Here is a 57,671-nt window from a genome sequence, read left to right as displayed (position 1 = left end):
GAGTTGTAAAGCATCATTACTTAAATCCCTGTTGTAGTACGTCCACATACGGGTATCTTCTCCTCCCATACGCCACAAGGCCGTACCTGCTGTTGCGTACTCATCGCTAAAGCGGAGAATGTTAAAGGTTGTAGCAGCATCAGTAAACCAAACTTCGTGTTTAAATTTTTCAATTGTGCCATCTTCATTTTTTACTTCTTTGGTATAACTGTAATGTAAATTATAGCTGTCATTATCATAATCTACAACGGCGTTTACATTTTTTGCATTATCAATTGCTGTTGCATAGGTAATATCATCTACTTCTTCTACTTTGCCCTCTTCGTTAAGTGTCCAATCGTAACCATATCCTGCAATACCTAAAATAATTTTTTCACTTTCAATTTTTGCAGCTGTCCAGTCAATAGCTTCCTCAATCCATTTTTGTGCACTAATCGGGCCAGGCGGGCTGCCATTATTAAACTGATCGTAAGCCATCAGTATTATATAATCATTGTAATCAGATAGCTTTTCGTAATCATAGTCGTCATTTTTTACTGCTACATCCATTGTAACTGTTAAGCCTAGAGGATGCAGTGCTTCATACAATTCTTTTTGAAACTGAGTAAGTGGTTCATTTGTTTTTTCAATCAATTCCTCAAAATCAATATTAATGCCCTGTAGTTTATAAAAGCTTAACGTATCAACCAATTGCTTAATGATAAATTTCCTTTTATTGCTATCGTTTAAAATTACATGCAACAACTTTCCGTCAAAATCAGGATTTTTAACCCTGGAATGGAAATTATTGAAAATCGGCATTATTCTCAGCTGCTTCTTTTTCATTATAGCAAGGCCGGCACTATCAATTCTTGTTTGAAGTTTATAAGTAAGTGTATCAATAAAAAACCATTCCGGAAAAATTGTATTTAAATTATCTCCATATCGTTCAAGATCCGGTGCTGATGCATTTTGATTCCACGGGGTATAAAAAGCAGCTCTTATGTAAGGATTTTTATTAGCAGTATCTGCATAAAATTGCTTGTTGATCTTTAAAGAATCTTCCTGTGTTTTCTTTGCTAAAAAATCTTTGAAACCCTTATATTTTTTATTCTGGCTGTGCGCAAAAGTTAGGGGCTTAGAAGGATCTAAAGTATTGGCATATTCTTTTGATTGCTGATCGTAATTTAATTGAGAAGGGATGGCTGCTCTTACCAGCGCTATTACAACTACGGCCATTAAAAAAAGAAAAACCATTAAAATGATCCGGGCGGTCCATTTTACTTTTTTCCAGCGGGAGGGGCTATTGGTTTGAAATATCTGCGATTGCATACTCATAGTGCTGCAAAAATATCTTAATTAAAGATAGTGCGCCGTTAAACATTAGCAAAGGCATTTGATGTTTTTTCGGGCAGTAGTACAAAAGAGAAGCCCCTGTAGAAACAGGGGCCGTTTACCAAAACTAACTGCTTATGAGAAATTTTTAAATATTTTGTTGTTGTGTGTTCTATTTATAAGTACGCAAATCAGGTGCCAAAGGTTTCAGTGTCAGTGTTAAGAGTTTCTTAATACCCGAACAGCTTTGTTTTACTTATCCTGATAACGAAAAAAAGAACTGTTTATTTCTTAAAAAACAAGCTTTAAAACTTTTGTTTAAAAATTGCTTCTTGTAATATCAGACACAAAGTTATTTATTTGGTTTAATCAAAATAAAAAAGCGCCCTGTTTACAGGACGCTTTAACAATATCTTAATCTTTGCCACTATTTCATAAATCCTTTGATCATATCCATCAAACCGCCACCACCGCCGGCTTGTGCCTGTTGCGCCTGCTGGGCTCCACCTGTTACTTTGCTGATAATATCGCTTAATTCAACTTTGCCATCCCCGTCGGTATCTAAACCACCGCCACCGGTAAATTTACTTACCAGGCCACCTAAATCAAATCCGCCGCCACCAGCTTGCTGGGCACCTCCACCAGTGAGGGAGCCAATGATGCTATTGATGTTAAAGCCGTTATCATTCGGATTATTGGTACGGCTGATTAAATTACTCAATACACCTGGTATTAAACTCGATGCAATGCCGCTTGCCTGGTTGCTTTCAATACCATGATCGTTGGTAAGCTTATTGGTAAAATTACTGATGATATTACTTACGATAGGATTGTTTAACAAGCTGCTGCCCCCGTTGGCCCCGCCACCACCAAATAACGATAATACATTTTGTAAGCCGCCACCAGCTAAGGTTCCCTGCAACTCTTCTGCTACAGAATGCGTGGCTGATGCGATAACCGCGTTGTTCTGTTCGTTGGGAATAACAGGATTATTGATCACCGATTCCTGTGCATTGCCTTTTACGAGGTTGAATAATTCTTCTAACATAGTATAATGTTTTTGTTGTTGATAGATAATTTCCGCAATGAAGATAGCAGAAATTATAAAATAGTTGCAAGCGTAAATATTAATTCTGGGTTGCTAATTTCTCGGCATTTTCCGCAAACTGCAAAGCATCTAAAAACTCCTGTATTTCGCCGTTTAAAACATTATCCAGGTTATAAACAGTAAGGCCAATTCTATGATCGGTAACCCTGCCCTGCGGAAAGTTGTAGGTGCGTATTTTAGCACTTCTGTCACCCGTACTTACCAGGCTTTTGCGCAGGTGAGAAATAGCTTCTTCTGCTTTTCTTACTTCTTCATCGTACAGTTTTGTACGCAGCATTTCCATGGCTTTTAGTTTGTTGCCCAATTGCGACCTGTCCGTTTGGCACATTACCACAATACCGGTTGGCTTATGCGTAAGAAAAACCTTGGTTTCTACCTTGTTTACATTCTGACCACCGGCACCCCCGCTTCGGGCAGTTTCCATTTTTACATCACTTTCCTTCAATTCAAAATCCACTTCTTCTGCTTCAGGCATTATAGCCACAGTTACCGCACTGGTATGCACACGGCCCTGGCTTTCAGTATTAGGCACACGTTGTACCCGGTGTACACCACTTTCAAATTTTAAAGTGCCATATACATCATCACCCACTACTTCAATCTGCACCTCTTTGTAGCCCCCCACAGTGCCTTCACTTTCGCTCAATAAAGCTGTTTTCCAACCTTTCTTTTCAAAATATTTTAAATACATCCTCAGCAGGTCCCCTGCAAAAAGTGATGCTTCATCACCACCCGTTCCGGCACGTATTTCCAGGATGGCATTTTTTTCATCAAAAGGATCTTTAGGTATCAGCATCTGGCGTAAAGTGGCTTCCAGCTGCGTTTTCTTTTCTTCCAGCGCAGGCAGTTCCAGCTTAGCCAGCTCACGCATTTCGGCGTCATCGCTTTTTAAAACTTCTTTATTAAATTCAATATCGTCCAGCAGCTTTACATATTCGTTACGGCCGTTTACAATCTTTTCCAGGCTGCGGTACTCTTTACTGATGGCAGCATATTTTTTATTATCACTTACAATTTCGGGATTGGTAAGCGAAACGCCCAGATTATCGAACCTTCCTTTTATGGCATCTAATTTATCTAACATACTTTTGTCCCGCTAAAAGGGGAGTTTATTTTTTGTGATCAACTTTTCGCTGGCGGCAAATTTACAATTTATCAACCAATCATTTTGTATAGAAAATTTACAGGCGATAATATTTTTACCGGGCTGCAAATACTGCCCGAAGGCCATGTTTTAATTACCGACCCAACCGGCGTGGTGGATGGTATTGTTGCTGTAGCAGATGCAGGCGATGATATTGAAGTTTTGAATGGTATCATAAGCCCCGGTTTTATAAATGCCCATTGCCACCTGGAATTATCGCATTTAAAAGGCCTGATACCTGAAAAGACCGGCCTGGTGGAGTTTGTTTTTAAGATCATTACCGAAAGGCATTTTGCAGAAGAACAGATAGTAGCAGCTATTGCAACTGCCGAAGATGAAATGCTGCAAAATGGCATCGTTGCTGTAGGGGATATCTGCAATAATGCATTAACCATCCCTCAAAAGAAAAAGGGGAGGCTGCACTACCATAATTTTATCGAGGTAAGCGGCTTTGTACCGGCGTTTGCAAATGAAAGATTTACAAGAGCAGAAGCTATCTTAAGCGAATTCCTGTCAGGTGTCAACTATCTGCCATCAACACTTTCTCCGCATGCGCCCTATTCTGTGTCGTCGCAATTATTTGAGTTGATCAATACCGCTACTGCCAATAACCTGGTTACCATACACAACCAGGAAACCTTAGCAGAAGAAGAATTCATAAAAGATAAAACCGGCGATTTTTTAAAATTGTACCAAAAGATGGGTATAGACATTGCCTTCTTTACACCTGTGGGCAAAAGCAGTTTGCAAAGCTGGTATCCGCGGCTCAATAAAAATCAATCCACTATACTTGTACATAACGTTACAACAACTAAAGATGATATCGGTTTTATAAAACTATCAGCTGCCGACCATCAACGATCAACTTTTTTTTGCCTTTGTCCCAATGCCAATCTCTACATCACCAACTCATTACCCGATGTAAACATGCTGGCAGAAGAACAATGCAATATTGTTTTAGGTACCGACAGTCTTGCTTCCAATTATCAATTAAGTATACTGGAAGAGATAAAAACATTGCGACGCAATTTTGCAGGTTTAAAACTGGAAACCATGCTGCAATGGGCCACCATCAATGGAGCTAAAGCCCTGCAAATGGATAAACGCCTGGGCAGTTTTGAAAAAGGAAAAAAGCCCGGGGTGGTGTTGATTGAAGGGGCAGAAAATCTGCAGCTTACTGATACTACTTCATCCAAAAGGATTTTGTAATCAGCCCGAAGATTACGCCGATATCGTAGTTAAAATACAGTGTTTTCTCCGGCTGTGTCATTTGCGATACCTGTGGGCCATTTTCAGGTTACTGATACTACTTCATCCAAAAGAATTTTGTAATCAGCCCGCGGATTATGCTGATATCGCAGTTAAAATACAGTGTTTTCTCCGGCTGCGTCATTTGCGATATCTGTGGGCCATTTTTACAACACTTCATGCAATACCATCAGGGTTTTCATTTGCCCAAACTCGGGAATGTGCAGGGCATAATAATCATGAAAGTGTAATAGCAATTGCCGCCTTAAAATATGATTCAGGTTAAACTCTTCCAGCTCGTAAGGTTGCATAACTTTTAATAGTTGCGACGTAAGTGCAGCCTTTTCGCCCTCAATAAAATGCGGGTGTACCGGCTGGTGATCAATAAACATGCCTTCCTGCAGATCTAAAAAGCAATGCTCACTGTCAAAATCATCTGCCATCCTGAAGCCGAAAAAGTGAGTGAGGTGCAATGCAAAAAACAAAGGAAAATTAGCCGCTACTTTTTTACTGCAGCTATCTAATTGCAACAAAGCGGCTTCGCAAAAATGAAACAGATCAGCATTGGTTTCAGGCTGCTTTAAACATTTCTGCAGCAGTTCCACCATATAAGAGGCAATGCTGTTTTTGATCACATCGGTTAGTACTGTATCGAATAAAACTGCCCAGCCAAATTCCTTAATGCGTTGCATGGGCTTGTTTTCGCTGTGGTATACCACCAGGTCTAAAATTGCGGCGGGCTGAAAATAATTGGCCTTTGCAGAAGCTTTTTTAGCGGTACGTACACCATTTACCATATAGGTTTGCACACCAAAAAGTTCGGTAAAAATGGTAACCACCAAACTGGTTTCGCCATATTTGATGGTGCGTAATACGATGCCTTTTGTTTTATGTGTCATGCTCCTGACCCCTAAAAGGGAACCTGATTTTATAGCTTAATTTGAAAACGCAAGGTACATAAGTTTCAAAGCAGCGGCGTACAAGAGTTTTATAATACAGATTAAATGGGTTTTCTTTGCACATCATAAATCTGCAATCGTAAATCTAAAATCGAAATGGGTTTTCTTTGCACCATCATAAATTTAAAATCATAAATCCAAAATCGAAATGTGGCAACGTTTAGGAAGTTTTGTAATCAAGAACAGGCTAGTGCTATTAATTGTATTATTTGCGGCTACCGGCGTGATGGGCTTTTTTGCAAGCCAGGTAAAACTAAGTTATGAGTTTGCAAGAGCTATACCGGTAGATAATCCCAAATACAGGGATTACAAGGATTTTCAGCAACGATTTGGTGATGATGGCAATGTGCTGGTGATGGGTGTTAAAACAGACAACTTTTTTAAGCCTGATGTTTTTGCGGCATACTATAAATTACACAAACAATTAAGAAAAGTAGAATATGTAGAAGAAGTATTGAGCGTTCCTGCAGCCATTGGCCTGGTAAAAGATACGCTTACAGATAAACTGGTACCTGCAAAAATATTTTCGGACTCCGTAATTGAAAAAGGCTTGCTGGATTCAGCAAAAAATACTTTCCTTAATTTATCTTTCTATAAATCAAAACTGTACAATCCTGATGCACATGCTTATTTAATGGCAGTAAGGATAAATAAAACAGCACTGAACTCCGCTAAACGTACAAAAATTGTGGGGGATATTACTGCAGCGGTTAAAGCGTTTGAAACCGAAACAAAAATTGAAACCCATTTAAGCGGATTGCCATTGATAAGAACGGTGGTTGGAGACAGGATAAAAAAAGAAATGAGCTTTTTCTTAATTGGCTCATTGGTTTTAAGTGCATTGATATTGCTGATCTTCTTCCGTTCTATAAGTACCACGTTACTTTCTTTGCTGGTGGTATTGTTTGGCGTGGTGTGGAGTTTAGGCGTATTGCAGTTGTGTTGGTATAAGATCAGTTTGCTGACCGCATTAATTCCACCGCTGGTAGTGGTTATCGGCATACCCAATTGTATCTATTTCATCAATAAATACCACACTTCTTATTTAAAAAGTAAAGATAAGAACGGTGCGCTGGTTGACATGGTTAGCAAAATGGGGGTGGTTACATTGTTCTGTAATATTACCGCAGCTACTGGTTTTGCCGTTTTTGCACTTACCAAAAGCGCCATTTTAAATGAGTTTGGTGTGGTGGCAGGCATCAGTATCATGGTAATATTTTTGGTGTCTTTTATATTATTACCATCGGTATTAAGTTATTTACCGGCACCTAATGCAGCGCAAACCAAATACTTAAATAACCGCTGGCTCACTTCTTTTTTATTAAGAATAGAAACCTGGGTAATGCACCACAAAAAATTTGTTTATGGTATAACAATCGTAGTACTTATTTTTTCAGTGATCGGTATTTTAAAAATAAAAAGTGTTGCCTACATTGTTGATGACCTGCCTAAGACCGATAAAATTTACACCGACCTTAAATTTTTTGAGACCAATTTTAAAGGGGTAATGCCATTGGAAATTGTGCTGGATACCAAAAAATCAAAAGGCATTTTAAAATCAACTGTTGATATTAATAAAATTGCGTTCTTCCAGGATTCATTTTTGGCAAAGCAAAATAATATAGCCAAACCACTTTCGGTTATTGACGGCATAAAATTTACTTACCAGGCTATAAGTGAAGGCCAGGGCGATTCTACGTATACATTGCCGGCTTTTGGCAGCCCGTTAAAAGACCTGCATGATAAGTTGCGCCAGATAAATGTGCGTAAAGAAAATAACGAAATGACTACCGCAGATTCCGCTACATTGAAGATGGTGGGTTCATTTATCGATTCTACAGAGCAATACTTACGCATCAGCATGAGTATGGAAGATATTGGTACCGCTGCATTGCCACCTGTAGTTGATTCTATAAAGCGCAACGCCAACAGGATATTAAATGGTATTGATAGTGTGGATATAAAAGATACAGCAAACACCACTTACAATGTTACAGTAACCGGTACCAGTTCAACTTTTTTAGAAGGCAGCCGCTTTATTGTAAATGGTTTAAAGGAAAGTGTTTTCTGGGCATTTATTCTCATCTCTTTCTGTATGCTGTACCTGTTTAAATCGGCCCGGATTTTATTATGTTCTTTAATACCCAACCTTATTCCTTTAGTGATAACGGCGGGTGTAATGGGTTGGGCCGGGGTGCCGCTGAAACCCTCTACAGTACTGGTTTTTAGCGTGGCACTGGGTATTGCTATTGATATAACCATCAGGTTTTTAGTAAATTATAAACAGGAGCTGCCGGTGTATAATAACGACGTTAATGCTACAGTAAGCGCCACTATAAAAAATACCGGTTTAAGCATTGTGTATACATCCCTTGTATTAATAGCCGGCTTTGTTATTTTTTGTTTCAGTGGTTTTGGCGGCACCAAAGCCTTGGGCTGGCTTACATCTGTTACATTATTTGTGGCCACATTAACGAACCTTATTTTATTACCGGTGTTACTACTTCTTGTAGGATCTAAAAAAAAGTGATATAAGAACTCAACTCCCAAAACTAAAAAAACACTTTAAAATAGTAACTAATAAGGTAGAAAAGCAGCTAAAAGGGCAACAAACTTGTCCCTGCATATGAATATTACAATAATTGTGAATTATCTTTGTTATAACATTAAACTAATAAGCAAATGAGAAAATTGATCTTAACCCTGTCGGGTGCATTACTGCTTTGGATGAATGCCTCCGCACAGAACCGTCCGGTAACAGGAACGGTTACCAATGAAAAAAATGCTCCTTTGGAGGGAGTGACCGTCGTTTCCCCAGACGGTAAATTTGGTTCACAAACAGATAAAGATGGTAAATTCAGCCTGTCTTTACCAGCAACGGTAAAGACACTGGTTTTTTCTGTTATCAATTACCAGACTGTTACACGTAGTGTAAAAACAGTAATGAACGTAACCATGAGCTTAACCGACACCAAGCTTGAAGAAGTAGTGGTGGTAGGTTATGGTACACAACAAAAGAAAGCCTTTACAGGTTCGGCTTCAAAAATTGATGCAAAAGAGTTTTCTACACTTATGACTCCATCAATTGATAAGCAATTGGCTGGCAGGGCACCTGGTGTTCAGGTAACTACTTCAGGGGGGTTGGCTAACACGCCTGCTGTAATCAGGATCAGGGGTATCCAGTCAATTACAGGTAATAATAACCCGTTAATTGTTTTGGATGGAACGCCTATTATCACCGGTAATTTAGCAGGTGCTACCAACTCCAATGCATTGGGAGATATCAACCCCGCAGACATCGAATCAATCGATGTATTAAAAGACGGGTCTGCCACAGCAATTTATGGATCAAGAGCTGCTGCTGGCGTAATTCTTATCACTACTAAAAAAGGTTCAAAAAGTAAATCAAAAGTTACTTATGATGGAATTGCAGGTTACAGCAATCCACTTAAAAAATTCGATCTTCTGAATGCATCTGAATTTGTAACCATTGCCAACGAAAAACTGACCAATGCAGGTTTGGCTGCTAGGGCTGGCGTTAATACTGCGGCTCAATCTTATAATACAGATTGGCAGGACCTGGTGATGAATAAAAATGCTTCCAACCAAAGCCATACCATTGCATTACAGTCAGGCAGTGATAAAACTACTTTCTATTTTTCAGCTAACTACAACGATCAGAAAGGTATTGTAATCAGCAATTATAATAAAGCATACAGGATCCGTTTAAATGTGGATCACGAATTGAACAAGTTTGTAAAATTGGGTAATAACTTATCTGTAAGCCGTCAGCAGGATGGAGACCAGAATAACGGTTCTAACGCATTGGGTGGTGCTATTGCTTCATCTTTACGTTTATTGCCTAACGTTTCGCCGTTCTTATCTACAGGATGGGATGGTTACAATATTACTTATAGCCCCACAGGTACAAGCACCAACTCTATGTTTGTCGGTCCTAACTCACAAAGTGTGGATGATAACTTCTTCAATGTGTTGTACACAATGAAAAAGAATAAACTGTATTCGGATAAATATAGGATCATCGATAACGCTTATATAGAAATTTCTCCATTAAAAGGTTTAAAATTCCGTAGCCAGGTAGGCATGGATATGTTTAATGATTACAGTTATACCGGTCAGAATGTTTTTCATGGTGATGGTTATAGTGTAGGTACATCAAGCAATTCGGATTTTAATATCCTGAGGCTAGTATGGTCAAACGTTTTGAATTATAACAAAACCTATAAAGGACATAGTGTTTATTTGACAGCCGGTAATGAAATTCAAACCGAAACAGCTAAATCATTATCTGCAAATGGCGGATCATTAACTGATCCTTTCTTTATTGCTGAAAATTATATCACTAACTCGGGTACCAATAATACTATTAGTGGTACCTATGATGTAAGAAACGGATTTTTATCTTATTTCGGCAGGATCAATTATGACTTTAAGAACAAATACTTTTTACAGGCAAGTATCAGAAGGGATGGACAGAGTTCATTGGCTCCGGGTCATAAATATGGTTCTTTCCCCGGCTTCTCTGTGGGTTGGAGACCATCTGAAGAAAAATTCTGGAACAAACGTTTAGTAAATGAATTGAAGATCAAGGCTTCTTATGCAAAAGTGGGAAATACGCTAACCGGATATCCTTACTTAACTAATTTTGGTGCCCGCAATTACGGAAACCTGGGAGGGTTGGCCCCCATAGGTGTAGGAAACCCTGATTTGCAATGGGAAACCAGTGCAAAATATGATGTAGGTTTTGATTTAGGTATACTGAAAGACAGAATTACTTTTACAGCAGATTATTTCTTGAACGATGTTGATAATTTAGTATTGGATGTGCCGCAACCCTTAAGTGCAGGTATTCCAGGTTCTCCTGATTTAAATGGTGGTACTATTTCTCAAAACATAGGAAAGTTACAGAACAAGGGTATTGAATTAGGTTTAAATTTTGGCATTATCAGAACCAAAGATTTTTCATGGGATCTAAATGTGAATTATTCTAACGTTCAAAATGAGATCAAATCTTTATACCCTGTTGGTGGTGTTCCTGTGACACAAATTCCTAATGGTAACTATAATGTTATCCAGGTAGGTGATCCGATCAATATACTTTGGGGCTACCGTTCTGCAGGTGTCAATACTGCTAACGGAAACCCAATGTTCTATAAAGCAGATGGTTCCTTGATACAGCTTAACCTTTCAAGAATTACTGGTTTTACTGTGGGTAGTTTTTATACTGCAACAGACAAGAACAACGGTGCTTTAGGTACAGCTGCAACATTAACCGCGGCGGATAAAGTAAAACTTGGTACCTCTACACCAACTTATTATGGTGCATTTACCAATACATTTAACTACAAAGGATTGGAATTAGAAGTGATGTTCCGTTATTCAGGCGGTAATAAAATCATGAACTATACAAGGCAGGAAGTTATCTTCAACCAGAGTTTCCAGAACAATGGTAAAGAAATCTTAACCAGGTGGACTACACCAGGCCAGGAAACAGAAGTGCCTAAATTGTATTACGGACAGGCAGCTAACATAAACCAAACTGCCAGTGCCAGTTCAAGATTTGTTGAAAAAGGTGATTATATCAGGTTACAGAATTTATCTATCAGTTATACATTTAAAAATGCCAGCTTAGAAAGAGTTACCAATGGCTATGTAAAATCAGCAAGATTCTTTGTACAAGGCCAGAACCTTGCGGTTTGGTCAAAATACAAAGGTGCAGATCCTGACAATATCAGCACACTTGGTATAGATGCAGCAGTATCACCACAGGTACGTAATCTTTCTATGGGTGTTTCTTTAGGTTTTTAATGTATACTATAAACTCAATAATCATATTAAATGAATACAGTTATGAATAAAATAAAAATGGGATTAATACTGTTTCTTCCTTTACTTTTTAGTTGTAAAAAGGTATTAGATACAGCACCCTACAGCTCATTAACAGATGCCAGTGTATTTACCACTGCATCAAAATGTGCCCTTGCATTAAACGGAGTTTATGATGCGGCACAGGGAGATTACTATGTAACGGGCACCACTGAAAACAGGGGTTATCCATTTGGGGCAGCCAATATTTACCAGTCAGATTCCCGTGGCGAAGACCTGGTGAATATCCAGGCGTTTTTACAAATCACTTACCAGGGTACTTACAATTCTACTTCTGCCAACTGTGTGGCTATGTGGAAAGGTTTGTACGAATTAATTAATAAAGCCAATGTGTCAATTGCAGGTTTCAGAACAGCTGGCGCCGGTGGTGTAATCAGTCCTACAACTGCATTACAATATGAGGCAGAATGTCGTTTCTTAAGAGCAATGGCACACCACGAAGGGTTATTAATGTTTGCAAAACCTTATGCGGATGGTGCTGGTTCAGCTTTGGGTATTCCATGGAGAGATTTTCCGATTAATACTACTGCCGCTGTATCATCTATTCTTACCAGTCCACGTATGAGTGTTGCAGGTGTTTACACAAACATTTTAGCTGATCTTGATTTTGCAGAAGCTAACTTACCAGCATCTATTGCTGTAACCGGTTTTACTGGTCCTATCAGTTTCAGGGCCACCAAAGCTGCTGCAATAGCATTGAAGATGAGAATTAAATTGCATAAAGGTGATTGGGCAGGAGTGATTACAGAAGGCGCAAAAATTGTACCTGCTGTTGTTACCCCGGCTAACCCTGTTGGTACAGTATCTCCAATTGGGTCTTACGCATTAACTGCTTCACCTGATGGACCTTTTATCAACAACAATTCTCTTGAAAGTATATTCTCTATCAAAAATGACCCGGTAGATGCTCCAAGTACTAATGGTGGTTTATCAAGATTATTGGGTTCAGCAAGTTTGAACGGAAGGGGATTGGTTTCGATTTCTCCGATCATTTACAATAACGCCGGCTGGTTATGTGATGACAAACGCAGAAGTCTTTTAACAGTAGCGGGCACAAACAGTGCAGGTACGCAAAGTATATTTACAACAAAGTACAGGGATTATGCAACTTACGGCGACTATGCCCCGCAGATCCGTTATGCAGAAGTATTGCTGACATTAGCGGAAGCTGAAGCAAGAAATACTCCTGCTGTTGTTTCTTCACGTGCAGTTGATCTGTTAAATGTAGTTAGAAACAGGTCTTTAGCAACACCTGCAACACAGCAATATACTGTTGCCAGTTTTGCAACCTCAGTTGATTTGATTAAAGCAATTTTATTGGAAAGAAGGATTGAGCTTTTAGCTGAAGGAAGACGTTGGGGTGATATTAGCCGTTTAGCAGTTGATGCTAATTTTACAACAGGTGGTATTCCTGCCAAAGCATTAAACGGTACCGTTGGTTTAGCTACTTTTGTTTGCGGTGCAGGATACACACCAGGACAAACAGCAATACCTTATAGCGATTACCGTTTCCTGTGGCCGATTCCTGCTTCAGAAGTGGTTTCTAATCCTATAGTAGTGCAGAATCCTGGTTATTAATAAGAACGACTACAATAAATAAATAAGAAAAAAAAGAGGCTGTCTCAATAAGTGAGACAGCCTCTTTTTTTTTGCGGATGCTTTTAAAAGTATTAAAGGGATGTGTATGTATAATAAGAAACCGCCTGCAAGTAAAACTGAGGCGGTTAATTTTTTAGTATAAATACTTTTATCGGCTGGTATTGTTTTTACTTCAACACTTCTTTTAATTTATTTATTAAATCTTCCCCTCTTAAACTATTGCCGATGATTTTGCCCTGCGGATCAACCAGCACATTATAAGGAATGCCATCAAAACCGTATAAAGCAACAGCGGCGCTGCTCCAGTATTTTAAATCACTGATATGATTCCAGGTTAAACCATCATCCTGAATGGCTTTTAACCAGGCTGCTTTATCCTTATCCAGCGATACACCCAGCACAGTAAAATTTTTATCCTTAAACTGGTTGTATGCTGCAACTACATTGGGGTTTTCCCGACGGCAGGGACCACACCAGCTTGCCCAGAAATCAACCAGCACATATTTTCCTCTCAGCTGGCTTAATGAAAATGGTTTATCATTCACATCATTCATGGTTATTTCCGGGGCCATACTTCCGGTGAGGGTGGCAGCCTGTTGCGACTTTAATTGTTGCTGTTGTTGTGCCTGCAATTGTTGTTTGGCAAGATTAGTAACCGTAATGATGCCGTTGTGATTAGAGAAACGTTGTGCCAGTTTTTGTAAAGGCAGCTGAAATTTTTCTAACTCAACGGGAGCAGCGGTAGTGGTGAATAATGCTAATGCAGGGCTTTTTACAGTATCTGCATATTGAAAACAAAATTTTGCCATGGCTTCCTTCGTCATATTGAAACTGGTTTCAGCGGCTACACACAAACTGTCTTCAGGCTTAACACCACTTTGTTTCAGCTGATTTAATGTAGCGGATGTTTCCTGTAACTTTTTACCCAGGCTATCGTTAATGGTAAGAAAGTTTTTTAATGAACTATTGGCAGGAGTTGCAAAACTGGGGCCCTGCAATGTAATATTATTCAGGTCGGCAGTAAAATTAATACTGCTCTTGTCATTTATAAACAAGAAGCCCTTGCTCAATTTTTCAAACCTGATGCGGTAGATCCCTTCTTCTGCAGCAATGCCATTAAGTGTAAATTTTCCGTCTTTTACATCAGCTGTATCAATCACCTCCGGATCTTTCTGGCTATACAGTTCTTCCAGATATATTTTTTGGTCCGGCGCATTTTTTACCTGGCCGTTCACAGTAAACTTTCCCTTTTCGCTTTCATTAGAGCAGGAAAACAAAATGACAGATAAGGATAATAAAGAGAGTATTTTTTTCATGTTGTTATTTTCAATTTATGATTGCGTAACCGGAGTGCGTTAACTTTTTCGGGATGATCCACCCTGTTGCCTATCCAAGTTTTTCGCTTAATAATTTATTCACCAACTGCATATCTGCTTTTCCCTTACTCAGTTTTTTTACTTCGCCTGCAAATAAGCCGATCAATCCTTTTTTGCCGCTTTTGTATTCTTTTACTTTATCGGGCATTTTAGCAATGGTTTCATCCACCCAGGCCTCAATAGAGCCACTGTCACTTTCCTGTAAAAGATTTAAAGTGGTCGCTATTTCCAGGGCTTCCTTTTGAGGGGCGGCAACCAGGGCATTAAATATTTTTGTAGCAGCATTACTGAAATTCACTTTGCCTTCATCTACCAATTGTATCATCGCTGCAATTCTTTCTGCAGGTACAATAAAATCTTTAATATCGATTGCATGATCGTTTAAATAACTTTTTATTGGCCCTAATAAAAAGTTTGCTGCAGCTTTATAATTTGCGGTATGTTTTATTATAGCTTCAAAATAACCAACCGTTTCTTTATCACTGCAAATTACGCCGGCATCATAAGCAGGCAGGTGCAGCACGTCCTGGTATTTTTTTTCCAGGGTTTCCGGTAAAGCAGGGATGCTGTCTTTGATCTGCTGTAAAAAATCATCGGCAATAAAAAACGGCGTAAGGTCCGGCTCAGGAAAGTAACGGTAATCATCTGCTTCTTCTTTACTGCGCAATGAAAAAGTAGTATTATTATCCGCATCAAAACTTCTTGTTTCCTGTATGATTTTGTTACCGCTTTCTGTAATTTCTATAAGCCTTGCCACTTCAATTTCAATGGCTTTTTTTACGTTGCGTATACTGTTTAAATTTTTTACCTCTACTCTTGTACCCAGTTTGGTTTCACCTTTTAAACGGATAGAGATATTGGCGTCGCAACGCATGCTGCCTTCTTCCATATTGCCATCACATATCTCCAGCCAGCGCACTAATTTTCTTAATTCGGTGATGTAAGCAAAAGCTTCTTCGCTGCTATGTAAATCGGGTTCGCTTACAATTTCCAGCAAACAAACACCGGCCCGGTTTAAATCGATAGACGTATAATTGTCATCCACATCATGCAAACTTTTACCGGCATCTTCTTCAATATGAATGCGGTTCAACAAAATATTTCTTTCGCCTTCGGCAGTTTTAATGGGCACGTATCCATTTTTACAAATGGGAGTAGTGTGCTGGCTAACCTGGTAACCTTTAGGCAGATCGGGATAAAAATAATTTTTGCGGGCAAAATAATTATGCTGTTCAATATCGCAATGCAGGGCAAGGCCAAGTTTGATAGCATATTCAATGGCTTTGCGGTTCATCCTGGGCAATGTACCGGGATGTGCTAATGTTACAGGACTGATATGTGTATTTGCTTCTCCGCCAAAAGCCGCACTATCGCCACAAAATAATTTGCTTTTTGTAAGTAACTGAGCATGTACCTCAAGGCCAATTACCACCTGGTATTTATCATTATTTTTCACGGGGCAAAGGTAAGCAAAAAGGCGTCAGACGGATTCAAACCGTCGTGACGCCTTTTTACACTTGTTTTACTATGGCTTATAAGTTAGCAGTCTTTAATTTCTTTGGAATTTTAATATCAAAACTCATTTCACTGCCATTACGCCTGGCTTTAATGTTATAAGTTGATTTCTCTGCGTTTTCCATCAACTGCTCCCTTGCATCATCAGTATTGGTAACTTTTTTGCCACCAATTTCTGTAACCACATCGTCTTTTTTAAGCCCGGCTTTTTCAGCAGGAGATTCTTTATCGATATCCAATATTTTTACGCCATCACCTTCTTCAGTATCCTGGATTTTTAAGCCTAATTTTTGCTGGCGTGGAAACATGCCAAATCCGTTCACTTTAAGATCACCCAAACCGGCTATATCTCCTCCGTTATCCCATCTTGGCATTCTCTGAACATAAGGAGCGCCTTGTACACGGGGTATGGAAAAAGAACGTGTCTGTCCGCCAGGCCCACTAAAAGAATAAGCCATTGTGCCGGATGAATTATTTTCTCCTAAAACGGCTTTGGTTGATTTTTCTTTGCCTTCTCTTTTATAATAAACTGTTACCTCATCTTTTGGCTTAAAGGAAGTTACAACCTCTGATAATGATTCAGGATCTTCTACTTTTTTATCGTTGATCTTTGTAATGATATCACCTTCTTTCAATCCTGCTTTTTCAGCGGCACTTTCTTTAGTTACATTTGTTATAGCAGCACCTTCAGATTTTTTATCATCATTTCCATCATTGGTAGCCTCGGTGGTTACGCCTAAAAAGGCACCTTTTTTACCAGAGAAGAACGAGGTTGAAGGATGGCCCTGTACGGCTATATCCAGGTCATCAGGAAAAGCAAAACTGTTATAACCATCCCAGATCCTGATGCCTCTTTTATTAATGGTGATATCACCATCTTTAAATTCGCTCAGGGGTTTACCATTAATGGTTACTTTATCGCCTTTAATTTCTACGGTAATTTTAGTGTCCTTGTCACCTTTTTTACGGATAACGATTTCCTGGGTTTCTTTCCTTTCTTTTTTTTCTGCCTTTTCTTTCTGCTCTTTTACTTCTGCTTTTTCTTTTTGCTCTGCTTTTTCATCTTGTGCCGATGCAGTATGGGTAATTGTGGTAAATCCTATTACAGCAGCAATCAGTAATAACTTCTTCATGACTTGATTTATTTTATGTACGAAATGTTTAGTAGGTCAAATGTAGCCCAATTTTTTGAATTACGAAATTCTTCGCAGATAAATTTTTGGCTTTAACATTTTTTTTGTTTTTGCCCGCAGATATCGCCGATGTCGCAGAAAAACTGATTTTATTATATCGGCGTAATTTGCGATATCTGCGGGGGCGTATTTGAAAGCATAAATGTTTTTACGGGGCAATCATCTATCACTTCTTCTTTTATGAATTGAAGTCCTACTTTTTCCAGTATCCTTAAAGAGGCGGTGTTTTCAATATGGGCACGGCCAACGATGGTTTTTAAATGCAGTTGATTAAAGCCATAATCCATGGTGTGTTTTGCAGCTTCAAATGCATAACCCTTGCCCCAGTATTCTTGCATCAGCCTGTAGCCAAGGTCAATTTCATCAGTGTCTGCTAAATATTTTAAACCACACCAGCCAATAAACTCGTTGCTGGTTTTTAAATGTATGGCCCAGCGGCCCAGGTTATTTTTATATTGGGGTAAGATGATATTTTGTAAAACATGCAGGGCCTGTTCTTCCGTTTCCAGTAAAGGCTCGTGTAAATATTTTAATACTTCAGGATCACTGTTAAGTTGTAATAATAATCCGGTATCTGCTTCTGTAAAGCGGCGCAGGATGAGGCGTGGGGTTTCAAATACGGTGTACATTACGCAAAAGTATTCGCAAGTTTTTACTCTGCCAATTGCTTTTTCTTCCTGTTTTTGAAAAAAAGAAATAAAATTAATAAAGCAATAGCACTGATACCAACACCAATGAACATTGTTTTTCTTCTTTCTTTTTCCTTTCTTCTTTCTTCCTGTTCTTTAAAATAATTAAATCCTTTTTCAACCACTGACGATGCCACCTGTACAGGATCATCTTTTACAATTTGTACAATGGGGTCTAGGTAATAATTATTTAAAACCGGGATTACTTCGTGGTATTTTTTAAAATAGGGAACAAGTGCATCCCTTTTTTGCGCAAGTTGTAAAATGTTTTTTCTGTCGTAATCCATACCAATGTCATACATCAGGTAAGCGGCTTTAAGGGAAATGCTATCTGCCAGGTAATCACCAAACTCCTGCAACACTTTTGCCATCATGATGTTGGGAGCCGGTGTAAACGGAATTCTTTCTTCCAGCTGATAAGTTAATTCATCTGCAACAGCAGATGAAGGCCTTTTAATTGCTGCAAGATTCAAAATGTTTTGCGCTGCTACTTTATCTTCCGGTATTTTTTTAAGCTTGAACTCTAGAATTTTTATGTGAAACCATTCACTCCCTTCATGCGAATCGGGATTAATGCCAACCGATTTTTTTATCAGTTGCAGGGCTTCTTCATTTTTTCCCTGTAGTTCGTACAAAGTACCCAGGTTAACGTTGATGCTGTAATTGCCGGGATATTGTTTTTGCAGTTCCAGCAGCATTTTTTCAGCTTCTTCTAACCTGCCCAGTTTAATATATTGTACGGCAATATCATTTTTAATAGTGCGGATATCATCTGTTGTATTAGAGGTTTTTGATAGTAAGGGTTCCAGCACTTTTAGCTTGTCTTGAATCTCCCCGGTATTCTGCCCTTTGTAAAACGTTAACCCACGCAATGTAAAGGCATCAATAGTTTTTTTACCGGTTTTTGTTATATGTTCTTCATTTAAACATGCATACAATGAACAGTTGAATACAGAAAGAAGCACGAGGAGAATGTATTTCATACCTTATATATTTTATGTAAATGGAAGCTCCGGCTTCCATTCTTTTCGGGCCGCAAGCTGGAGCTTCCGGTTACAATAAAGATTTTACCTTCTCAATCACTGCTTTCAGATTACTTATATCCTGCCCGCCTGCGGTAGCCAGGTTTTTTTGTCCGCCGCCGCCACCTTTTATTAAAGGCGCAATATGCTCTTTAATAATTTTTCCTGCATCTAAATTTTTTGCTACCACCACTGTATCACTGATACCCACTGCAACAAACGGTTTACCATCAATATTGGCACATAGTACGGCTACATGATCGTGTAATTTATTTTTCAGGTCGAAGCATAATTTTTTTAACGCATCGGCACTGCTTACTTCCACTATAGCACCAATAAAAGTTACATTGTTGATGATCTCATCCTTTTGCAGTAATTCATTACGGATGATCACCAGTTGCCTTGCCTCCAAAGCTTCGATATGTTTTTTGAGGGCGGCATTTTCAATTTGTAAATTTTCTATCGACTTGCTGATGTCTTTAGGATTTTTTAATAGCCCGCTGATTTCGCTGATTGCCGCAGATAAATTGGTGACATAATTTTCTGCCGCCACACCACAAATAGCTTCAATTCTTCTTACACCTGCAGCTACAGCACCTTCACTTTTTATTTTAAACAAACCCAGTTCGCCGGTACTGCCAACATGTGTACCGCCGCATAGTTCAATGGAATATTTTTCGTCCATAATTACCACCCGTACCACATCGCCATATTTTTCGCCAAACAAAGCCATCGCTCCTAAAGCAACAGCCTCATCTTTTTTCATTTCCTTAATTACAACAGGAATGTTTTGCCTTATTTTTTCATTCACCAGTTTTTCTACCGCACTTAATTCTTCATCCGTCATTTTTGCAAAGTGACTAAAGTCGAAACGTAAATGTTCTTCGTTTACCAAACTTCCTTTTTGCGCAACATGTGTGCCGAGTACATTGCGTAAAGCGGCATGCATCAGGTGCGTAACGCTGTGGTGAACGGTGATGTTCTTTCTTCTACTGGCATCAACTTTTGCAATTACTTCACCGCTTAAATCAGCAGGAATGGTTTCTGCAAAATGAATGATGAGGTCATTTTCTTTTTTTGTATCAACTATGGTGAATGGTGAATGGTCAATGGTCAATGTGCCACTGTCTCCAACCTGTCCGCCGCTTTCGGCATAGAAGGGCGTGGTATCTAAAACGATCTGGTATAGTTCTTTTCCTTTGCCGCTTACTTTTCTGTACTTGATCACCTTGCTTTTTGTTTCCAAACTATCGTAACCAACAAATTTGGAACTTGCAATATCGTTTACAATAACCCAGTCCTGTGTTTCTAATGCAGTGGCTGCACGGGAACGGTTTTTTTGCTGGTTCATTTCTGCATTAAAACCAACTTCATCAACTGCTAAATTATTTTCAGCTGCAATTAATCTTGTTAAATCAATAGGAAAGCCAAAAGTGTCCAGCAATTCAAATGCTGCAGCACCACTGATCGTTTTTGTTTGCTGAGATTGCTTCATCACTTCGTCAATAGTTTTTAAACCATTGGAAAGTGTTCTTAAAAAAGCTTCCTCTTCTTCTTTAATAACCTTACTTACAAAATCCAATTGCTTATTCAACTCGGGAAAAACATTTTCAAACTGTGTTGCAATTACAGGCAGCAGCTGATGCAACAATGGTTGCTTATAATCTAAATAAGAATAATAGTAACGCACAGCACGGCGGAGTATACGACGAATTACATAACCTGCGCCGGTATTTGAGGGTAACTGTCCATCAGCAATAGTAAAAGAAATAGCTCGGATATGATCAGCAATTACACGAAATGCAATTGCTTCTTTGCTATCACTGAAATCATATTTCTTATTCGTTATTTTTTCTGTTACAGCAATAGTGCCTGTAAAAACATCGGTGTCGTAATTGCTTTGTTTTCCCTGGATCACTCTCACTAATCTTTCAAAACCCATTCCGGTATCAACATGCTGTGCAGGCAATGGCTCAAGGCTGCCATCTTTTTTACGGTTAAACTGCATAAACACATTATTCCAAATCTCAATTACCTGCGGATGATCGTTATTCACCAATGTTTTTCCATCCACTGCTTTTCTTTCTTCGTCTGTTCTGCAATCCACATGTATCTCGGTGCAGGGTCCGCAGGGGCCGGTATCACCCATCTCCCAAAAATTATCTTTTTTATTACCCAATAAAATGCGGTCTTCGGCAATTACTTTTTTCCATTCGGTATAAGCTTCTTCATCTTTAGCCAGGCCTTCTTTGGCGTCTCCTTCAAAAATGGTCACATATAAACGGTCTTTATCTAATTTGTATACTTCAGTCAGCAGCTCCCAGCTCCATGCAATGGCTTCTTTTTTAAAATAATCGCCAAAACTCCAGTTGCCCAGCATTTCAAATAGGGTATGGTGGTAGGTGTCTACGCCCACTTCTTCCAGGTCGTTGTGCTTGCCACTTACCCGTAAACATTTTTGTGTATCGGCCACCCTGGGGCTGGGGGCAGGTTTATTACCCAGGAAATAGTCTTTAAACTGGTTCATACCGGCATTGGTAAATAATAATGTAGGGTCGTTTTTAATCACCACGGGAGCCGACGGCACTATTATGTGGCCTTTGGATTTAAAGAAATCAAGGAACTGTTGTCGTATTGCTGCACTTGTCATCATATGCCAATCTGTTTATTTGGGTTGATTTTTGTTGTGTAACGGGCTATATTTGTACACTTTTATGTAATGGTTGCAAAGGTAATAAAACAGCTTCAAGCCACAAGCCATAAGCTAACCATGTTACTCAAGCTTACGGAAAGCAACAAAAAATTATCTGAAACGTTTCCTTTTTCAGGACAAGCATGAAGAAAATAAAATATTTCTATAATACCAATACACTTCGTTACGAGAAGCTGGTTACTCCATTGAGGGTGAAACTGTTGCGGATATTTGGGTTTCTTTCGGCGCTTGCAGTTAGCTGTCTTATCATCATTAGTTTGTATACCAAATTCTTTCCCAAGGCAACCGACCGGGAGGTGCAGCTGAAATACGATAACTTAAAAGATAATTACAGTTTATTGGATGGCAAGGTTAAAACCATGCAGCAGCAAATGGCCGAGCTGGAAAAGAGAGATAATGAGGTGTACCGTTCCATTTTTGAAGCCACCCCGATAACGGACAGTGCCCGGACCAAGTTGATTGAACATACCAAAGAACTGGAAAAAGTGAACCTGAAAAATAATGAAGATGAGTTGGGTACTGATATTGCCAAATCGTTAGATAATCTTACCGCACGTATTACGTACCAGTTTGGAAGTTACGATGTAATTGATAAACTGATAAAAAACCAGGGCGACAAATTAGCCAGTATACCAGCTATACAACCGGTCAGCAATAAGGAATTAACCAGGATAGCCAGTGGATTTGGTATGCGTATCCATCCTATTTATGGTATTGCCAAAATGCACAATGGCCTCGATTTTACTGCACCGCAGGGTACACCTATTTATGCTACCGGCGATGGTGTGGTTACCACTGCAGGCCCGGGTACCGGTACCGGAAATCATGTGATCATAAACCATGGCTATGGATACGAGACCGTGTATATGCACATGGTACGGGTAAAAGCAAGAGACGGGCAGCACGTAAAACGTGGTGAAGTAATTGGCTGGGTGGGCAGCACCGGTGCCAGTACCGGACCGCATTGTCATTACGAAGTACACATCAATGGTTCGCCGGTTGACCCGGTTTACTTTTTCTTTAACGACCTTAACGCAGAGCAATACGACAGGCTGTTAAAAATTGCCGCTACGGGAAGTGCCAAAAGTTTTGATTAATTTTAAATATGGGCTTACAACAAATAGCTTTTGATTTTGATAGTATTCCGCCGGCAAAAGAGCCGGAGGTAAAACCGGTGGTGGATACCACTAATTCTACAGAAATTATAGTTGCTGCTGAAAATGTAGTGGCAGAAGAAGAACCGGAGATCATTGACCTTACAGAAATACCCACCGTTGCAGCAAAGCCACCACGAAAGCACAATAAAAAGCAAACCCGTGGCCGCATGAGTTTGAAAGATATGGATGCAGGAGCGGATCTGATTGAAGTGCCGGAAGATGAGGTATTGTTTGAAAAAATGTATTACTCTATTGGCACGGTAGCTGATATGTTTAAAGTAAACCAAAGCCTGGTGCGTTTTTGGGAAAATGAATTTGATATTTTAAAACCTAAAAAAAATGGTAAGGGCGACAGGTTGTTCAGGCCGGAAGATGTGAAGAATTTAAAACTGATCTACCATTTGTTAAGAGAAAGAAAATATACCATTGAAGGTGCCAAAGATTTTTTAAAAAATAATAAAAAGGCAGATGAAAAATTTGTCATGATAGAATCGCTGAAAAAATTAAAAAGCTTTTTAAATGAATTAAAAGCGAACCTGTAACCTTAGCTCACAGCATTTTTCCATCAATCAACTATAACGGAATGAAATTTTTAACCGCATTTTTATTTTGCAGTATCCTTAGTATAAACGCTTTCAGCCAGGCGCAATACGAAATTTTAAAAGATGAGAAACACCCGGAGCAACATATACTGCGGGGTATTATCAATAAATACCTTGTTCAAAACGACAGTAGTTATAATTGGTACAATAGCAGTGCAGCCAGTTACAGGCCCGATACGGCAACGCTATCAGCATTTGAAAAAGCAAAAAGCAAAGTGCAATTTGTTTTATTTGGTGGCACCTGGTGTGAGGATACCCAGTTTATTTTACCCAAATTTTTTAAGTTGCAGGAAATGAGCGGAGTGCCTGATAGCAAGATCACTTTTTTTGGTGTTAACAGAGAAAAAAAATCTTTAGCCGGCATTGCAGACGCCTTCAATATAATTAATGTGCCTACCATTATTGTAATGAAAGAGGGTAAAGAAATTGGCCGTGTGGTAGAGTATGGCAGCACCGGTAAATGGGATAAAGAATTAGCTGATATCCTTAACAAATAATAAAGTATATGGATCATCTTAAAAAGCAGCATGAAAGCTTTTGTGAAAACGCAGGTTTATTTGGCGTATTGATCTCTGTGGCCTGTTTAATTCAGCACCTGTATTTTATGATCCCTCATTGGGTAACCTTTGCAGCTATAGGGGTATATGTGGTATGCATCACAGGTTTTATTTACCTGATGCTAAAGTCGGTTACAGCATTGCCGTTACTTTTTACAGGCGCTATATTAATATACCTGCTGGAAGTATTTATGATATTATCACTCACTTTTTCCCTGGTGGTGCTGATATTTTTGTTGTACCTGGCTGTAATTGTAATATTACTTCTTACAGGAGATATTCAACAGCAACTGAAGAAAAAGGAACTTGCTGAAAAAGAAGAGCTGGATAAGTGGCAGGGTATTGTATAATTATTCTGATGTTGTTGCAGGCCTTGCTAAAAGATCATCAATTGCACTGGTAGTACTCATTGCCACTTTATTTTCTTCCAGCATATGCTTAATAAAAAAATAATACTCCTCTTTCAGTACAGTAAAATCATCCATGGTAACAGGATGTGTAAAATACTCTGCCTTAATGGTGTTGCCGGTTTTGTTTACATCGGTAAGATGAACAGAGTAGCTGGTAATGGATGAGGTATCTGCAGCCAGTTTTTCCTTAATAGTTTTTATAATGGTTTGCAATAAAGCAGACGGTGTATTTGAAGCCAGTTCCAGTTTTATTTCTGCACGGCGGTGTGTACGCATGCTCCAGTTATCTACCACGCTATCTACCATTAATTTATTGGGTACAGTAACCAATGTTTTGTCTCCTGTACGGATACGGGTACTGCGTAAGCCAATTTTTTCTACTGTACCGGTTACATTATTGGCTTTTAAAGTATCACCTGCGGTAAAAGGTTTATCAAAGAAGATGATGAAGGAAGCGATTAAATTTTCCAGGCTTTCTTTTGCGGCCAAAGCAACTGCAGCACCAACAATACTCAGGCTGGTTAACAGGTTACCAATCGGTTGGTTAAAGCAGGCTTTTATCAACATCAGTAAACCTATGATGCCTATAACCACTTTTAAAAAATCCCTGAAAAAAATTACCAGCTGATCGTCTGTTTTATCTGCAGTGATGGCAGCATTGTGTTCCAGCACCAGTGCAATAAAATCAATTACCCTTAGCATAAACCAGGTAAAGGAAACAATGATGATGCCAATGCCCAGCCGGGTTAAAATATCATCTATAGCATGCCCGTAAATTTTATATTGCCAGGCAACAGGAAAATTTAATTTGTCAATAGCGAATACCGCAATAATGATGAGGAGAAACCATTCCAGTGGTTCTACCACCAGGTCAATAAAATTTTGTTTGGCAACATTCTTCCAGATACGGTGGAATAGCCGGAACAATACTGCAGCGATATAACGGGAGAAATACCGTTTTAAAAAAAGTATGAGCAAAATAGTGCCACCTACAATGCAGTAACTTTTAATGGTATTATCTAAAATAACCTGGTCTAAAAAATCCATGGAATAAAATTACAACAAAGACGTGAGACGTGAATCGTCAGGCGTGAGTAAGCGTAAGATAGTTGCCACTTGCATTCGCTTACACACGGCTCAGCACTCGGGTCTCACGACTTCACCTGGTAAATATAAATGCCGTCATCTTTCAATACATACACTTTTCCATTAATTGCTTTTATGGCATTGTATTTTCCGAAAACAGCAGGGAGCTTGTATTCTTTTAAAGTAAGAGAATTTAATTCGTAGCTGAATAATTTATTGTTGCTGAAACCGTACATATTTTTTTCAGATACCGCTACACTGGTCCAGTTTAAAAAAGGTAACCGGTTTTTAAAAGAACCATAATAGTCGAAAATATAAAACCCTTTTTCGGGATCGTAGAGGTATACGAAATTTTCTTTGTCGGTTATTTGTATTGGCGAAGGTACCGAATCAAAAAGCATCCGGAAGTCGGTGGTTTCCTGCAATGATTTGCCTTCTTCATCTATCTTCTTCAGTTTAAAATCCTGGTCGTCAAAAAACCAGATATTGTTATCGTAAGACGTTGTAATGCTTTGTACGGAGAAAATATTTTTTTTACGGAAGTTGATGGTGTTGCGGATATTCAGAAACCTGTCTAACACCACCACTGTGGTATAATTTTTATAGTAGAGTAATATTTTTAAAGGATTGGTAACGTCAATAGACGAAACATTGCCATAGCGTTTTACATCATTAAAAACTCCGGCAGAGTCGCCATTACCGTTGATCTTTTTTAACTGATTGGTGGCGGTAATGAGATAAATATTATCCAGGTTATCTACATTAAAGTCAGCAAAATCGCCTTTGATATTTTTTATAAATATAAAAGAGGTGTCGCTTTGAGCGTATGTTGCCCCGGCAATACAACAGCACAGCAGGATTAATATTAATTTTACTCTTTTCATTTATTGTAATACTTCAGGTCAAGATTCGTGCCATCAAACACGGCATAACTATCATATTTTATCCAGTCGCCCAGGTTAATATAAAGGCTGCCCTGCGGTAAGTTAAAGTTGATGGGCAAATGACGGTGGCCAAAAATAAAATAATCGTAATGCTGTTTTTGCAATACTTCTTTACAATAAATGATCAGCCATTCTTTGTCTTCTCCTAAAAATATTTCGTCAGTTTGCCCGGTTTGTGCCCTGCTTTTACGACTGAAATAATTGGCAACGCCTATACCCACAGCCGGCGGTAAAATACCAAACAGCCATTGGCATATTTTATTGCGGAATATTTTTTTTATGAACTTATAACCGTGATCGCCGGGGCCCAGCCCATCGCCGTGGCCAACTAAAATTTTTTTGCCATTAAATTCGAAGGGCACAGGTTCGTAATACACTGGTATGTTCAGCTCTTTCTGAAAATAATCCCTCATCCACATATCATGATTGCCTACAAAAAAATGCATGGGAATACCGCTGTCAGTAATTTCGGCCAGCTTGCCTAAAATTCTTACATATCCTTTGGGTACAACAGATTTATATTCGTACCAGAAATCAAAAAGGTCACCTACAATAAAAATTACAGCGGCGTCTTTTTTTATGTCATCCAAAAACCGGATGATTTTTTTTTCTCTTACCAAACTGGCTTCAGCATTGGGTGCACCGAGATGAAAATCGGAGAGGAAGTAAATTTTTTTGTGAGAGGGAATGTCCATTACGCTTACAATTTGTTTTGCTGCTGCAAGTATAATAAAACATCGCCGGTTGCAATTTCAGGAAGGCCATCAACATTGCCATTAAACCAGTATATCCATGCGGTATATTGCTGATTGTTGCAATACACCATTACAGTTTCTCTTTTAAATAATGGTGTTTCACCTGCTTCGGCATACAGTCCTTCGTAATCATCTAACTGGCCGATAGCGTATGAAAATTCGGAAGGGTTCGTTATGGCATATAATTCCCCTACAATAAATTTTTCTTCAGTGGTGGGTACAGCTACAGGATACTCGCCCTTATCATATAATTTGCCATTTACTTTTGCGTTGCCAATTAAATGAAAATACCTGGCAATATATTGATAGGCTGCATGCTGAAATCCGCTGCGGAGAGAGCCATATACAAACAATTGATAAGTTTCGTTATTCATCTTATCGTAAAGGTAAATGTAAAAAAGGAATTATGCTTCTACCAAAAAGCAGTACACTTCTTTAGGCCCGTGTACGCCTGTAACCAATGTTTTTTCAATGTCGGCAGTACGGCTGGGGCCGCTTGCAAAAGTGATAAGTGATGGAATATTGCCGGCGTATTTTTCCTTCATTACCTGCAAAGCATCTTTAATATCGTACACCAGTTGATTGGTGTAGGCAATACAGATATGAACGGGAGCGTACACACTTACTGTGCGGCCGCTTTGCTGTGCAGCACTCATTACTATTGTACCGGTACGGGCTACTAAAAATTCGCAACCGGTGATAGACACATCGCAGGTAGGCAGGCTGATAGTATTACTAAAACTATCGTTCCATTTATCCTCGTTACAATAAACTTTTGTCCATTGTTTTTCTGCCACCAGTTTTTGTATTTGCTGCACCATGTCTTTTTCATCGGTACAAAAAGCAAACCTGCCCTGCAGGTTTACAAATTCTTCAGCAAACACTACTTCCAGGTCATCGGGGGCAGGATGAAAAATAGAGGCATTACCTTCACTTAGCGGAAACGGCAAAGGCGCCGGATTACTCAGCGCCTGCCTTATGCGTTTTAAAATATTTTCTTTTGCCGGACTTACTCCCATTGCTCTTAAATTTGCGGCGGATTTTTTAATTCTTCAGGTATTGTAGTGGGTGGTGTTTCTGAAACCACATCTTCTTCTTTTACATCCAATGCTTTCTTTTCTTCAAATGGCCTTTTACCAATCAAAGCTTCCACATCACTCTTAAATAAAACTTCTTTTTTCAACAATTCCTTTGCCAGTTTTTCTACATCACCTTTTTTCTCGGTTAATAAAGCTTTGGTTTTTACGTACGCTTCATCAATCAGTTTACGTACTTCCTGGTCAATCATTTTACCGGTTTCCTCACTGTAAGGTTTGGTAAAGTAATTTTCCTGTGCAGGATCGTAGAAACTGATATTACCAATCTTATCATTCATACCATATACTGTAACCATACTGTAGGCAATCTTGGTGATCTGTTGCAGATCATTACTTGCTCCGGTGCTTATTTTACCAAAGAAAATATCTTCACTTGCCCTGCCACCCAACGTCATACATATCTGATCCATTAACTGATCGGTATTGTATAAATATTGTTCTTTGGGTGTGTACTGTGCATAGCCTAAAGCTGCAGATCCCCTTGGTACAACGGTTACTTTCAATAAAGGATAAGCATGCTCCAGGTACCAGCCGCAAATAGCGTGGCCGGCTTCGTGGTAGGCAATAATTTCTTTTTCTTCCGGAGAAATGATCTTATTCTTTTTTTCCAGCCCGCCAATCACCCTGTCAATAGCATCCTGGAAATCGCTCATATCAACCGCCTCTTTATTCTTTCTTGCAGCAATTAAAGCTGCTTCATTACATACGTTGGCAATATCAGCACCTGCAAAGCCCGGTGTTTGTTCGGCCAGTTTATGAATGTCTAAGGTTTGAGAAATTTTTATTGGCTGCAAATGCACTTTAAAGATCGCTTCCCTTCCTACAAGATCAGGCCTGTCGATAGTGATCTGCCTGTCGAACCTGCCGGGACGCAACAACGCACTGTCCAGTACATCGGGCCTGTTGGTTGCTGCAAGTATGATAATACCTAAATCAGTACCAAATCCATCCATTTCCACCAGCAACTGGTTCAAAGTGTTTTCTCTTTCATCATTGCTCATCATCACATTTTTTCCCCTTGCACGGCCTATGGCATCAATTTCATCAATAAAGATGATACATGGAGCTTTTTCCCTGGCCTGCTTAAACAGATCTCTTACACGGCTTGCACCAACACCTACAAACATCTCTACAAAATCGCTACCACTAAGGCTAAAGAAAGGCACCTGCGCTTCTCCGGCAACAGCTTTTGCCAGTAAGGTTTTACCGGTACCCGGAGGGCCCACTAATAAAGCACCTTTAGGAATTTTACCACCAAGGGCGGTATATTTTTTAGGATTTTTTAAGAAGTCAACGATCTCCATCACTTCCACTTTGGCTTCATCCAAACCGGCTACATCATTAAAGTTGATATTAACCCTGGTGCCTTTTTCAAATAAAGTGGCTTTGGATTTTCCGATATTAAAAATGCCGCCTGGTCCGCCGCCACCGCCTGGCCCGCCTACTTTACGCATCATTAATACAAACAATAAACCAATCAATAAGATAGGTAACAATGTACTGATCACCTGTCCGAATAATTCACCTTCGTCATCGGGTACGTCAGCAATTTCTTTTAGCTGCGGATTCTTGGCATAAAAATCACTCAATTCATTTGAAAAAGACAGTACATCTTTAATACTAAAGTATAACTGCGGAGGATTGGATTTTACAGCGTCCTCGTATTTTTTAGGGTTCTCTTTATCGTTTAAAAGTGCTTTATAATAAGCTGCTTTATTGTTTAGGCTGTCTTTATAAAGAAATATCCTTACTCTTTTGGTATTACGGATGGTTTTTATTTTTTCAACATCGCCATGTTTTACCATTTCATAAAACTTCTGCTGGTCAGTTTCCACGCCGGCAGAGCCCACACCACGAACCATATTATACGCTACAATGCCTATAAAAATAATGCCGTATATCCAATAGATATTAAAACGATTTTTCTTTTTAGGATCCTCCCCCGTAGGCGGAATATTATCTGGAGTGGTTTTTTTATTACTATTTTGCTGATTCATATTTATTGCCATTATTTATTAAGTGCTTACAACTTATAGTTTGTTTACTTAAGCTAAAGACGAATGGGGTTGGTTATTATTTTAACTAAAGCTAAAAAATATTTTCGGGGTATTAATCATTATGCTCCATTCCTGCAGCATCGCTCCACATTTCTTCCAGCTGGTAAAACTTCCTGGGTTCGGGCAGCATTATGTGTACTACGATATCAACATAGTCGATCAGTATCCATTGCTGAGCCTGCCTGCCTTCGTGCTTATAGGCCAGTTCGCCACACTTGTCTTTTACTTCTTCTTCCACAAAATCGGCAATAGCTTTTATTTGCGTATTGCTGTTAGCCTGGCAAATAATAAAAAAATCAGCAACGGCCTCTGGTATCTTACGAAGATCGAGACTGATGATGTTTTCGCCTTTTTTGTCCTGTATGGCTTTAATAATGGTTTTGAAAATTTTGCTGTTACGGGTAAGCCTGGTTACACTGCTTTTTTTCCGGGTATTTAAAACGTTAAGATTGTTCAAATTGAAATTATATTTTTTTATTTATCGCTGCATTTTTACTGAAATAACGCCAATATTAAACTTTTGTTATTTACCAAGTAGCATGTAGCTTGCAATTAATGACAAAAGTAACACTTCTTTACCATTTGATATGAGTATACAAAGCGCCAGTTTTTTTAAAATTCTTGACAGTGTGGATAGTACCAACAATTATGCCATGGCAATGGTTCGTGAAGGAATGGCAAAGCACGGAATGGCCGTTGCAGCAAAAGAACAAACCGCAGGCAAGGGGCAAAGAGGAAAAAGCTGGCAAACGCATGCCGGTGAAAGCATAGCTATGAGCCTTATTTTAAAGACCGACAAGCTAAGAACCGACCAGCAATTTTACCTGAGTATGCTTATTGCACTGGCGGCAAATGACTTTTTAAAAAAATATGCCGGAAAAGAAACCGCTATAAAATGGCCCAACGATCTTTATTGGCGTGACAGAAAGGCAGGAGGGATTTTGATTGAGACGGTTTTTAAGGGGGCAGGCTGGAAATGGGCGGTAGTAGGTATTGGCATTAATGTTAATCAAAAACGCTTTCATAAGTCGCTGCCCAACCCGGTTTCTTTGCAACAAATTACTAATAAAGAGTACGATGTGATGGTGCTGGCAGAAGAATTATATGAAATGGTGATGAAACGAATGGAAACCATTACGGTAACCACTGCTGATAAAGTAAAGAAAGACTACAACAGGCATTTGTACAAAATGAATACAGTGGTAAAACTGAAAAAAGCCAGTGCGGTATTTCAAACAACAATTAAGGGTGTTACAGAACAAGGGCAATTACTTACTGCAGATACAATGGAAAGGCAATTTGATTTTGGCGAAGTAGAATGGGTGATTTAACCAGTAAAAGTCATGAGTATAAAAAATGCCCCCCAACTTGTTGGGGGGCATTTTTTATATAAGTTCCCCGGCTTATTTATATAAATAATTCAGGCCGATGATATCGTTACTGTTAAATGTGCGGTCGCCACCATTAGAACAAGCCAGCATCCACGACCCTGCATTAGCAGTTGATGGAGTACCCGGAATTAAGATAGCACCAATATTAGATGCACCTTCATTTGTTGCAGCACCGCCGCAGCTGTAACTTCTGTCGTAGTAGTCGGTATGGCGCATACCGATGCAATGACCCAGTTCATGTTGTATAACACTGCCTACATAGTTTACATCGGGATTGGTGCCGTATGCATACTGGTTAGTGTTCATTTTAATGGTGCCATAAGGGTTGCCATTACTTGTAGGAAAGCCTGATGAACCTAAGGTAATGTATCCACCACTTGGTCCCTGGTTAAAGCCTTTAATTGTAATATTAGATGCGCCGGAAGTAACGCGTTGAAAAGTCATTTTTAAACCTAATGCGTTATAGCGTGCAATAGCAAGGTCGGTACCCTGAATGAATGCAGTGCCTAAATTGCTTACATTAATTTTAATTACACGTGGCAGTCCGGTTACTAAATTGGTGGTGCGGTATTGTTCGTTACCTGCAATACGCAAAAGTGTTTGATTGGGTGTGCTGTTCAATAATTCATCTGTTAATTCAATATCTCCTTCTACCAGGTAGCCATCATCTGTTTTTTGAACATTGGCAGCAGAGAAACCAAGATTGGTGATTTTTGCTTTTACCTCGGCAGAGATCGGATCTGCAGTTGTTTCGGTATTGGCCGTTTTTTTACAGGAGTACAGCGAAGCTGTGATCAATGAGAATACAAGGATTTTTTTAATCATCGTTTAAGTTTTTAGTGTGAAAAATAATTTCAATCAAAAATTACGAAAGGGTTATGAAAATGTTAAAATTATTATTGCTACAAAGTTGCAAATTGCAGGCGTTGCCGGTTTTGTATAATCAATACTAACTTTTTATAAACCCCTCAATAAACAAAATGGTTAAAAAAGAAAGCAGCCCGGCGATTAGAATTACTGAATGATGATCTTATAAAATTGCTTCGTATTATTTTCCGGATCGGTAACGGCAATAATATAAAGCCCTTTGGCAAAGTCTGCTTTAAAAGAAAAATCGGTAGTGGTTAATTTTTGTTGAAAAACTTTTCTGCCAGACAGGTCAAAGATGGATACCGTTTGGTTGTTCAGTAATTTGAGTTGCATAGTAACAGTATTATTTTGCAACACGGGGTTGGGGTATACCAACATATCTGTACCTGTAAAATATACCACACTTACAGCATCACTGTAAATGATTTTACCGTTGCTTAAATAAACGGCAACCCTGTAGGTATTTACGCCTTTTTGTAAATGGGTATCCGTAATAGTATAGCTTAAGCCGTTAATGATGGAAGTTTCAAAAAAACTGTTGTAGGTACTTCCGCTTAATTTTTCGAAAACAATTTTTTTGATAAGATATGTGGTGCCGATATCCAGTTTGATAACAGCATTGTTCGTTACTAAATCGGCAAGTAAATTCCTGATGTAACAATCAACACCTTGTGTACTATAATTGGTGGCATAACTCTTTACACCGGCGACCGGATTTTTAATGACAGGCGCTACTGCAAAATTGAGATAGGGTAAAGCAGCTTTGTTAAAAACAAATTGTGTGTCTTTAATTATAAAAAGTGGCTGCAGATATTTTGCGCCCATGCCATACAGTTGGTAATCAGTAATGCCTTTGTTTTTATTCCAGTATAACAATGCAGAATCGGCACAATTAAAGCCAATACCTAAACCTGGCTTAGCGCTGATGGTGAAAGGGTCGCTTACAAATTGCTGGCTGCCGATGGTCATTCTTAATAAAGCAAGGGCATTGGTATCCGGTGCTGTCCAGCGAAAATAATTATTGTTTAGATTGATAGTACCCGGAATTAACTGCCAGCTTGTGCCATTATTAATGCTGTACTCCACACTTGCTGCACTTGTGCCAAAAGAAGCATTCCAGCGGATAAGATTACTGACAGCAGGAAAAATATTATCGGTAGCAGTGGGGAAGACCCAGTTAAAAACGTTGGCGGTATCAAACTGGTAAGCAATAGCAAAGGGTTGTGTGGTACTGCTAACATCAAAACCTTTTACGCTGATATTGTAATTACCGGCGGTTGGATTATCAATGGTGATTTGTTCAATAGTATTCAGGCTGTCACGTTTTCTTACAGGTAACAATTGTAATGAATCTTTGTGCGGAAAACTATTAAGCACCCATGGCAACCATATTTGTGAAGTAGCTACGGACTGTACCTGCAGATCAAGATCATTTTTTATTGCTTTAAACGCATTGGGAGCTGCAGCCACATCATTCCACACCAGGGTAAATTTTGCCTCACCCAGGTTAGGCGGAATAGTAAGAGTGAATGATTGTGTACCACTATTGGCAACAGTACCGGTAAAATATTTTTGCGCTGCCATTCCTGCGGCCGCTTTGTAAGCATTTAAGCTGCCAAAGCCCGAGGTAAAATCTATTCCACCGGCTGCAACATCATCACAACTGTTTAGTAAAACTGCTTTTACCAATGCTGATGAAGGGAGATTGCCTGTATTGTTTTTATATGCCTGTTGTAAAACAATAGCTGTACCCGAAACGAGTGCTGCAGCGCCGGAACTGCCATCTTCTCCATAAGCTACCATTTCGGGTTTTATTCTGCCATCATAAGCAGGGCCTTTAGAGCTGGGGCCAACAACGGTATTAAAAGAATCTACTGCACCAACAGTAATAATATTTTTTGCCATTTTAAAACTTCCGGTAAGATTGGCCACACCTGCAATGCCTGTATAATTACCGGTTGCAGGAGTGATAGCTCCGGAATTACCGGCAGAAAAAACGAATAGCAATTTATCATTGGCCAATGCACTGGCATCATAGGCAGCAGCATCGGCTCCATAAAAATTCTCTACGCCTACACCATACGAATGGTTTTGAACGGTGATATTATGCTGGATATAATTCAGATCGCCATCAGGTAATAAATTACTGAAATTGGAAGAAGTAATTGCAGCTGCCCACGCTACACCCTGCCCTAAATAATAACTGTTGCCGGCACCGGCAGCCATTGTAGCCATAATGGTAGCATGTGCATTAACTGCAGAAGCCGCTAATGAATTGGTAATATACCTGCCGGCAAGGTCAATATCAGTGGTATCCGGCCTGTTTTCTTTTATAGAAACTACAAGACCATTGCCATTCAATAAAGGCATTTTGCTATGCAATACATTAATTTTATTGATGCTTAGATCCAGGTTGTTGATCTGTAATTCTTCTTTTGGATGCCTGCAGTAACCAGATATAAAATTTACTTCCTCCTGCTGCAACAACTCTTCAAAAACACTCTGATTTTTTACATCGAGTATAAAATTATTTTTTGCGCTGGTTACAGTGACTGCAATTTTATTTGCCCCTGCCCAGTTGATGAATCTGGTTTCATCAGTAACCGTAATTAATGCAGTTAATGGCCAGGCATATTTTTCTTTAGGTGACAATGACGGCGAAAGTTTCCAGGTAGTATTGGCAGGATAAATCTGCTTAAAAAAAGGCAAGATACTTTTGTCGATGACTTTAATAATAAAAGCCGTATCATTTAATTGCCTAGCAACAGACAGTTTACCTTGTTGTAAAAAACCTGCAATTACTTTTGGGGAAGAGCACAGGAGAAAGTATGTATTGTTTCTGTTGTTATTGCCGGGTGCTACAAACGAACGGTATGCCTGCGCTACGGCAGTTGGCTGTTGTGCCAATACATTATTCCAAAGCAGAATACCTATTGAAAATACCACTATCTTTTTTGCAATAGCTTTTTGCAACATACACGATTGAAATTTACAAAAAGCAGTTACTTGTTTTCGGCTTCCCTGGCTTCCACTTCGTACTTATTATTGTAGTAACCCACTTTTATACTTTCGTAAAGGTATTTTATTACAAACATAAAAAAGCCATGTTGCTTAAATTGTTGCACATGGCATAGCTCATGCTTTAGCCAGGTGGGGTGGCTCAAAAATTCTTCTTTTGTAGTATTGTGTAAATGAATGGTTTTGCCCAGTACAAAAGCTACACTGGCGGTGCGTAATTTTTTTGCGGCTATATAAGCCAGCCATGAGTTTTCTTTTATGCGGAAGTTACTATCGTTCAAGGCAAATTTTAGTTATTGGCGGCACCAGCATCAATCCAGCAAATAAATGCATTGATCTGTGCCTGTGTGATAGTGCCACTTTGCGGCATTACACCTGCAAGTATTTGTGCACGTATATTTGATTTTTTTGCACTCACTTCTGCAAAGGTAGTAAGCGGCCCGCCTGAATTTACACTGCCACCTGCATGACAGGTACTATTGATAGAACAAACGGTATTGAGTATGGGCTGTACATCTGCAGCAAATTTGGGTGAAATATTATTGCAGCTGAATGTTATGCCGCCACCCCCGGTTCCTCCGCCATTGGCTGTGGTGCTGCTTTTGCTGCAGGCTGTAAAAGCAGCAATGCCGGTAATAATGAGTACTGAAAGCAATATTGTTTTTTTCATAATTGAATTTTAAAGTGGTTACACTTTATCAAACGCAATTATTGTTCCAGCAGTTGCCAGGCATTTAAAATTTCTTCGGTATGCTGCTTACTTTTAGGCTTTAAAAATATTTTTTTTACAATACCTTTTTCGTCAATTAAAAAGGTGGTGCGGTGTAACCCCATATAAGTTCTGCCATACATTTGCTTTTCGCCCCATACACCGTATTTGTCAATAATAGTATGATCGGCATCTGCAATTAAAGTAAAGGGCAGCTTATATTTTGTTTCAAATTTTTTATGTTTTTTTTCTTCATCGGGGCTAACGCCTAAGACCACGATGCCCTTCTTTTTAAGCAACCCAAAATTATCTCTGAGGTTGCAGGCCTGTACAGTGCAGGTTGGTGTATCATCTTCGGGATAAAAATACAGGACTACTTTTTTGCCTTTGTAATCTGCCAGCGAAACGGTGTTGCCATCCTGGTCTTTGCCTTTAAAAGCGGGTGCTTTCTGACCTTCTGTTACTGATGTCATCTCTATTTTGTTAATTGGTTTATCGGTTAACTATCTTGTAAAATGATATATTTTTTCTGTTACATTTCCCACCTGGTCTGTTGCAGCAATTTTTAATTCATGCTCACCCGGCTGGCATCTATCATCAAAAAGATAAACAAATGTTCTGCCTTTATCGTTGCTGAAACGTAACCAGTTGCCATCTAATGTTGCCGTAAAATTTTCTATTTCTTCTGTATTATCCGATACAACAAATTTTATAGCGGATAGTTTACTGCAATTCATCCCCTCTTTAAAACCAACCGGGGATATTGAAGGAGGTATGGTATCCTCCATTAGTTGAAAATTACCAAACTCCCTGAAGCTGGCTTTGTACCAGCCATTTTCATATTCTGCCTTTACATAATCATGTTTATTGTTTACAAAGCGGTGCATCACCATTTTACCGGGTAAAGACGACGTGGCTTTTATTTTTACAGGAAAATAACTGTGTACCGGCACGCTGGTATTATGCAGCTGGTAAATAGTATACCCGCCGGGTGCAGGTATTTCTTTGTACAGAAAATGTATGGTATCGTACAAGGCATTCTCGGGCAAATAAAAACTGATGCTGCTGTTTTCGAAAAGATTGATAAATGACGGGATGAATTTTGTTGCAAAAGGAGTGCTATTTTCTTTTGCCAGGGGCATAAAGCCGGGACCACGCCTTACCTGGAATTGCAGTGTGGAAGTATTGCCGAAAGCATCTTTAACCACGATCTTTATATTATGAATACTATCGTCTTCCAATGATACCAGGCCATCGCTGTTAAAGGTTTTGTAGATGCTGTTGTTATAACCAGGCAATCTTGCCAGGTGTTCTATAAACGGGCCACCACTGCTTCTTAACCTGTAATCAATATGTGCATTCAGGTACCTGGTTTCATCATAACTGATATTATCGATCTGGAAACCACTTACCGGGGTTTCATTGTCATACAGCATCGCTTCGTAGATACCATTGCGGTTGTTGGAAGCATTATACCTGTCAAATGCGCCAATGCCAAAACTTAACTTATCAGTGCTGGTGATCATTAAAGCCGGAGATACAGTATAAATGCCTTTTAGTTTTTTAACGGCATACATTTTTGCTGTTTGTTCGTAAGTACTGATACGCCTGTCGTACACGGCTAAACGAACAATATCGGGCGCTACATTGTCGGGCAGCGGAAAGCCGAATAAAGAAGGGTTTAATACTTTATCAGTTTTAGTATCCCGTATTTCAAAATGTACATGTGGGCCCTGCGATCCGCCGGTGCTTCCGCTGTATGCAATAAAACTGCCTTTTTTTACAGGAAATAAACCGGCAGGGATATCTAAAAAAACTTTCCAGCTTTTTAACCGGTACTGTTGTTCCGTTACATATTTTTCCAGCTCCGGATTAAAATTATTTAAATGGGCATATAGCGTAGTGAGGCCATTGGGGTGATTGATATAAATAGCACGGCCAAAACCAAAGGGTTCAATTTTTACTTTGGCAATATAGCCATCCGCTGCGGCAACCACCTGCAGGTTTTGTTTCTGGTCTGTTCGGCAATCTAATCCCATGTGATAATGATTGGGCCTTAGCTCACCAAAATTGGCCACAATGCCCTTTGTGGCAATCACCACGGGCCACTCAAAATAATGCTGCGGATAATTTTTAGCGGGGAAGGATTGTGCCTGCACAGAAACGGATACCACACATAACAATACCAATGCAACTGATCTGTATAAATTCATATCTTCAATTATAGTGCAAATCTAATTTTAAATCAATATTAAAAAACATTTATCATGAGTGTCAATTCAAAACATATGGCTACTTTTTTGCTCGGTGCAGCTGCGGCATTGGCAGCAGCTAAATATATGAGCATGACACCGGAAGAAAAAGAGAAACTTGCCGGCGATCTTAAAGACAAGGCCAATAAGCTAAAAACTGAGGCCGAAGGCTTTGCAGATAAAGCAAAAGATTATTTTGAAGAGCTGAAAACCAAAGGGGCAGCAGCATTTAAAGAACATTTAGGCGATGCAGAAAAATTAATGAGCGATCTTTTTGGGAAGAAAGACGGTACCGCATCAAATCCTTCATAGGAACAGCCCTGCGTAGGGATATGCTTCAGGAGTGTTCTTACAGCAACATCTATGCAAACGTTCCCATAAAAAAACTGTGCATATTATGCACAGTTTTTTTATTTCCCCCATTTACAATTACTTTTGCACGCCTTTACAAGGCAAACTACATATGCCAAAAGACATTTCCATTACATCAGTACTAATTATCGGCAGTGGCCCCATCATTATTGGCCAGGCCTGCGAATTTGATTATAGCGGTACCCAGGCTGCCCGAAGCCTGAGAGAAGAAGGGATCAAAGTGTTCCTGATCAACAGCAACCCGGCTACAATTATGACGGACCCCATGATGGCAGACAAAGTGTACCTGTTGCCGCTAACTGTAGAAAGTATTGAACAGATACTGGAAGAAAATGATATTGATGCTGTTTTACCAACCATGGGCGGACAAACCGCATTAAACCTTTGTAAGGAAGTAGATGAGCTGGGCATCTGGGAAAAACATAATGTAAGACTGGTTGGAGTAGATATAAAGGCCATTGATAAAGCCGAAGACAGGGAAAAATTCCGCCTTTGGATGATTGAAATGGGAATACCGGTTTGTCCTGCAAAAATTGCCAACTCCTTTTTAGAAGGAAAAGAATTTGCACAGGAAATAGGCTTTCCATTAGTATTGCGTCCCTCCTTTACCCTGGGTGGAACCGGTGGTGGTATTGTATTTAAGAAAGAAGAATTAGACGAAGCGCTGAACAGGGCCTTAACTGCAAGCCCCATGCATGAGGTACTGGTGGAACAGGCTGTATTGGGCTGGAAAGAATTTGAACTGGAATTATTAAGAGATGCAGCTGATAATGTGGCCATCATTTGTACGGTGGAAAATTTTGATCCCATGGGTGTGCATACCGGCGACTCTATTACCGTTGCACCCGCTATGACGCTGAGTGATACTGCATTTCAGCTGATGCGTAATACTGCCATCCGCATGATGAGGGCATTAGGCAATTTTGCCGGCGGCTGTAATGTGCAGTTTGCACTTAATCCGCAAACAGAAGAAATTATAGTGGTGGAAATTAACCCCAGGGTAAGCCGTTCTTCTGCACTGGCCAGTAAAGCCACCGGTTACCCCATTGCCAAAATTGCAGCAAAGCTTGCAGTTGGCTATAATTTAGATGAATTAAAAAACCAGATCACCCAATCTACCTCTGCCTATTTTGAGCCGGTACAGGATTATGTGATCGTTAAAATACCCCGCTGGAATTTTGATAAATTCAAAGGTGCCGATGATACCTTAGGTTTTCAGATGAAATCGGTGGGAGAAGTAATGGGCATTGGCAGAAGTTTTGCCGAAGCGGTGCAAAAAGCTTGTCAGAGCCTGGAGAATGAATCGGTGGGCCTGGGTTATTATGGCAAGAGCTTAATGCATGCCGATGAGTTGCTGGAATATATTAAAATACCGAAGTGGGACAGGATATTCCGTATTAAAGATGCGCTGATGGCGGGTGCCAGCATCAAACGTATTTGCGAAAGCACCAAGATTGACCGCTGGTTTATTTACCAGATACAAAAGATATGCGACTGCGAAAAGGAAATTGCAAAATACGACCTTAAAACCTTGCCGGATGAAGTGTTGACCGAAGCTAAATTTTTAGGCTTTAGCGATGAACAGATCATCCGCATAATGAAAGAAGAAAATGCAGAACTGATCTACGAAAGAAGAAAAACAATGGGGCTTACCCGGGTGTTTAAAATGGTGGATACCTGCGCCGCGGAGTTTGAAGCAAAGACACCTTACTTCTATTCTACTTTTGAAAATAAACCTGCAGGTGAAACTACCCTGGTCAGTAACGAAAGTAAATTATCGGCAAAGAAAAAAATAATTGTACTGGGCAGTGGACCTAACCGTATTGGCCAGGGAATTGAATTTGATTATTGCTGCGTACACGGGTTACTGGCAGTAAAGGAAGCCGGCTTTGAAGCCATTATGGTGAATTGTAATCCTGAAACAGTTTCTACAGATTTTGACATTGCCGACAAATTATATTTTGAACCCGTTTTCTGGGAGCACTTATGGGAAATCATTGAACACGAACAACCTTATGGTGTGATTGTACAGCTGGGCGGGCAGACCGCTTTGAAGCTGGCGAAAAAATTACACGAAAAAGGGATTACAATAGTCGGTACCTCTTTCAACAGCATGGATATTGCCGAAGACCGCGGCCGCTTTAGTGATACACTTAAAGAACTGGGCATTCCTTATCCTAAATATGGTACGGCTTACAATACTGATGAGGCCATTGAAGTAGCGAAAGAAGTGGGTTACCCGGTGCTCATCCGCCCCAGTTATGTAATTGGCGGCCAGCGCATGCGTATTGTACTGAATGATGAGGAACTGGAAAAAGGTATCTTAAGCCTGATCAAACACCTGCCCGGTAATAAAATATTAATCGACCACTTTTTAGACCGTTGCCAGGAGGCTGAAATTGATGCCATTTTTGACGGTACCGATTTTCATGTGATGGGAGTGATGGAGCATATTGAACCAGCGGGTATCCATAGTGGTGATAGTAATGCCGTGTTGCCGCAATTCAACCTGACACCACTGGTGGTGGAAACAATGAAAGAATACGCCGAAAAAATTGCACGAACATTACAGATCAAAGGGTTGATCAATATTCAGTTTGCCATTAAGGATGGTAATGTATTTGTGATAGAAGCCAACCCACGTGCCAGCCGTACCACACCATTTATTGCTAAAGCCTATCAAATACCTTATTTGAATATTGCTACCAAAATAATGATGGGTGTAAATATGCTGAAGGATTTTACCTTTGAAAAGAAGCTGAAAGGTTTTGCTATTAAAGAACCGGTATTCTCTTTCAATAAATTCCCGGGTGTAAATAAAGAGTTAGGGCCGGAAATGAAAAGCACCGGCGAGGCCATACGTTTTATAAAAGATCTGCGTGACCCTTATTTCCGCCAGTTATATAAGGAAAGAAGTATGCATTTAAGTAAATAGTGCCGGGATGCCTAAAGCGGCCTGAATCCTGATTTATAAAAGAACCGACAGCGGGTGGTTTACCCGAAGTAAAAATAGTATGAGGCCACAATTAGTGGCCTCATTTTTTTGTACTGTATTTACTAAGGCTATATGTTCAAGGTTACAGATTGTGACCTTGAACATATAAGGGACTTTCACCGCCCGGCATTTCGCAGAACAGAAATGTTTTTATAAACTATAGCGCTGCACTATTTAGTATTCGCTGCCAACCTTTTCCGCCTTACCAAAGTCTTTTTTTTTAATCCCTTCCCCAATATGCAAATAATACAAAGCATCCAAAACAGGATTTACGAAATAAGAGGCGAAAGAGTTATGCTGGATAGAGACCTGGCATTTCTGTACGAAGTGGAAACCAAAGTTTTAAACCAGGCAGTAAAACGTAATATAAAGCGATTTCCGGCAGATTTTATGTTTCAGCTTACGGAAGATGAGTTTGATTCTTTAAGGTTTCAATTTGAAACTTTGGATAATAATTCTTTGAGGTCACAATTTGTGACCTCAAAGGGCAAGGGCGGAAGAAGATATTTACCCTACGTTTTTACTGAACAAGGTGTTGCCATGCTCAGCGGTGTTATCAACTCCGACAAAGCCATCAGCATGAACATTGCCATTATGAGAGCTTTTGTAGCGGTGCGCCAGGTATTATTAAAGCAAAATGATATTAAAGAACAGCTGAAAGAAATTAAAGAACGTATTGGAGAACATGATGTACAGCTCAACCAGATATACGATGCTATGGAAAATTTATTAGATGAAAAAGCCGCTCAACGAAAATGGGATGACAGGGAAAGGATCGGGTTTAAGCAATAAGTATCCATTTCCTGAATTGTATAAAATTATTTGATTTGGTTTACCCCACTATATGCCCCAACCCTTCAGCATACCCGTTTATAAAACTGCTCCCTTCATCCGCCTGCTGCTACCGTTTATTGCAGGCATTGTTTTACAATGGTATGTACAAATTGATTTTCCGATAATTGTAATGGCAATCATTGGTTTTGGTATTGCTGTTATGCTGTTTTATTTTTTACCATTGGCGGTAAAATTTAACTTGCAGGCATTGCAAGGTATACTGATCAACTTACTGCTACTCAGCTTTGGTTTGGTAATTACATGGCAAAAAGATGTGCGTCACAGCAATAAATGGTATGGTAATTATTATAAAGACTCTAATTGTATTGTTGTAAGAATTGCAGAGCCGCTAATCGAAAAAGCAAAATCTTATAAGGCAGATGCAGTTGTGGAAACAATAGTCAATGATGATACTGCGGTAAATTGTAACGGCAAATTATTATTGTACTTTTCTAAAGACAGCACAACGGAGCAGTTACATTATGGTGATAGAATACTGATCAATAAAAACCTGCAGGCCATAAAAAATTCCGGTAACCCCGGTGCCTTCAATTACGAACGCTACGCAGCATTTCAGCAAACTTTTCACAATGTATTTTTAAAAGGAAAAGATTGGGTACCGTTGCCCGGGAAAAATGTGAATGCCTTTAAACAATTTATTTTTTCTGCAAGAGAAAGTATTTTGAATAACCTGCGTAAAAATATCAATAGCGGTAAAGATGAGTTGGGAATTGCAGAAGCCTTACTGATTGGGTATACTAACGATCTTGATAAGGACCTGGTACAGGCATACAGTAACACCGGCGTGGTTCATATCATCGCCATATCCGGCATGCACCTCGGGTTGATCTATGTAATGCTGGTGTGGTTGTTTGCAAGAGTTCCTTTTGTAAAAAGATCAAAACTGGTACAGGTGATTTTAATATTGAGTTGCCTCTGGCTATTTTCATTGCTTACCGGCGCTTCAGCATCGGTGTTGCGTTCAGCAGTGATGTTTACTTTTATCACTATTAGCAATAACCTGGCAAAAAAATCTTCCATCTATAATTCACTGGCCGCATCGGCATTTGTACTGTTGTGTTACAATCCGTATTTTTTATGGGATGTTGGTTTTCAATTATCGTATTTAGCCGTGGTAGGCATTATCGTTTTTCAAAAACCTATTTATAATTTGTTGTACATAAAAAATAAATGGATCGATAACGTATGGAAACTGATGGCCATTTCATTAGCTGCACAAATACTTACCTTCCCGATTTGTATTTATTATTTTCACCAGTTCCCTAATTTATTTTTAATTACCAACATTATTGCGGTACCCCTATCGGGTGTTATACTATATGCGGAAATATTTGTAGTCGCATTTTCGTGGATACCTTTTATTGGCGCATATGCCGGTAAAATAACGGGCTGGCTGGTTTGGGTGATGAATAAAATTATTCTTACAGTCAATAATTTTTCTTTTGCCGTGTGGGATAAAATTCCGGCCACCATTCTTTCTACCTGGTTATTGTATGCAGTTGTAACCGGTCTGAGTGCGTGGCTGATCAATAAAAACAGGATTGTATTTAAGATTTCATTACTGGCGCTGCTGGCTTTTGTTATGGCGCATGCTTATGGCAAATGGCAGATCAGGAATCAGCAGAAATTAATTGTATATAATGTGCCGCAGCACCAGGCCATTGATTGGGTACAGGCAAATGATTACACCTTCACCGGCGATAGCGCTTTACTGGAAGAAGGCATGCTGCAAAATTTTCACCTGAAGCCCGGCAGAATTGCATTGCAACTGAATCACAGAACAGATACTATTACAACGCTTTTTAAAAAGGCACCGTTTTACGAGTTTGGAAATAAAAGGGTTCTGGTAATTGATAAGCCCCTGGTTTTTGAGCCGGTGTTACAAAAAATTAATGTTGACATCATCATCATTTCCAAAAGCCCGAAACTCTACATTCCGCAACTGGCCGCAGTTTTCAACTGCAGGCAGTATGTGGCCGACGCTTCTAACAGTTTGTGGAAAATTGGCAAATGGAAAAAAGATTGCGAACAACTACATTTGCACCTCCATTCAGTCCCCGAAAAGGGAGCATTCATTGTAGATTTATAACCAGTTTTCAACATGCAAAAGAAGATTACATCAGCGCTTATTTCCGTTTTTTATAAAGATGGTTTGGAAAACATCGTAAAAGAATTACACAATATTGGTGCAGTTATTTACAGTACCGGCGGCACCCAGAAATTTATTGAAGATTTAAAAGTGCCCTGCGTGCCGGTGGAATCGTTGACAAGCTATCCTTCTATTTTAGGAGGCCGTGTTAAAACACTGCATCCATCTGTGTTTGGTGGTATTTTGGGAAAGCGTGATGATGCACAGCATGTTGCTGAGATGAAGCAATACAATATTCCTGAGATTGATTTAGTGATCGTAGATCTGTATCCTTTTGAAGAAACTGTTGCCTCAACAACAGACGAAACTTTAATTATAGAGAAGATTGATATCGGCGGTCCCAGTATGATTCGTGGTGCAGCTAAAAATCATAAAGATGTAGTGGTAGTTGCTGCTAAAAAGGATTATCATCTACTGGAACAGATATTGAAAGAACAAAAAGGCGAAACTACTTTGGAACAACGCCGCATGTTTGCCATCAAGGCATTTGATGTTTGTACAGGCTACGATCTTGCCATCTCCAATTATTTTAATCACACCGATTTTATCAATCCTTTTAATAAAACAAAAACGGTGTTGCGCTATGGAGAAAATCCGCATCAGCAAGGTATTTTCTACGGCAACCAGGAAGAAATATTTGATAAACTGCATGGCAAGGAGTTATCGTATAATAACCTGGTAGATGTGGATGCCGCCGTACAAATTATCTCTGAATTTACTGATACTACTTTTGCAATTATCAAACACACCAATGTGTGCGGCGTGGCACAAAGGCCCACAGTGAAAGAGGCATGGGATGTGGCTTTGGCCGGTGATCCTGAAAGTGCTTTTGGGGGTGTACTGGTTTGTAATGCAGAAATTGATAAGGCTACCGCTGTAGCCATTAACGAAATATTTTTTGAAGTATTAATAGCACCGTCATTTTCAGGTGAGGCATTGGATATTTTGAAAACTAAAAAGAATCGCATTCTTTTAGTGCAGAAAAAAGGATTAACTGCAACGCATCAATACAAATCAGTGTTGAATGGTTTATTAACTCAACAAAACGATGTAGGTAATTATACTGAATGGAAAGAAGTGGGTGGCGTGGAAACAACGGCTGCTGAAAAAGAAGACCTCATCTTTGCAAATATTATTTGCAAGCATTTAAAAAGTAATTCCATTGCGTTGGTAAAGGGCAAACAATTAATAGGCAAAGGTTGCGGACAAACCTCACGTATCGATTCCCTACGTCAATCCATTGAAAAAGCAAAGCAATTTAATTTTGACCTGAATGGTGCTGTATTGGCCAGTGATGCATTTTTCCCTTTTGATGATTGTGTAAAGATTGCACATGCTGCCGGTATTACTTCGTTTATTCAACCCGGTGGTTCTATACGTGATAATGATTCTATTGAATTTTGCAAACAACATCATTTAGCGATGGTGATAACCGGCTTGCGACATTTTAAACACTAAAAACGTAATATCGTTTTAAGGATGTCATGCTGAGATGCCTATAGTTTTTCAGGTTCTTTGCAAATAGAGGAGTAAAGAATTTTCTCAGCTTCGCTGGAAAAATAGTCATAAAGCCGTTAAGGCACAAAAGAAAAACGCCTGGCTTTTTTATACTTCATGTCTTAGCGTTTTTGTGGTTAAATTTATTTTTTGTAAAAAAATCTCAACCTTTTAATATACCTGTCATCTTTTTTATTTGCTAATCAAAACGAATGCTATCATCTAAAACATCCCGGCAAAAGGCACTGCTTGCTTTAGCGTGGGTATGTTTTTTCTGGGGCACCACATGGCTGGCGTCAAAAGAAGGGGTGCAGCATATGCCGGCAATACAATTGTGTGCCATACGCCAGTTGCTGGGCGGCTCTGTTTATTTAATTTATTTTATTCTTACCAAACATCCATGGCCCAAAGGCAAACAGTGGATCACTATTTTAATACTGAGTATTTTAAATTTCATGTTAAGCAACGGGCTTAGTACCTGGGGCGTACAATATATTTCCAGTGGCTTGGGGGCTATTATTGGCGCTATATTTCCGTTATGGTTGGTATTGATTGCATTGTTTGGCGGCGACAGGTTGCCACAAAAAGCGATACTGGGTATGGTGATGGGCTTTGGCGGAGTATGTATCATTTTTTATGATCACCTGAAAGATTTTTTAAATGCCGATTTTACCAAGGGTATTATACTTTCGGTGATAGCCACCGTATCGTGGGCATTTGGTTCTTTATATACAAAAAAGCATGCAGCAAATTTTAATCCTTATTTCAGTTTAGGATTGCAAATGCTTATTTCCAGCATCGCATTGTTCAGTGTATCTTATGCTACGGGCAATACGGTCAGCGTTGCTGCAATACCTGCTAATGCATGGTGGGCAATATTGTATTTAGTGGTTATCGGATCGGTACTTACATTCATTGCTTACATTTATAGTTTACAAAGACTACCTACATCACTGGCATCGTTATATGCTTATATCAATCCTATGGTTGCTATTTTATTAGGCGCATTGATTTTTCACGAAAAACTGAATATGTATATTGCCGTTGGTGGCGCTGTTACCATTACAGGGGTATACCTGGTAAACGATACCTTCAGAAAAAAAACTCAGCCGCCATTATAAACTTTTAATACGTTACTTTGTTTTATTAAAGCAAAGACAAAACCATATTGAACTCCCATTATACATATTTTTTAATTTTAGCAGCGTCACTAGCCGGGCCGTTACTATTGAGTTTTGATAAAAAAGTAGCATTTTATAAAAACTGGAAATATCTTTTTCCGGCGATGTTGTTACCAGCGTCATTGTATATTGTCTGGGATTTTTATTTTACCGGTAAGGGCGTCTGGCATTTCAACGAAAATTATATTACCGGGATAAAAATTTATAATCTTCCCGTTGAAGAAGTATTGTTCTTTTTTATTGTACCGTATTGCTGTGTATTTATCTACGAATGCATCAGGAGTTATTTTCCTAAAATAAAAGATAAAGCAACGGCTGATGTGATATTGATGGTACTGGCATTAATATTATGGATTACAGGCATTATCTGTTACCAGAAATATTATACCAGCTGGACATTTATTTTCAACGCCCTTTTTATTGCGATCATTTACAGTTTCAGAAAATATTTTAAAACATTTGATGCTGCATCTTTTTTAGTTGCCTACAGCATCATGTTAATTCCATTTTTAATTGTAAATGGATTTTTAACTGCAATTCCTGTTGTGCTGTACAATAATGCAGAAAATGTAGGGTTAAGGATCTATACTATTCCTTTTGAAGATACTTTTTATGGCATGCTGCTGATACTGATGACGATTGTGATCTATGAAAACCTGAAGAGTAAGGATTGAAAGATAAAATAAAGGCTACCTGAATAAAATCGTATGTAAGCGGTGTTAATTCGTGACCAACTTATCCGCCGCAGGCGGCTTCATCTAAAAACCAAAATGTATTCTCTTTTGCCTTAACCATTGCTGCCGGCAACGAAGCCCCGCTTTTAGAGAATATCTTTTTAAGAATAGCAGCTTTACCTGCTCCGCTAACTAAGAAGGCTATATTTTTTGCCTGGTTAATAAACGGCATCGTAAAACTGATGCGGTCCATATTTTTTTCTGCCACCCAGATATTTTTTACCCGGTTTTTTTTATCGGTAAGTAACGGGCTTCCGGGAAAGACAGAAGCAGTATGCCCTTCTTCACCAATGCCTAAAAGCACCAGGTCGAAGGGATGTTTGTTGTTTACATATTTTTTTATGGCTGCTTCATATAGCGAGGCAGATTGTGCAGGAGTAACTTTTACTGTTGGTACAGCAAGGATATTTTTCTTAGGTATGGGTACATGTTTTAATAAAGCTTCATTAGCCATTTTAAAATTGCTTTCATCGCTGGCGGGTGCAACAAAGCGTTCATCACCAAAAGCAACAATCACTTTTTTCCAGGGGATATTGTTTTTATAAGGAGCCTGCGCCAGTAATTCAAATAATAATTTTGGTGTACCACCACCTGATAATGCAATAGTAAAATATCCTTTTTGCTGTACTGCTTTATTACTTTCTGTTACAACCAGGTTGGCAACAGCATGGCTGAATGCTATTGCATCGGGCCATACTGTTTTTATAGTTATTGCTGTTGGCATATTAATATATGGTATTGCGTTACTGAATTTATTGCACCGGTTTTATTGAGCTGTTTTTGCTACCGGTAACACCACCCATTGTTTTGCGTACGGCTTTAATAAACTGGTGGCGGCAGCTGGCCCCCATGTGCCGGCAGCGTATTTCAATAATTGTTTTTTAGGATTCTTTTTCCATGCATTAATAATTGGCATTACCACTTTCCATGCGGCTTCCACCTGGTCGCTACGCATGAACAGGGTGGCATCCCCATCTAAAATATCCAGCAATAAAGTTTCATAAGCTTCCGGTGTTGCTTCGGTGTAAGATTCTTTGTAGGTAAAATCCATTTCCACCGGCTTCAGTTTCATTTGCACACCGGGTACTTTACTTTCAAATAATAAGCTGATCTCCTGCTCGGGTTGAATGCTGATCAAAAGACGATTAGGTACAGTATCATCTTTAAAAATTTTATACGGCGAATCTTTAAACTGGATCATAATTACCGATGCCTGCTTAGGTAAACATTTTCCTGTGGCTAAAAAAAACGGCACGCCTTTCCATCTTTCATTATTGATAAAGAATTTGCCGGCAATAAAAGTTTCGGTTGTAGAACCGGGCGCAATATTTTCTTCCTGTAAATAACCTTGCTGCGGTTGTTCATTAATGGTTCCGCTGGTGTATTGTGCCCTTACTATATTTTTAAACACTTCTGCTTCGGTATATGGTTTTATTTTTTTCAATACAGCTGCTTTGGCATTGCGTATACTGGCTTCATCATATTTGCCGGGGCATTCCATTGCCACTACACAAAGCAGTTGCAGCAAATGATTTTGTATCATATCCCTTAATGCACCGCTGCCATCGTAATAACCACCACGTTTACCCACACTCACCTGTTCGGAAAGTGAGATCTCCACATGGTCGATGAATTTATTATTCCAAACGGGGGAGAAGATGGTATTGGCAAAACGGAAAGCCATGATGTTTTGCACTGTTTCTTTGCCTAAATAATGATCGATGCGGAAGATCTGTTTTTCTGAAAAGCGTTTTTGTAAGAACGTATTTAATTTTTGTGCGGTTGCCAGGTCGGTACCAAATGGTTTTTCAACAACTATCCTGTCGAGCTTAACCTGGTTGCAGATCTTGTTTTTATACAAACCTTCTGCAGAAGCCTCAATAAATTGTGGGGCAATGGCCAGGTAAAAAGTACGCAGGCAACGTTGTTTGTTTTTTTTATCGAATGCATCCAAATGTTCTTTCAGCGTAATAAAAGTGCTGTTGTCTAAAAAATTTCCCTGCTGGTAAAAAATATTACTGCTGAAAATTTTCCAGTTATTATCATCAGGTTTTCCATTACGTGAAAAGGCAGCAATACCTTCAAAAAGATCTTTTTTAAATTGCTCGTTCTTGTCTTCATTGCGGCCCAATAATAAAATAGTGAATTTTTCAGGTAAGTGTTTGCTTAAAAAAAGATTGTAAAAAGCCGGGATCAGTTTACGTTTGGTTAAATCGCCGGTGCCACCAAAGATAACTATCGCAGCAGGGTGTTTAATGCTATTGTGTTTTGCCATTGGTTTATTTGTTTTTTATTGCACTGATTTTACGAATTGCACTAATTGAAAACACAAAATTCGAATAGTTAGTTTTAATTCTTGTAATTGTTTTCGTTAATTCCAGTTGGTATGAAAATTTCCTTCTTTATCAATTCTTTCATAAGTATGAGCACCAAAAAAATCTCTTTGTGCCTGTATTAAATTAGAAGCCGATCTTCCGGTACTGAACATATCGAAATAATTGAGGCTACTGCTTAGTACCGGCATGCCAATTTTATTATCCATGCCTGTTTTTAATGCGGTAACTAATGCGTTTCGTTTTTCTTCTAATAGAGAATAAAATGTTTTATCCAGTAACAGGTTTTTTAGAGCCGGATCATTTACATAAGCCTTACGGATATCGTTAAGCATAACAGAACGGATGATGCAACCGCCTTTCCATATCCGTGCAACTTCAGCCATGTTAATTTCATATTTATACGTATCAGAAGCTGTTTGCAACAAATGCAACCCCTGTATATAACTTACCGCCATGCCAAAGTATAAAGCATCATGCAAAACCTGTATCAGCTGCTCTTTACCTGTAGTAGTAATTGCCGTTGCCGGAGTAAAGCCGTCAATAATCTCTCTTTCTTTTTTATAAGCAGACAAATCCCTTGCAGCAACTGCTTCATCAATAGCAGGCGTTGGTATATGCAGTTCCAGTGCACTTTCGCTGGTCCACATGCCCGTGCCTTTTTGTGCAGCCCTGTCTAAAATTACATCTACTAATCTTTTGGTTCCATCCACATCATCCGGTTGTAAAAATACCCTGGCTGTTATCTCTACTAAAAAAGATTGTAACGCACCATCATTCCACTTGGTAAATACCTGGTGCAGCTCATCATTATTGCAAGCACCAACATTTTTTAAAATGGCATACACTTCACTTATCAGTTGCATGATGGCATATTCAATACCATTGTGTACCATTTTTGTGTAATGTCCTGCGCTGCCATTGCCTACAAAAGTTACACAAGGGCCCTCATCCGTTTGTGCAGCTATCTTTTCTAAAATATTTTTTAATTCGGCATAACCATCTTTGTTGCCACCCGGCATCATGCTGGGGCCAAGCCTGGCGCCATCTTCGCCACCGCTTACCCCCATGCCTGTAAAGTGTATGCCTGTTGATTGCAGGCGTGCAATCCTTGCATCGGTATCCGTAAAATGCGAATTTCCACCATCTATTAAAATATCGCCGGCTTGTAACAATGGTTTTATTTCATCAATTACGGCATCTACAATTTTTCCTGCCGGTACCAGCATCATAATGCGGCGTGGCGTTTCCAGGCTTTCCACAAATGCCTGCATGGTTGCAGCAGCCTGCACGGGTTTGTCTTTCCCTTCTTCCAGCAAACGTTTTTGCTGATCGGTATTGCGGTCGTAGCCACAAACAGCAATGCCATGGTCGGCCATGTTGAGTACGAGGTTGCGGCCCATCGTTCCCAAACCTATCATTCCAAATTGCGCTTTTTGCATATTCCTTATTTTACTCAATTTAAAATTACTATAATTGTTATGAAGTTACTTTAATGTTAAGAGACTATCTAATTCACTGCGTGAATTTTTGGTTTGCTACAAATTACACCGCTGAATACAAGTTTTGCAGGCGGTAAAAAATTATTACCATCCAGGTGCATCGGGGCAAAGTATTAACAGAGAAAATACATTCCATTAAAATAATCCGTGTACATCTGTGTAATCTGTGGCTGGCATTGTTGTAGATTTACAAAAAGATATTTTTATGGAATTTGGAAGGGTGCCCGGGCAGGAGTTAGATAGCATTGATTTTTCTTTACCCAAAGAGCCTGCGTTTAATAAAACCATATTAAAAGGCAAAAGAGTTAAAGACCCCAAAGTGTACCTGGGCTGTGCCAAATGGGGCAGGGAGGAGTGGATCGGGAAAATTTATCCGCCCAAGACCAAAGAAAAAGATTTTCTGCAACATTATGTGCAGCATTACAACAGCATTGAATTAAATGCCACACATTATAAAGTGTACGGAGATGCCGGTATTCGCAAATGGACAGAGAAAGCGAAGGGCAGGGATTTTAAATTTTGTCCTAAAATGTACCAGGGCGTAACGCATCGGGGCAGCTTAAATGGCAAACAATTTATTACGAATGAATTTTTCCGTGGCATCGTTGCCTTTGAAGAATTTCTCGGGCCGATATTTATACAGGTAAGCGATACTTTTTCTCCCAAAAGAAAAGATGAATTGTTTGATTATTTAAAAACATTACCTGCCGACCTGCAGTTTTTTTTAGAAGTGCGCCATCCCGATTGGTTTAAGAAGGATGACATCCGGGAAGAGATGTTTACCAAACTGAAGGACATGAATATGGGAGCTGTGATCACCGATACTGCCGGCAGAAGAGATTGTGCACACATGCACTTAACCATTCCTAAAGTATTCATTCGTTATGTAGGTAATAGCCTGCATCCATCTGATTATACAAGGTGCGATGCCTGGGTGGAAAGAATGAAATACTGGATGGACAAAGGCCTGGAAGAATTATATTTTTTCATGCACATGCATGATGAAGCCACTTCGCCGGAGCTGACGGTTTACCTGGTAGATAAGATGAATGCATCGATGGGCTTGAATTTGATAAAGCCGACATTTGTTAAAGCCGGGACTAAACAAAAAGGATTGTTTGATTAACCCGTAAGGCGGTTAATCAGGAGTCTCTGCACCCAACCGCCGTCAGGGTTTTTAACCGCTGACGGGGTTGTGCCGATTCACTTCACCACAAACATCGACTAAACAAAAAGGATTGTTTGATTAACCCATACGGCGGCTAATCAGGAGTACCCTGCACCCAACAGCCGTCAGGGTTTTTAACCGCTGACGGGGTTGTGCCGATTCACTTCACCACAAACATCTCTTCCCATCTTGAGGTATAACGTGGGCTTCTTAATTCCTGTCGCATTTTCCAGTCTCTTGTGGTGCCTGAGGCTGCAAATTTCAGTATGTCATCTCTCATAGCAAAGTTTACATTATCCACCATACTCATCAATAAGCGATTGGCATTTTTTGTTTCGGGTGAAAATAAATTGCCCTGTATGGTTTCGTCAGGCACAAGTCCGCTCAACATTACGCCGGCTTTTTTATAAATCCTTCCCTGCTCGTATAGCTGATCTACTAGTTTTACGGCGGGTTTTATCAGTTCGTTGGTGGCCGAAGTAGCAACGGGTAATGTTACATAGCTGCTGACGGTAGGTCCATGCCTGAAGTAAGTAGTATGATTTTGTTCTTTGGGCACTACAAAAACGCTCACTGTACTGGCGGCACTATGTTGCCTGCGTAATTTTTCTGCAGCCCTTGACGTATAGGTTGCCACCGCTTCTTTAATATCACCGATATTTTTAACCGGGCTGCCAAACATTCTTGTGGTAGCAATCATTTTCTTTACCACTAATTCATCTTTCATTTCATTGGCAGGTTGGCCTTTTAACTCTTTTACTAAACGAATACCCACCACACCACCTAAATTTTTATGCGCCCACTCTTCTGTTTTTTTTGTGAGGTCGAATGCGGTGAACACAGCATTCAGGTTCATTAATTTTTCTGCGTATTGGCGGCCCACACCCCATACCTCGCCAACAGGTGTGGCCTGCAATGCGGTATCAATTTTTTCTTTGGTATCCAATACTACCACACAGTCTGTTGCTATTTTATTTTTCTTGGCTAAATGATTGGCCACTTTAGACAATACTTTGGTAGGTGCTACACCCACAGACACTTTTATACCGGTCCAATCCTCTACCGTCGTTCTTATATTCATTGCTACCTGCTGTAAATCTTTTGCATCAAATTCCTCTAAATTTAAAAACGCTTCATCTACAGAATATACTTCCACATTTTCTTTGCCTAACATAATGCGCAGGGTTTCCATTACCCGCCAGCTTAAATCGCCGTACAAATTATAATTGGAAGAAAATGTGGTGACGCCATATTTTTCTATTAATGGTCTGGCTTTAAAATAAGGGCCTGCCATTTCAACACCTAATTGTTTGGCTTCATCGCTCCGGGAAATAATACAGCCATCGTTGTTGCTGAGTACAACAACAGGTTTATTATCCAGGTGTGGGCGGAATAATCTTTCGCAACTGCAATAAAAACTGTTACAATCTACAATGGCTTTCATGTGTCTCTAAAAATTAATACCGTTGGTACAACCCCGGCGGCGGCTATCAGCCCCGTCGGCGGTTGATTGGGAACACGCTGCATTCAACCGTCGTCAGGGTTTTAAATCGCTGACTACGGTTGCAGCAACAACCTTTATTCAATTATAAATTTTCTCATTACTTGATTGTCATATCTGCCCTCATGTGCTTTTTCAAAGACACTCACTCCGCCAAACCAATCCAATACTTTTTGCGATGCTAAAAAACTGTTGTTATTTTTTAAAATACTATGATAAGAAGAGAATTCCCAATCTTTAAAGCTTTTTACAAAATCATGGAGTTGTGCATTGTAATGACAATAATAGATCATTGAAGTAAGATAGCTTTCATTATCAATTAATTTTCTTTCAAAAGGAGATTCAAATAATGGACCGGTACGATTATTAGCGTTGTTAATGGATTGTGCGTAAGAGTTAAAAAAATGGGACAATTGTTTGGAGGCATTCAATTTTATTCTTCCCTGTTTATTGTGTTTAGGCACTTCCACATTCTCTTTTACATACACTAATAAATGAAAATGATTCTTTAGCAGGGCATAAGCAAATGTGTCAAATACATCAGAACAGTAGGCGATATACTGCCGTAGAAAATAATAATAGTTACGCTGTTCTTTAAAAATATTTTCGCTATTTACGCCCCTGTTATAAATATGAAAATATTCGCCTTCAAGTAATGGTTCTATATACATTGTTATAATTTTAAATTGCTTATACAACCCCGACGGCGCCTCTACCCCCGTCGGCGGTTGATTAGAGAGTTGTTAATTTCAGAATTCTTTTTCTTCATTCAACCGCCGTCAGGGTTTGCAACCGCTGACGGGGTTTGGCACTCCGCTATATTCAAGACGATAACATTATTTTACCGGTTGTCTTATCCCTCACTTCATCCCAGGGTACGAATAACACAAACCACCACGCCCCAAACTTTAAAATCCATGAATTCACTCACATCAATGGGGGATAACTTTGGTGTTTCAGGAATCAACCGTAAGCTGTTGATATTTTTTTCATAACGCCGTATCAGCATATCGCCATCAATAACGGCAATTACAATTTTACCGTTAACAGGTTTAATACTCCGGTCTACAATTACAATATCGCCATCAAAAATGCCGGCATTGACCATACTGTTGCCACTTACTTTCATAAAAAATGTTGCCGGCTTATTGCGGATCAGTTGTTCATTCAGGTCGATGCCCCGTTCCATATAATCGTCTGCCGCCGCACCGAAGCCGGTGGCATTGGCGGTAGCTACATGATGCTGCGTAAAACGCCTGGTACCGTTGTAGCTGCTGCCAAAAAATTTCTCTACTTCCATATAAATTAATTTTGATTGTCTAAATTATTTAGTAAATTTATGCTAAAATAATTAGCTAACAAATTTAGTAACCGGAAATATTTAATAACATGAAAGATTTAACCAATACCATACCCGGCTACCGGGTGTACGAGTACCTGCTGGTATTAAATCCGCATGAAGAATTACGGAATAAGATCATGGCAGTGAAGAAAGAATTTTATGAAAAGTATCAGGCTGAAACGGCCCGTTGGGGTAAGCCGCATATAACCCTGGTAAATTTTGTACAGTACGAAATGATGGAAGAAAGGATCGTCAATCATTTAAAAACCATTGCCATGGGTTTTCACCCGGTTAAAATTGAATTGAAGGATTATGGTAGTTTCCCCAGCCATACCATTTACATTAATATCACCAGTAAAGTGCCGGTGCAAAGTTTGGTAAAACAAATACGAACCGAAACACAGCGGCTGATGAAATTGAACGATGACAACAAACCACATTTTATTTTAGAACCACACCTGACCATTGCAAGAAAATTATTACCCTGGCAATATGAAAAGGGCTGGCTCGAATACAGTCACCGGCATTTCACCGGCCGATTTATCGCCGATGCCATGCTCTTATTAAAACGCCCCGTGGGAGAATTAAAATATGAAATAGCAAAGCGGTTTGAATTTGAGAATTTACCGGTGGCGACAAAGCAGGGTGACCTGTTTGTCTGAACGGTGATTTGGGTGGATGAAAATGATTAAAAAGATTTTTAGATAGGCATTTGCCCATTATTAAAATCATTTAATTTAAATACTCTTTAATTATTCTTGAACTGTTTGAGCCTAAGAGTAACATTACTAATGCTGAAGTCACAGTAGTACAACAGATGAACATAGCTACTTCCGACAAACGGGCTGTATTCGTTTGTCGGGCTCTTTTTTTGTTTCTTTTTTGGAGAAGCAAAAAAGAAAACATTACTAGGGAATAACAATAAATAGATTAAAGTCAACTCTGAAATTCTCATAACCAGCAGAACAAATAATTCGTGTAATAAAAAAAATAAACTCAGTGGAAAATAATAAACTGCAACAAGATCATCATAAAGTATCCGCCAAACCGCAGGAAGAATCCGTGCAATACCTCGCCGGCCGTGGCGCACAATTCAATACTAAAAACCGTTTTTTAAAAGATGAAAAAACACAGGAACATATTGAAGGTATTGATGATTGGGAAGCTACAAACCTGGCTACACAATACATCGAGCAACAAAGTAAAACCATTGTAAACAAAGTAGAAAGTAAAGATGTAGGCATGAGCTACAGCATGAATCCCTATGCCGGTTGCGAACATGGCTGCATTTACTGCTATGCCCGTAATGTGCATGAATACTGGGGGTACAGTGCCGGGCTGGATTTTGAA

At 39.4% G+C, this 57,671-nt stretch carries 48 protein-coding genes (2 of these 48 cut by a window edge); 19 read left to right on the top strand and 29 right to left on the bottom strand.

Annotated elements, in window-relative coordinates:
* The 3 genes from ACYVM0_RS18260 to prfA form a co-directional block, all read right to left on the bottom strand.
* Nucleotides 1-1,317, bottom strand: the start of a protein-coding gene (locus ACYVM0_RS18260; protein WP_460559326.1) for a glycosyltransferase. The gene continues 2,172 nt to the left of window position 1, outside the view; only the first 1,317 of its 3,489 coding nucleotides appear in the window; it begins with the start codon at nt 1,315-1,317; its stop codon lies off the left edge, out of view.
* Between the two features lie 424 nt (nt 1,318-1,741).
* Nucleotides 1,742-2,362 (bottom strand): hypothetical protein, encoded by a 621-nt coding sequence (locus ACYVM0_RS18255; RefSeq protein WP_460559324.1) that lies wholly within the window; start codon nt 2,360-2,362, stop codon nt 1,742-1,744.
* A 79-nt stretch (nt 2,363-2,441) separates the two neighbouring features.
* Complete coding sequence (gene prfA / locus ACYVM0_RS18250) at nt 2,442-3,506, bottom strand: peptide chain release factor 1 (RefSeq protein WP_460559322.1); 1,065 nt, start codon at nt 3,504-3,506, stop codon at nt 2,442-2,444.
* A gap of 84 nt (nt 3,507-3,590) precedes the next feature.
* On the opposite strand from prfA, the gene ACYVM0_RS18245 reads away from it, so the two are divergent.
* Nucleotides 3,591-4,775 (top strand): amidohydrolase family protein, encoded by a 1,185-nt coding sequence (locus tag ACYVM0_RS18245; RefSeq protein WP_460559320.1) that lies wholly within the window; start codon nt 3,591-3,593, stop codon nt 4,773-4,775.
* Nucleotides 4,776-4,981: 206 nt separating this feature from the next.
* Here the strand turns inward: ACYVM0_RS18245 and recO are convergent, their stop codons facing one another.
* Nucleotides 4,982-5,713: a DNA repair protein RecO gene (gene recO, locus ACYVM0_RS18240; RefSeq protein ID WP_460559318.1), complete on the bottom strand. Its 732-nt coding sequence runs from the start codon at nt 5,711-5,713 to the stop codon at nt 4,982-4,984.
* A 208-nt stretch (nt 5,714-5,921) separates the two neighbouring features.
* Between recO and ACYVM0_RS18235 the strand changes: the two genes are divergently transcribed.
* From ACYVM0_RS18235 to ACYVM0_RS18225, 3 genes are all read left to right on the top strand, one after another.
* Nucleotides 5,922-8,303, top strand: a complete 2,382-nt coding sequence (locus ACYVM0_RS18235; protein WP_460559316.1) for an efflux RND transporter permease subunit — start codon at nt 5,922-5,924, stop codon at nt 8,301-8,303.
* A 152-nt stretch (nt 8,304-8,455) separates the two neighbouring features.
* Nucleotides 8,456-11,602: a SusC/RagA family TonB-linked outer membrane protein gene (locus ACYVM0_RS18230; RefSeq protein WP_460559315.1), complete on the top strand. Its 3,147-nt coding sequence runs from the start codon at nt 8,456-8,458 to the stop codon at nt 11,600-11,602.
* 42 nt (nt 11,603-11,644) lie between these two features.
* Complete coding sequence (locus ACYVM0_RS18225) at nt 11,645-13,258, top strand: RagB/SusD family nutrient uptake outer membrane protein (protein WP_460559313.1); 1,614 nt, start codon at nt 11,645-11,647, stop codon at nt 13,256-13,258.
* A gap of 188 nt (nt 13,259-13,446) precedes the next feature.
* Here ACYVM0_RS18225 and ACYVM0_RS18220 read toward each other — a convergent pair whose 3' ends face one another.
* The 6 genes from ACYVM0_RS18220 to alaS form a co-directional block, all read right to left on the bottom strand.
* Nucleotides 13,447-14,595: a redoxin domain-containing protein gene (locus ACYVM0_RS18220; RefSeq protein WP_460559311.1), complete on the bottom strand. Its 1,149-nt coding sequence runs from the start codon at nt 14,593-14,595 to the stop codon at nt 13,447-13,449.
* 70 nt (nt 14,596-14,665) lie between these two features.
* Nucleotides 14,666-16,111 (bottom strand): Asp-tRNA(Asn)/Glu-tRNA(Gln) amidotransferase subunit GatB, encoded by a 1,446-nt coding sequence (gatB, locus tag ACYVM0_RS18215; protein WP_460559309.1) that lies wholly within the window; start codon nt 16,109-16,111, stop codon nt 14,666-14,668.
* Between the two features lie 76 nt (nt 16,112-16,187).
* A complete protein-coding gene (locus ACYVM0_RS18210) occupies nt 16,188-17,303 on the bottom strand; it encodes a Do family serine endopeptidase (RefSeq protein WP_460559307.1) in 1,116 nt (371 codons plus the stop codon).
* Between the two features lie 152 nt (nt 17,304-17,455).
* Nucleotides 17,456-17,992, bottom strand: a complete 537-nt coding sequence (locus tag ACYVM0_RS18205; protein ID WP_460559305.1) for a GNAT family N-acetyltransferase — start codon at nt 17,990-17,992, stop codon at nt 17,456-17,458.
* A gap of 23 nt (nt 17,993-18,015) precedes the next feature.
* Nucleotides 18,016-19,035 (bottom strand): tetratricopeptide repeat protein, encoded by a 1,020-nt coding sequence (locus ACYVM0_RS18200; RefSeq protein WP_460559303.1) that lies wholly within the window; start codon nt 19,033-19,035, stop codon nt 18,016-18,018.
* A 70-nt stretch (nt 19,036-19,105) separates the two neighbouring features.
* Nucleotides 19,106-21,727, bottom strand: a complete 2,622-nt coding sequence (gene alaS, locus ACYVM0_RS18195; protein WP_460559301.1) for an alanine--tRNA ligase — start codon at nt 21,725-21,727, stop codon at nt 19,106-19,108.
* A 182-nt stretch (nt 21,728-21,909) separates the two neighbouring features.
* Between alaS and ACYVM0_RS18190 the strand changes: the two genes are divergently transcribed.
* Genes ACYVM0_RS18190 through ACYVM0_RS18175 form a run of 4 tightly spaced genes read left to right on the top strand, consistent with a single transcriptional unit; the run spans nt 21,910 to nt 24,453 of the window.
* Nucleotides 21,910-22,884, top strand: a complete 975-nt coding sequence (locus ACYVM0_RS18190; RefSeq protein ID WP_460559299.1) for a M23 family metallopeptidase — start codon at nt 21,910-21,912, stop codon at nt 22,882-22,884.
* Between the two features lie 8 nt (nt 22,885-22,892).
* Nucleotides 22,893-23,486, top strand: a complete 594-nt coding sequence (locus tag ACYVM0_RS18185; protein WP_460559297.1) for a MerR family transcriptional regulator — start codon at nt 22,893-22,895, stop codon at nt 23,484-23,486.
* A 41-nt stretch (nt 23,487-23,527) separates the two neighbouring features.
* Nucleotides 23,528-24,043 (top strand): thioredoxin family protein, encoded by a 516-nt coding sequence (locus ACYVM0_RS18180; protein ID WP_460559295.1) that lies wholly within the window; start codon nt 23,528-23,530, stop codon nt 24,041-24,043.
* A gap of 8 nt (nt 24,044-24,051) precedes the next feature.
* Nucleotides 24,052-24,453 carry a hypothetical protein gene (locus ACYVM0_RS18175; RefSeq protein WP_460559293.1) on the top strand — a complete coding sequence of 134 codons (402 nt, stop codon included), beginning with the start codon at nt 24,052-24,054 and terminating at the stop codon, nt 24,451-24,453.
* Here the strand turns inward: ACYVM0_RS18175 and ACYVM0_RS18170 are convergent, their stop codons facing one another.
* The 7 genes from ACYVM0_RS18170 to rsfS all read right to left on the bottom strand — a co-directional run bounded on the left by ACYVM0_RS18170 (nt 24,454) and on the right by rsfS (nt 30,909).
* Complete coding sequence (locus ACYVM0_RS18170) at nt 24,454-25,560, bottom strand: mechanosensitive ion channel family protein (RefSeq protein WP_460559291.1); 1,107 nt, start codon at nt 25,558-25,560, stop codon at nt 24,454-24,456.
* A gap of 104 nt (nt 25,561-25,664) precedes the next feature.
* Complete coding sequence (locus ACYVM0_RS18165) at nt 25,665-26,483, bottom strand: hypothetical protein (protein WP_460559289.1); 819 nt, start codon at nt 26,481-26,483, stop codon at nt 25,665-25,667.
* A complete protein-coding gene (locus tag ACYVM0_RS18160) occupies nt 26,480-27,238 on the bottom strand; it encodes a UDP-2,3-diacylglucosamine diphosphatase (RefSeq protein WP_460559287.1) in 759 nt (252 codons plus the stop codon). The genes ACYVM0_RS18165 and ACYVM0_RS18160 overlap by 4 nt, the downstream gene beginning before the upstream one ends.
* A gap of 5 nt (nt 27,239-27,243) precedes the next feature.
* Entirely contained in the window at nt 27,244-27,672 is a 429-nt protein-coding gene (locus tag ACYVM0_RS18155; protein ID WP_460559285.1) for a gamma-glutamylcyclotransferase family protein, read from the bottom strand.
* A 30-nt stretch (nt 27,673-27,702) separates the two neighbouring features.
* Entirely contained in the window at nt 27,703-28,317 is a 615-nt protein-coding gene (locus ACYVM0_RS18150) for a LutC/YkgG family protein (RefSeq protein WP_460559283.1), read from the bottom strand.
* Between the two features lie 5 nt (nt 28,318-28,322).
* Nucleotides 28,323-30,392 carry an ATP-dependent metallopeptidase FtsH/Yme1/Tma family protein gene (gene ftsH, locus ACYVM0_RS18145; protein WP_460559281.1) on the bottom strand — a complete coding sequence of 690 codons (2,070 nt, stop codon included), beginning with the start codon at nt 30,390-30,392 and terminating at the stop codon, nt 28,323-28,325.
* A 112-nt stretch (nt 30,393-30,504) separates the two neighbouring features.
* Entirely contained in the window at nt 30,505-30,909 is a 405-nt protein-coding gene (gene rsfS, locus ACYVM0_RS18140) for a ribosome silencing factor (protein WP_430990817.1), read from the bottom strand.
* 130 nt (nt 30,910-31,039) lie between these two features.
* Between rsfS and ACYVM0_RS18135 the strand changes: the two genes are divergently transcribed.
* Entirely contained in the window at nt 31,040-31,783 is a 744-nt protein-coding gene (locus ACYVM0_RS18135; protein ID WP_460559279.1) for a biotin--[acetyl-CoA-carboxylase] ligase, read from the top strand.
* Between the two features lie 72 nt (nt 31,784-31,855).
* Here ACYVM0_RS18135 and ACYVM0_RS18130 read toward each other — a convergent pair whose 3' ends face one another.
* From ACYVM0_RS18130 to ACYVM0_RS18105, 6 genes are all read right to left on the bottom strand, one after another.
* Nucleotides 31,856-32,668, bottom strand: a complete 813-nt coding sequence (locus tag ACYVM0_RS18130) for a zinc metalloprotease (protein ID WP_460559277.1) — start codon at nt 32,666-32,668, stop codon at nt 31,856-31,858.
* 189 nt (nt 32,669-32,857) lie between these two features.
* A complete protein-coding gene (locus tag ACYVM0_RS18125; RefSeq protein ID WP_460559275.1) occupies nt 32,858-35,689 on the bottom strand; it encodes a S8 family peptidase in 2,832 nt (943 codons plus the stop codon).
* Nucleotides 35,690-35,715: 26 nt separating this feature from the next.
* Complete coding sequence (locus tag ACYVM0_RS18120) at nt 35,716-36,012, bottom strand: DUF4157 domain-containing protein (protein ID WP_460559273.1); 297 nt, start codon at nt 36,010-36,012, stop codon at nt 35,716-35,718.
* A gap of 8 nt (nt 36,013-36,020) precedes the next feature.
* Entirely contained in the window at nt 36,021-36,401 is a 381-nt protein-coding gene (locus ACYVM0_RS18115; protein WP_460559271.1) for a hypothetical protein, read from the bottom strand.
* A gap of 38 nt (nt 36,402-36,439) precedes the next feature.
* The gene (bcp, locus tag ACYVM0_RS18110; protein ID WP_460559269.1) at nt 36,440-36,913 is read right to left on the bottom strand and encodes a peroxiredoxin; all 474 of its coding nucleotides are present in this window, start codon (nt 36,911-36,913) and stop codon (nt 36,440-36,442) included.
* 30 nt (nt 36,914-36,943) lie between these two features.
* On the bottom strand, nt 36,944-38,653 hold the full coding sequence (locus ACYVM0_RS18105; protein ID WP_460559267.1) for a M23 family metallopeptidase: 1,710 nt from the start codon (nt 38,651-38,653) through the stop codon (nt 36,944-36,946).
* A 54-nt stretch (nt 38,654-38,707) separates the two neighbouring features.
* Here ACYVM0_RS18105 and ACYVM0_RS18100 point away from each other — a divergent pair, with 54 nt between their 5' ends.
* The 7 genes from ACYVM0_RS18100 to ACYVM0_RS18070 all read left to right on the top strand — a co-directional run bounded on the left by ACYVM0_RS18100 (nt 38,708) and on the right by ACYVM0_RS18070 (nt 48,415).
* Entirely contained in the window at nt 38,708-39,004 is a 297-nt protein-coding gene (locus tag ACYVM0_RS18100; protein WP_430990825.1) for a hypothetical protein, read from the top strand.
* Nucleotides 39,005-39,155: 151 nt separating this feature from the next.
* Nucleotides 39,156-41,999 (top strand): carbamoyl phosphate synthase large subunit, encoded by a 2,844-nt coding sequence (carB, locus tag ACYVM0_RS18095; RefSeq protein WP_460559265.1) that lies wholly within the window; start codon nt 39,156-39,158, stop codon nt 41,997-41,999.
* Nucleotides 42,000-42,296: 297 nt separating this feature from the next.
* Nucleotides 42,297-42,851 (top strand): ORF6N domain-containing protein, encoded by a 555-nt coding sequence (locus ACYVM0_RS18090; RefSeq protein ID WP_460559263.1) that lies wholly within the window; start codon nt 42,297-42,299, stop codon nt 42,849-42,851.
* Between the two features lie 52 nt (nt 42,852-42,903).
* Nucleotides 42,904-45,003 carry a ComEC/Rec2 family competence protein gene (locus ACYVM0_RS18085; protein WP_460559261.1) on the top strand — a complete coding sequence of 700 codons (2,100 nt, stop codon included), beginning with the start codon at nt 42,904-42,906 and terminating at the stop codon, nt 45,001-45,003.
* Between the two features lie 12 nt (nt 45,004-45,015).
* A complete protein-coding gene (purH, locus tag ACYVM0_RS18080; protein ID WP_460559259.1) occupies nt 45,016-46,521 on the top strand; it encodes a bifunctional phosphoribosylaminoimidazolecarboxamide formyltransferase/inosine monophosphate cyclohydrolase in 1,506 nt (501 codons plus the stop codon).
* A 251-nt stretch (nt 46,522-46,772) separates the two neighbouring features.
* Nucleotides 46,773-47,681 (top strand): DMT family transporter, encoded by a 909-nt coding sequence (locus ACYVM0_RS18075; RefSeq protein WP_460559257.1) that lies wholly within the window; start codon nt 46,773-46,775, stop codon nt 47,679-47,681.
* Nucleotides 47,682-47,728: 47 nt separating this feature from the next.
* Nucleotides 47,729-48,415, top strand: coding sequence for a lycopene cyclase domain-containing protein (locus tag ACYVM0_RS18070; RefSeq protein WP_460559255.1), 687 nt, complete (start codon nt 47,729-47,731; stop codon nt 48,413-48,415).
* A 61-nt stretch (nt 48,416-48,476) separates the two neighbouring features.
* On the opposite strand, the gene pgl is transcribed toward ACYVM0_RS18070, so the two are convergent.
* From pgl to gndA, 3 genes are all read right to left on the bottom strand, one after another.
* Nucleotides 48,477-49,199: a 6-phosphogluconolactonase gene (pgl, locus tag ACYVM0_RS18065; RefSeq protein WP_460559253.1), complete on the bottom strand. Its 723-nt coding sequence runs from the start codon at nt 49,197-49,199 to the stop codon at nt 48,477-48,479.
* A 42-nt stretch (nt 49,200-49,241) separates the two neighbouring features.
* A complete protein-coding gene (zwf, locus tag ACYVM0_RS18060; RefSeq protein WP_460559251.1) occupies nt 49,242-50,750 on the bottom strand; it encodes a glucose-6-phosphate dehydrogenase in 1,509 nt (502 codons plus the stop codon).
* Between the two features lie 96 nt (nt 50,751-50,846).
* On the bottom strand, nt 50,847-52,250 hold the full coding sequence (gene gndA, locus ACYVM0_RS18055; protein WP_460559249.1) for an NADP(+)-dependent, decarboxylating phosphogluconate dehydrogenase: 1,404 nt from the start codon (nt 52,248-52,250) through the stop codon (nt 50,847-50,849).
* Nucleotides 52,251-52,515: 265 nt separating this feature from the next.
* Here gndA and ACYVM0_RS18050 point away from each other — a divergent pair, with 265 nt between their 5' ends.
* Complete coding sequence (locus ACYVM0_RS18050; protein ID WP_460559247.1) at nt 52,516-53,436, top strand: DUF72 domain-containing protein; 921 nt, start codon at nt 52,516-52,518, stop codon at nt 53,434-53,436.
* 202 nt (nt 53,437-53,638) lie between these two features.
* Here the strand turns inward: ACYVM0_RS18050 and ACYVM0_RS18045 are convergent, their stop codons facing one another.
* The 3 genes from ACYVM0_RS18045 to ACYVM0_RS18035 all read right to left on the bottom strand — a co-directional run bounded on the left by ACYVM0_RS18045 (nt 53,639) and on the right by ACYVM0_RS18035 (nt 56,279).
* A complete protein-coding gene (locus ACYVM0_RS18045; protein WP_460559245.1) occupies nt 53,639-54,922 on the bottom strand; it encodes a Y-family DNA polymerase in 1,284 nt (427 codons plus the stop codon).
* Between the two features lie 134 nt (nt 54,923-55,056).
* Entirely contained in the window at nt 55,057-55,650 is a 594-nt protein-coding gene (locus ACYVM0_RS18040) for a transposase (RefSeq protein ID WP_460559243.1), read from the bottom strand.
* 194 nt (nt 55,651-55,844) lie between these two features.
* A complete protein-coding gene (locus ACYVM0_RS18035; RefSeq protein ID WP_460559241.1) occupies nt 55,845-56,279 on the bottom strand; it encodes a LexA family protein in 435 nt (144 codons plus the stop codon).
* Nucleotides 56,280-56,368: 89 nt separating this feature from the next.
* On the opposite strand from ACYVM0_RS18035, the gene ACYVM0_RS18030 reads away from it, so the two are divergent.
* Both ACYVM0_RS18030 and ACYVM0_RS18025 read left to right on the top strand, forming a co-directional pair.
* Nucleotides 56,369-56,983, top strand: a complete 615-nt coding sequence (locus ACYVM0_RS18030) for a 2'-5' RNA ligase family protein (protein WP_460559239.1) — start codon at nt 56,369-56,371, stop codon at nt 56,981-56,983.
* 337 nt (nt 56,984-57,320) lie between these two features.
* Nucleotides 57,321-57,671: the start of a radical SAM family protein gene (locus ACYVM0_RS18025; protein ID WP_460559237.1), read on the top strand. It continues 762 nt past the right edge of the window; 351 of the gene's 1,113 nt are visible here — the first part of the coding sequence; the start codon lies at nt 57,321-57,323; the stop codon falls past the right edge of the window.

The sequence above is a fragment of the Ferruginibacter profundus genome (assembly GCF_054783275.1).
Note: the sequence above shows the minus strand (reverse complement) of the source record. Positions and strands in the feature narration are given on the sequence as shown.

Excerpts from the sequence above, each read along its gene's own strand:
- purH (WP_460559259.1), top strand. The coding sequence starts at position 45,016 with ATGCAAAAGAAGATTACATCAGCGCTTATTTCCGTTTTTTATAAAGAT.
- ACYVM0_RS18090 (WP_460559263.1), top strand. The coding sequence starts at position 42,297 with ATGCAAATAATACAAAGCATCCAAAACAGGATTTACGAAATAAGAGGC.
- ACYVM0_RS18230 (WP_460559315.1), top strand. The coding sequence starts at position 8,456 with ATGAGAAAATTGATCTTAACCCTGTCGGGTGCATTACTGCTTTGGATG.
- ACYVM0_RS18225 (WP_460559313.1), top strand. The coding sequence starts at position 11,645 with ATGAATAAAATAAAAATGGGATTAATACTGTTTCTTCCTTTACTTTTT.
- ACYVM0_RS18085 (WP_460559261.1), top strand. The coding sequence starts at position 42,904 with ATGCCCCAACCCTTCAGCATACCCGTTTATAAAACTGCTCCCTTCATC.
- zwf (WP_460559251.1), bottom strand. The coding sequence starts at position 50,750 with ATGGCAAAACACAATAGCATTAAACACCCTGCTGCGATAGTTATCTTT.
- ACYVM0_RS18185 (WP_460559297.1), top strand. The coding sequence starts at position 22,893 with ATGGGCTTACAACAAATAGCTTTTGATTTTGATAGTATTCCGCCGGCA.
- ACYVM0_RS18105 (WP_460559267.1), bottom strand. The coding sequence starts at position 38,653 with ATGAATTTATACAGATCAGTTGCATTGGTATTGTTATGTGTGGTATCC.
- pgl (WP_460559253.1), bottom strand. The coding sequence starts at position 49,199 with ATGCCAACAGCAATAACTATAAAAACAGTATGGCCCGATGCAATAGCA.
- ACYVM0_RS18175 (WP_460559293.1), top strand. The coding sequence starts at position 24,052 with ATGGATCATCTTAAAAAGCAGCATGAAAGCTTTTGTGAAAACGCAGGT.
- prfA (WP_460559322.1), bottom strand. The coding sequence starts at position 3,506 with ATGTTAGATAAATTAGATGCCATAAAAGGAAGGTTCGATAATCTGGGC.
- ACYVM0_RS18190 (WP_460559299.1), top strand. The coding sequence starts at position 21,910 with ATGAAGAAAATAAAATATTTCTATAATACCAATACACTTCGTTACGAG.
- ACYVM0_RS18200 (WP_460559303.1), bottom strand. The coding sequence starts at position 19,035 with ATGAAATACATTCTCCTCGTGCTTCTTTCTGTATTCAACTGTTCATTG.
- ACYVM0_RS18150 (WP_460559283.1), bottom strand. The coding sequence starts at position 28,317 with ATGGGAGTAAGTCCGGCAAAAGAAAATATTTTAAAACGCATAAGGCAG.
- ACYVM0_RS18205 (WP_460559305.1), bottom strand. The coding sequence starts at position 17,992 with ATGTACACCGTATTTGAAACCCCACGCCTCATCCTGCGCCGCTTTACA.
- ACYVM0_RS18160 (WP_460559287.1), bottom strand. The coding sequence starts at position 27,238 with ATGGACATTCCCTCTCACAAAAAAATTTACTTCCTCTCCGATTTTCAT.
- ACYVM0_RS18235 (WP_460559316.1), top strand. The coding sequence starts at position 5,922 with ATGTGGCAACGTTTAGGAAGTTTTGTAATCAAGAACAGGCTAGTGCTA.
- ACYVM0_RS18220 (WP_460559311.1), bottom strand. The coding sequence starts at position 14,595 with ATGAAAAAAATACTCTCTTTATTATCCTTATCTGTCATTTTGTTTTCC.
- ACYVM0_RS18125 (WP_460559275.1), bottom strand. The coding sequence starts at position 35,689 with ATGTTGCAAAAAGCTATTGCAAAAAAGATAGTGGTATTTTCAATAGGT.
- ftsH (WP_460559281.1), bottom strand. The coding sequence starts at position 30,392 with ATGAATCAGCAAAATAGTAATAAAAAAACCACTCCAGATAATATTCCG.
- ACYVM0_RS18165 (WP_460559289.1), bottom strand. The coding sequence starts at position 26,483 with ATGAAAAGAGTAAAATTAATATTAATCCTGCTGTGCTGTTGTATTGCC.
- ACYVM0_RS18075 (WP_460559257.1), top strand. The coding sequence starts at position 46,773 with ATGCTATCATCTAAAACATCCCGGCAAAAGGCACTGCTTGCTTTAGCG.
- ACYVM0_RS18135 (WP_460559279.1), top strand. The coding sequence starts at position 31,040 with ATGAGTATACAAAGCGCCAGTTTTTTTAAAATTCTTGACAGTGTGGAT.
- ACYVM0_RS18030 (WP_460559239.1), top strand. The coding sequence starts at position 56,369 with ATGAAAGATTTAACCAATACCATACCCGGCTACCGGGTGTACGAGTAC.
- recO (WP_460559318.1), bottom strand. The coding sequence starts at position 5,713 with ATGACACATAAAACAAAAGGCATCGTATTACGCACCATCAAATATGGC.
- ACYVM0_RS18180 (WP_460559295.1), top strand. The coding sequence starts at position 23,528 with ATGAAATTTTTAACCGCATTTTTATTTTGCAGTATCCTTAGTATAAAC.
- alaS (WP_460559301.1), bottom strand. The coding sequence starts at position 21,727 with ATGATGACAAGTGCAGCAATACGACAACAGTTCCTTGATTTCTTTAAA.
- ACYVM0_RS18115 (WP_460559271.1), bottom strand. The coding sequence starts at position 36,401 with ATGAAAAAAACAATATTGCTTTCAGTACTCATTATTACCGGCATTGCT.
- ACYVM0_RS18100 (WP_430990825.1), top strand. The coding sequence starts at position 38,708 with ATGAGTGTCAATTCAAAACATATGGCTACTTTTTTGCTCGGTGCAGCT.
- ACYVM0_RS18155 (WP_460559285.1), bottom strand. The coding sequence starts at position 27,672 with ATGAATAACGAAACTTATCAATTGTTTGTATATGGCTCTCTCCGCAGC.
- ACYVM0_RS18035 (WP_460559241.1), bottom strand. The coding sequence starts at position 56,279 with ATGGAAGTAGAGAAATTTTTTGGCAGCAGCTACAACGGTACCAGGCGT.
- ACYVM0_RS18210 (WP_460559307.1), bottom strand. The coding sequence starts at position 17,303 with ATGAAGAAGTTATTACTGATTGCTGCTGTAATAGGATTTACCACAATT.
- carB (WP_460559265.1), top strand. The coding sequence starts at position 39,156 with ATGCCAAAAGACATTTCCATTACATCAGTACTAATTATCGGCAGTGGC.
- ACYVM0_RS18130 (WP_460559277.1), bottom strand. The coding sequence starts at position 32,668 with ATGATTAAAAAAATCCTTGTATTCTCATTGATCACAGCTTCGCTGTAC.
- bcp (WP_460559269.1), bottom strand. The coding sequence starts at position 36,913 with ATGACATCAGTAACAGAAGGTCAGAAAGCACCCGCTTTTAAAGGCAAA.
- ACYVM0_RS18050 (WP_460559247.1), top strand. The coding sequence starts at position 52,516 with ATGGAATTTGGAAGGGTGCCCGGGCAGGAGTTAGATAGCATTGATTTT.
- ACYVM0_RS18255 (WP_460559324.1), bottom strand. The coding sequence starts at position 2,362 with ATGTTAGAAGAATTATTCAACCTCGTAAAAGGCAATGCACAGGAATCG.
- gndA (WP_460559249.1), bottom strand. The coding sequence starts at position 52,250 with ATGCAAAAAGCGCAATTTGGAATGATAGGTTTGGGAACGATGGGCCGC.
- ACYVM0_RS18040 (WP_460559243.1), bottom strand. The coding sequence starts at position 55,650 with ATGTATATAGAACCATTACTTGAAGGCGAATATTTTCATATTTATAAC.
- ACYVM0_RS18045 (WP_460559245.1), bottom strand. The coding sequence starts at position 54,922 with ATGAAAGCCATTGTAGATTGTAACAGTTTTTATTGCAGTTGCGAAAGA.
- ACYVM0_RS18170 (WP_460559291.1), bottom strand. The coding sequence starts at position 25,560 with ATGGATTTTTTAGACCAGGTTATTTTAGATAATACCATTAAAAGTTAC.